The sequence below is a fragment of the Dysgonomonas sp. HGC4 genome, assembly GCF_001261715.1.
Taxonomy (GTDB): Bacteria; Bacteroidota; Bacteroidia; order Bacteroidales; family Dysgonomonadaceae; genus Dysgonomonas_A.
In genome coordinates this window covers 1-50,969 of the sequence record NZ_CVRU01000195.1, presented here as the reverse complement: position 1 = coordinate 50,969, position 50,969 = coordinate 1, and the positions used below count along the sequence as shown (strand labels likewise).

Below are 50,969 nucleotides of genomic sequence, written 5' to 3'. Positions count from 1 at the left end.
TTTTACATCACGATCTCTATTAATAGAAGAGGAACAAGAACTAATCGTTAATAAAGATTGCACATATCAATTTAAACAACAATATATCTGAATATTGCAAGTTTCACATCTAGGATATTACAACAAATCAGATATAAGTTTGCGATTATAACTTTTTTCTAATTTTATCTTCCTTATTCTCTTTGTAAAAAAATGAGATTAGTTAAAAAACGAGAGGGATAGAAATAAAAAACTGAAACTTTCATTTAATCATTATCTTTTTTAGACAACAGTTAAATGAAAGTTTCAGTATATACAGTGAGCTTACTTAAATTAAGAAACTCATCATTTACGAGCTCGCATTGTGTATTACAGCTTTATTATGACTCACGACTAAGACATAATCATCTGTTTTTTTTAACAGTGATATACAAAAACTGTATATGCATTTTCAGCTCTAATTAGACAATATGAAAACAAAATATCTTACAAGAAAAGTGCTCGGAGCATGTGCGCGAATCGAAAAGTTAAACACTTTCCGCTACATTTAACTCTCAGATAAACAACACATTCTTGATTAGAAGGAGATAACAGCTTCTCTAACGGACAGTTCTATCACGCTTTGTAGTTACAAATGTAAAAACACAGCATCATAGTAATATAAGAGAAGAAAACAACTACAATAAGTCAACAGAAATTATGCTTTATAAAAATCTTATAGAACAAACACATTTAAAATATGATAAAATTTCAACTCTTCCCCCTCTTTATTTCACACAAACTACCTTAGAGAAGCATTAAAGACATTTCCTAAACTACTAAGAAATTAGTCTTGTACACTTTTTCTAGTGATTCTTTCCTTACTCGCCTCATTCTCATTTGCAGAGGGCATTACATCGGAATATATTACGATGCTGCTCCACAATTTTTGAAATGCAAACTTCGAAATTTCAATATTTTTATTGATTACAGGGTCGTAAAAAACGACATTACCCTCAGTCCCTAAGCTCTTCAGCACAACATAACGACCTCCATCGATTCTCAGATGAAGTATTCCTTTACGCTTATCTTTTCTTAGAGTTTCAAAATCAGAGTAATAAGTTTTACAACTCAAATCATAATCTTTTAAAATATTGGATATTGCGAGAATGGAAGAATCTTTTTGCTCAAAATCTAGCTGAACGCCAATCACTTTTCTATTATGCACAACATTGCATAACGAAAGGTATGTTGACACGAGATTCACCATGTAGGTACTACGTACATTCATAACAGAAATGTATTTTAACAATTTATATTCAAACAACCAACTTTATTACAAAGAAACAATAAATTTCCAAGTAATGCTATAACCTTTTTGTCATCTTTTCTTATGTTTAGGCAAAACCGAGCCATATTTTATATATTTAACATAGAAAAAAGTGATTTACGAACATAATCGCACTTTTAGAAAGCCAAAAACGACATACATTAACAAACAGAAACAATAATTAAGCTTTAGGCATGCGTTAATTTTATTGCAAACAATAACTATACATAAAACATGTATCTTATAAATAGCTATATTTGTACACAGTGTTATATAGAAGTTTAATACAGAAGTTTTATGTTAGAAAGAAAACATCCTCTTTATCAATTCAAATACTGTCCCAAATGTGGATCGAACCACTTCGTCGACAACAACTTCAAATCTAAACGTTGTCAGGACTGCGGATTCATCTATTACTTCAACCCCTCATCTGCAACAGTAGCCGTCATCATCAATGAGAAAGATGAAATACTGGTAGCTACGCGAGCTCATGAACCGGCAAAAGGAACCTATGATCTTCCAGGGGGCTTTGTAGACATGCAGGAAACTGCAGAAGAGGCCGTTATCAGAGAAGTAAAAGAGGAGACTGGACTAGATGTATCTTCTGTTCAATATTTATTCTCTCTGCCGAATCTATATATGTATTCTGACTTTGAGGTTGAGACAACCGACCTATTCTTCTTGTGCAAAGTAGACAGCAATGCTAAATTTGCCGCTAACGATGATGTGGCTGCACTTAAGTTTTTACCGTTATCCGATTTAAATCCCTCTTTATTTGGGCTACGCTCTGTTAAACATGGGATCGAAAAAATACAAATGATGAATTTATGAAGAAAATACTACTTATTACAGGGATAGGAATAGCATCTACCCTACAGTTAACTTATGCCCAAAAGGGAATAAATAATGAATTGCCCGAACGTTTGTTTCTACAAGGCAAAGAGATGTTTTTGGACAATAATTTCGTAGGGGCTCAAAATACTCTTACTGAGTTTAAAAGGCTATCTAAAGATAAGAATGCCGAGTTGGAAGCTGATTACATGATTGCAGCTGCATCTTATTTTACAGGCAAGCCGAATGCGGTCAATATCCTACGTGAATATTTGGACACATACCCTGAATCTTATCATAGAAATGATATTTGCTTCTACATAGGATCGTCTTACTTCAACGAAAAAGACTGGTCTAAAGCTCTATATTGGTTCGAACAGGCTGACGTTGCCTATTTAGCAACAAAAGAGCAAGAAGATTACACCTTCCGCTCTGCCTTTGCCAATCTTCAAGAAGGCAAAAGATCTGTTGCAGCCAATCAATTTGAGCTATTAGCACGCAACAGCAATAAATATTATGAACCTGCAACTTACTACAAAGCATATATCGATTTTCAAGAAGGTAAATATGATGATGCTCTTGCAACATTTGAACGCCTAAAAAATAGCCCCGAATATAAAGAACAATCGTTATTCTTTATAACACAAGGACTGTTCTTGAAAAACAACCTAAATGAAGCAATCAATGCAGGACATAATTATCTGAATACATACCCGAATAATAAAAACTCTGCCGAAATACATCGTATTCTGGGCAATTCTTATTACAGACAAGGCAATATAAATGAATCTATTTCGAATTACGAGCAATATCTGGCATCCGAATCTAAACCATTTGCAGAAGATATGCTACAACTAGGAACTGCATATACACAGATAGGAGATTATCAGAATGCAATAAAAGCTTTACAGTTTGCAGCCTCAACAGAAGACAAGCTTGGACAAACTGCTTATATGCTATTGGGACAAAACTATTTAAAAGTAAATAACAATGCAAATGCTTTAATGGCTTTTGATGCAGCATCGCGTGTACAATTCGACCCTTCCATTAGCGAAGTAGCATTATACAATTACGCAATGTTGGTTCATAAAACATCATTGTCTGTTTTTGACCAATCGATTACAGTATTACAACGTTTCTTAAACGAATACCCTAACTCGAAATATGCAAATGAGATAAACAACCAATTAGCTGCAACTTTACTTTCAACCAAGAACTATCAGGCTGCGCTTGCGGTTATCGACAAAATGCGTAATCCGGGAAGACAAATAATTGAGACTAAGCAGACTATTCTGTTTCAACTTGGAGCACAAGATTTTATCGATGGAAATTACGATCAGGCAATTCAACGTTTCAACGCTTCAATCAATTTAGGGAACTATGACGTTAAGTCTAAAAACGAATCGTACTTCTGGCGTGGCGAGACATATTATCGTGAGAATAATTATCCGGCAGCAATAAAAGATTATCAAACATATCTTTCGGTATGTAATGCTTCGGACGATAACTATACTAATGCACTGTACAATCTTGGTTATACATACTTCAATTTAAAACAATATTCTAATGCTTTAAATTACTTTAAACAATATACATCACAAGAAAGAAACAGGCAGCTATTGACTTATTCTGATGCTTGGAATCGTATTGGAGATACACATTTGTTTAACCGCAATTTTATTGAAGCAGAAAATGCATACTCACAAGCTTCCATCAACAATCCTCAAAGTGCAGAATATGCAGATTTCCAAAAAGCATTTGTACTAGGTTTACAACACAACTATAACGGCAAGATTGCTGCATTGGATGTGATGATGAGAAAATATCCAGACTCGCAATACTATGATGATGCAATGTACGAGAAGAGTCGTGCTTTGATCATGCTAAATCGTGAGGCGGATGCAATTCCAATTCTGACTAGAATATTAAACGATTACCCCAATTCGAATGTTGCACCACAAGCAGGCGTACAATTGGGTCAGTCTTATTACAATACCAATAATCCACAAAAAGCAATAGACGCTTATAAACAAGTGGTACAAAATCATAAGAACTCAGAAGAAGCCCGTATCGCCATACAAAGTCTCGAGGGTATTTATCGTGACATCAATGACATTAGTTCATATGCCAGCTTTGCAAACTCTTTAGGAAATGGTATTATAATTACTGCCAGTCGTCAAGACTCTTTGTCTTACCTTGCTGCCGAAAACATATACATGAAAGGTCATGCAGGAGAAGCAGCTAATGCAATGAATAAGTACTTACAAGCTTATCCACAAGGTCAGTTTGCAGGAGATGCACATTATTATATTGGAGCAATAGCCTACAACAAGAAGGATTACGACACTGCACTTCAGGCATTCAACAACACCATCAATTCGGGCAATTCTAAAAATCTGAATAAAGCACTCGCTCTTGTTGGAGAAATACAATTAAGCAAAGGCAACAATCAAGCGGCATACAATGCGTATAAAGAAATGATGCGCACAGCCACCAGTGCCGATGATAAGAGTACAGCTCAGTTGGGCATGCTTAAAGTAGCCAATAGCCTAAATAAAGATGTAGAAGTAATTACTGTTGCAACAGCTTTATTATCTCAAGGAAAAACATCACCCGAAGTAGTAAGTGAAGCACGCCTTTACAGAGCTAAAGCATATCTCAATACAGGAGAGACCAATAAGGCTATAGACGATCTTCAAAAAGCAGCAAGCGATACTCGTAGTGTATATGGAGCCGAAGCTCAATACCTGCTGGCTAAAACATACCTTAAAAACGGTAACTACGACAAAGCAGAGCAACAAGTTCTTGCATTGATGAAACAAGGAACACCTCACGCTTACTGGATGGCACAATCTATCATTGTATTGTCGGATACCTATCTTGCAAAAGGAGATAAATTCCAAGCGAAGCAATACCTTGAAAGCTTGAAGGCTAATTATACCGGAAACGAAGCGGATATTGCTACAATGATAAATGATCGTTTAACTCAATTAAATAAATAAGGCGTAGACCTTTGCATTGCTTTATTCGAGTATAAGATACAACTATAAAGCAGTAAAATATTTACTATACTTAAATTAAAAGATAATGAATACATTATATAAAACTTTATTTATTAGCACATTGGGACTAAGCGTTGCATCAGTAAACATTGCAGCTCAAACCGCGGCTAAAGATACAACCCTAAACCGTCAGGTATCTCTCGAAAGAGAATACACTCCCACGATACAGGATGCTTCAAAAATCAATACGCTTCCGGCTCTTCACGAACCGGCAAAGAAGCAATATGATATAAAATTTGAAAATAGTATTCCTAATACCAGTATCACCTCTCATCCCATCGGAGATACCGGTTCGGGAGATATAAAAACAGACATTCCTTTTAGCAAACACAGAGGATACTTTCTATTCGGAGCTGGGATGTACTCTAACTTAGATGGTGCAGCCGGATATAGAATTGTAGATTCAGAGAACGATCAATTCGATCTTTTTGCGACTCACAATTCTACCGATGGTAAGATTAAATACCTAAACCCGAGTTCTTATCTTGATGAAGCGAAAGCCAAAAACATGGAGAACCTGATAAAAGCTAAGTATAGCCACAAATTTGAATCATTAACATGGCACTTGAATGGCTCATTTTTCAACAATACTTTTAATTACTATGGTAATCCATATGTATTTAGTAATATATTAGGCGAAAATGCTTCTTTTCATGAAGGACTTATGAAGCATAACCAAGGAGTAAATGTTATTGAGGCTGAAACAGGAATTACATCAACTGAACATAGCAATGCAATGTATTATTCTGCAAATGTAAAATACAACAACTTCACATCTAAATATGGCTATGATACAAACTATGATGGTGTATCAGGAAGCATATTCGATGCGATGGTCAATATTGCAGCACCAGTTCAAACAGATCATAAAGCAGGTGTTGAAGGAGGTGTTTTCTTTCAATCGTTTAGCAATATCGACTTTTTGCCTTTGTTAGACACAGATCCGTTTCATAATCTGACTATATTCAAAGCCAGACCATATTATAGTATTGATGGCGGAGACTTCAAACTATCACTCGGGGTCAATATTAATTGGGCTTCAGATATAGAGAACAAATTTGTAGTTGCTCCCTCCATCAAAACATCTTGGAACTTCAACGAGAAGAGTTTATTGTACTTTAATGTAGGTGGTGGTATTAACGACAATAACTTTGTAGAAATGAATAGGGAGAATAGATATATAAATCCTACATCTCGTGTATTTATTTCTCAAACATTATATGATGCTCAGATCGGAGTTAGATCAGGAATCGTAAGCGGTCTTGAATTTGATATCTTCGGAGGATATAAATATACTAAAGACGATCATTTATTTGTACCATACGATGCTGCATCATGGGGTAATGTTTCAGATATGTTGTATGCTAATCTGGGCGAAGGTCATTTCGGTGGAGCATTAAAAACTAAGTTAATCCCTTATACCGATCTTTCGTTGAAAGCAACTACACATTTTTACAACCTCAGCAAATATACTTTAACAGATAATGCACCTGAAAAGAAAGAAGCTTGGGGATTACCATCTTTAACTTTCGACTTTAATGCAGATTTTTCATTCATTGATAATCTTACACTATCAGTTAATTATATATTCGAAGGTGGACGCAAAATGTATGTAAGCGAAGCTTCTTCCAAAATGGATAACATTAACGAACTGAATATTAAAGGAACTTATAATATATTAGATTGGTTATCATTCTTTGTAAGAGCAAACAACGTAATGAATCAAAAATACGAAAGACAATACGGTTATACCAATCAAGGCATTAATGCTCTTGGAGGTATAAGCCTAAAATTCTAAGAATAAATCTCATAACAGACAAACGCCCATATCTACGATTGTAGGTATGGGCGTTCTCTATTGACAGAGAATAGGAAAAAAAGGATCAATTCTAAGAAAAAAAAGAGATTTTGGTTATACCCCTATCAAGTCTTTATGCCGTTCTTTGCACTTAAGAACGAGGTTTTTCATACACATACATATAACGAATATCAATTACTAACAGTAAGTCTAAAAAAAGTGCCAGGAAAACACAATCCATAATATCTCAATTTAATATAGGACTCTCCTTCTCCTATAGGCACATTCTTGGAACAAAAAATCTTTCCTTCATTAAGGGAAGATTTTTTTGTTTCTGAGTGTAGCATCAATCATACATTTTATTATCTTTACACTGATTTTGGTGTTATTCTATCACAATCGCAGATAGAGTAATGAAAAGGGAATCCGGTGTAAATCTGGAACAGACCCGCTGCTGTAAGCTTCATTAAGAGTTTCTAAACAATACTCTAGCCACTGTCCGAATAGTAAGCAAAAACAGTAAACAACAAACTTGTTGATAACTGAGACCTGATAAATGCTGACTAAAAAGATGGGAAGGATGTTTAGAAATGAAGTAAGTCAGAAGACCTGCCAAAAAACACGAGCAAGAAACTCTCGGGAAATAGAGTTGATGCGACATATCATTACAACAATGATAGAAACTAAAAAAGACAAAGATGCTTTAGAAAAAAGCTATCAACAAAGACATGATCAGATCTTTCAAATAATCTGACCATAGAGAAAAACTTGTAGAAACATTAAATACAAAGGATGGATAAAATATGCCCTTGCTGTTCAATAAACTTTACCTGTAGAGTAGATAAAATTGAATTGTGTAATTGTTCAAGAATCAACCTAGCAGAGGGTGTCAGACAATACATTAAGACAACTTATGGAAACTGTTTATGCTTTGATTGTCTTAAAGATCTAAATGATCAATTTGAGAAATCACATGAAGAAAAGGCAAAGAATAAAGCAATCAGTAAGTAAACCAAAATAAGTCTTTTATCAATTCTTCTAATACAAGTAAAATGATTAAATTTGAAATTAGATTTTTGTTGAAGAAAATATCAAAACAGGATTATCAAAATAGATTCTAATAACTAAAATTATAAACAAAACCGAATAAACAATGCTAAACGAATTTACAATCAGTCGAGGAAAAGCGATGATTAACTTCTCGCTGAAATATTGTGATAACCGTCAGAAACTTTTGAATAGTTATGGTTTCAAGAAAGTAATCGACTCATTTATTCAAGTATTAAAGAAAGACAATGTCATTATATATGACTATTATATCAAGTACTTTAATAATAACGATGACGAATTTGCTCAATCACTTGTACAAGTATTCAAGTTCCTTACAGTTTGTGACGAGAACGAAATAGTAAAAGTAGACAACAGATATTCGGTTTGCTTTGCTGACAAAGACCTTTTCATTGAACTTATCGAATTATTATATTCATATTGGAGACGCTTAGACCGCATCTCAGTTGTTCGCAATTCAAGCCTTGGAGAAGGTTTGCAAGATGTTAGATTTACTCAGGCAAACTCTCAATTCAACGATCTTATTCTTGCGACTTATCGCCGCATTGAAGAGACCGTTATGGGATTTCAACACAGAGTATATCGCCAGTTAATTGCAGGTGCTAATGCTGGACTTATTCTTAATGACGAAGTATCATGGAATTGCCCAATCGAATACAAAGGACTATCAGCAGTACCATTTATAAGCACTGTGATATTTCAACCACCATTGATTACATACACTAAAAGAAATACTCGTGACGGAATATTCCACGAACATTCTTCGAACCCCATAGCAAACATTTCTTTGAATGATGACGAATGGTTTGTATTCCCTGCTTGGGTAGGTAATATGCTTACTTTCGTCTATTTCCACAAAGACTTTATCGATCATGGCTTAGGTTTGTCTAATCTATTCGAATTGGCAACACCAAGCAGCTATATTGGTAAAAAGCCCGATATGATCTACGTATTCGGTTATGCTGATGGGCATGAAGAAAAACGCACATTCTATTATAAAGACAAACAGAATGACATTCTTATCGGATATGCAAACTATTGCGACGATATCGACTATTTTGGCTATATGAAAAAAATGCTCCTAACTCTTCACAATGTGAAACAAATGGAGTTGGGTCGTTTACCAATACACGGAGCGATGGTAAACATTGCACTGAAAAACGGAAAAGAATCAAACATTATCATCATGGGTGATAGTGGTGCAGGAAAATCTGAGAGTTTGGAAGCATTCCGTAACCTGAATGAAAAATATATTAGACACATGCGCATCATTTTCGATGATATGGGATATCTGAATATAGAAGCTGACGGTTCGGTAAAAGGATACGGTACTGAAATAGGAGCATTTGTTCGTGTAGATGATTTAGATCCTTCGTATGCTTACCAACAATTAGATCGTGGAATATATACCAATCCCGATAAAGTGAATGCTCGTGTAACTATTCCCGTTTCAACCTACGAAGTTATTTCTAAAGGATATAAAGTAGATTATATGCTTTACGCCAACAATTATACTGAAACCGATCAGAAAATTAAATTCATGGATAACCTTGATCAGGCTATTCAAGTATTTGAGGATGGAGCTAGAAAGGCTAAAGGTACAACAACAGAAGTAGGCTTAGTAAAATCTTATTTTGCAAATCCATTCGGACCTGTTCAAGAAAGAGAGCTTGCCGAGAAGTTGGTACGTCAGTACTTTAGTAAAATGAACGAAAACGGTGTTAAGATCGGAGAGATCCATACATCTCTGGCTATAGAGGGCAGAACAAAAGAAGGACCCCGTTTAGCGGCAGAAGAATTGTTCAGTCTTATAAATGACTAAAGGTTGTGGTTTACTATAAAGTATACTAAGCCTTATTAACAATATCTCCTTTGTATTTTGATTAATTTCTTTCTACAAAGGAGATATATTGAATAAATAACATAAAACAAGAAACTATGAGTCAATCAAATTCTTTGATGAACGACAACATAGCAATGCTCGGAAAATTACTTGGTGAAACCATCAAGGGAGCACTGGGTGAAGGCACCTATGAACGCGTTGAAACAATTCGCCAATTATCCAAAGCTTCACACAATGGTGATAAACAAGCACATGATAAGTTGGTAGAAACTCTTCAAAATCTGCCTGATAAAGATTTTTTACCTGTAGCACAAGCATTCAATCAGTTTTTAAACCTTACAAATACTGCAGAGCAATACGATACAATATCGCAACATGCAATGGGAAAAGAAAATCCTGTAAACTTTGCTCGTATTTATGAGACCTTAAAAGGTAAAGGTGCAAATGATGAAGAGATAAGAAAAGCAATTGATGAAATATCAATAGACTTGGTTCTTACTGCTCATCCAACTGAAATAAATCGCCGTTCTTTGATTAACAATCTTAACGAAGTAAGCGATTGTCTTCAGCAATTAGACCACGATGATATTGTAAGCTACAAGCAAGAACATATAATGAGTCGTCTAAAACAGCTTATTATTCAGTATTGGTTTACTGCTGAAATAAGAAAAGACAGACCAACGCCTAACGAAGAAGCTAAATGGGGTTACGATGTTATCGAAAGCAGCCTTTGGTCTGCCGTGCCCTCTTTCCTGAAAGAATTCAATAAACAGTTGGAAGCCTCTATCGGATATAAAATTCCAGTTGATGCTCGTCCCATACATTTTACATCCTGGATGGGTGGCGACCGCGATGGTAATCCTAATGTTACAGCAGTAGTCACAAAAGATGTATTACTTCAAAGCCGTAAACGTGCAGCTACCCTATTCTTAAAAGATATAGAAGTACTGGTTAAAGAATTGTCAATGTTTAATTGTACGGCTGAATTCAGAGACTATCTGGGCGATGCCGAAGTACAAGAACCATACAGAGCTTTGATGAAGAAACTCCGATCAAAACTAAAGAAGACAATTATCTTTCTTGATGAAACGATCGAAGGAAAGCATACAACAATAACTGATGACATTATTTTCCATAACGAACAATTATGGGAACCACTCATCAAATGCTACGACTCTCTGATTGCCTGCGGCATGGAAAGTATTGCTGATGACAAACTTTTGGATACACTTCGTCGTATAAAATGTTTTGGAGTTACATTAGTAAAAATAGATATACGTCAAGAAAGTACCAGACATACCGAAGCATTATCCGAATTAACTCTTTACTTAGGTTTGGGAGACTATGCAGCTTGGTCTGAAACAGAGAAGCAAACGTTTTTAATAAAAGAACTTTCTTCAAAAAGACCGCTAATACCCCAACAATGGCAGCCTAGTGCAGAAACTAAAGAGGTAATAGATACATTTAGAGTAATTGCAGAGACTCCTCAAGGGGTAATCCCCGTCTATGTTATCTCAATGGCTCGTACTCCTTCCGATGTTTTGGCTGTACATTTGTTACTTAAAGACACAGGTTGTCCTTACACATTACCGGTAGCTCCATTATTCGAAACTCTTAATGACCTTAACAATGCCTCTGATGTTATGCAACAATTGCTAAACATCGGCTGGTACAGAGGCATTATCGGAAATAAGCAAATGGTAATGATCGGATATTCCGATTCAGCCAAGGATGCTGGAGCATTAGCAGCAGGATGGGCACAATACAGCGCACAAGAAGCTTTACTTAAAACCTGTAATGATGCCGGAGTAACACTTACTTTGTTTCATGGTAGAGGGGGAACAATCGGTAGAGGGGGAGGTCCTGCTAAAGTAGCCTTATTCTCTCAACCTCCAGGTTCTCTAAAAGGAGGACTTCGCGTTACTGAACAAGGCGAAATGATCCGTTTTAAACTAGGTTTACCTGATTTAGCGATCACAACATTGTCACTGTATGTAGATGCAATATTAGAAGCAAATATATTACCTCCACCTGCACCAAAAGAAGAGTGGAGACAAACGATGGATGAGCTATCTAATATTTCATGCAAAATATATCAAGACCTTGTTAGAAACAATGATAATTTCATTCCCTATTTCTATCAAGCAACACCCGAAGCTGAATTGGCAAAACTTCCATTAGGTTCACGTCCTGCTAAACGTAAATCGACAGGTGGCGTAGAAAGCCTACGTGCTATACCTTGGATTTTCGGTTGGTCACAAAACAGACTTATGCTTCCTGCATGGTTAGGAGCAGGACAAGCCTTACAACAGATTATTGATGAAGGCAAAATGAATATATTGGAAACAATGTATCAGGATTGGCCTTTCTTTAATACTCGTATAAGTATGCTTGAAATGGTATATGCAAAAGCTGATAGTCGTATTGCAGCCTACTACGATCAGCGATTAGTAGATAAAAACATACAATACTTAGGTACTGAGTTACGCGAGCAATTAGCAAAAGATACTAATACGATCTTGAACATTGCTCATGATAAATCTCTGATGGAAAATTTACCTCTTATAGCAAGCAATATAGCTATGAGGAATATTTACACAGTACCGCTGAACCTTCTTCAAGTTGAATTATTACAACGAGTAAGAAGCAATGAAGTACACCCAGATGAATTAGAGCAGGCGCTCATGGTTACAATTTCAGGAATTGCAGCTGGAATGAGAAATACTGGTTGATCTCATTTATGGTATCATAAAATGAAAAGAGGAATATAATTTAAATTATATTCCTCTTTCTTTATACATATATATACGATATTATCTTTCCATAAGTTTATAACCTACTTTCGATATTGTAACTAATTCTACATAAGGATTCCCTTCAAGATATTTTCTGATCTTATGAGTCAAATTATTTAGAGAATGTTCTTTTTGATATACATCTTGCTCACCCCATAACAACCAGACAATACTTTCTTTGGTAACAACTCCATTTACATTTTCGCAAAGAAGACGTAAAAATGCCGCTTCAGTTTTTGCGACTCTCAGTTCCTGACCATCATATTCAATAACTTGATCAATCGGGCTAAATGAAAAACCAGAGAAGACAAACTTCTTTGACCCCGATTCGCTCACTCTATTTAAAAGATTATTTATTCGAGCCAACAACTCTTTTGTTCCATAAGGTTTCTTTTGATAATCAACATGTCTTAATTTCAATCCACGTTCAATATCTTTAAAGTGTGTTTTGCCTGTGGTAAATATGATAGGCAAAGACGAATTTGATAGTCTGACTCTTTCCGCGACATCAAACCCATTCATTTCTCCAGCTAAATCGACATCCATCAATATAAGATCGATAGGTTGCTCGTCAATTGTCTCCATTACATATTCGCCTTTCTTCACATGTTGTACATCAAATCCTTCAACTTCCAGATTCTCTGATAGCATAAAAGCTAGATTCTCATCGTCTTCTACTAATAGTATATTTGCCATAGACATAAGTTTGTAAAATGTGCTTAAAAAAAATTAATCTGTTTCACAAAGATAGTAAAGTTTAACTTACTCAAATAAATTAATAATTATTAATCGGCAATTCAATATAAGCATTTTTAATCGCAAAAAATGTTATCATTTTGCAATTCAATGTACGCATTTATTGTTATCATCTAGCAATTCAATGCGTACATTTTTGTTATCATTCTGAGAGGTCGTTGCGAAGTATTTTCCAGTTTGAAGCCTTTGAGTATTCTTTCAAACTTCTTGAGTGATCTTTAGTTCCTACATATTGAAGTTGGAGTAGGTACGATAAGCGAGAACGAACACCAAAGCTATTTTGAGCTAGTATAACAGCCTGAAAAGAATATTTAGCACTATCTTCCCTTATTACTTTATTATACTCATATTCCCAACCATCTGGGTGCTTTAACTGTTTCACTAGAATCTTTTCGGCAAAGACTTGAGCTGCTGATGATAGATCAGCATAGTCTGTCACTTTCTTATCTTCATCTGTTATTCTTAGGATTGAACCTAATACCATTAAAACCACAAATACAGCTATAATTGCTATTAAACCGCCTTTTTTATTCTTCATTTTAAGAGATTGTGTTATAACGAATAGATAGTTTAATGATGGCTAATCCTTTGATGTGTGAGATGTGTTCATCTTTGGGTGCGTGATATTGATTTTGGCTTACAAGCTTTACATAATCCTTACCACGATCAGACAATTGTACATATTTTATAGTCAAATATTCATCATCACCATCATCTATATAAAGCAGGTATATTTCACCAAATCGTATATTGTTTTGAGTGTCTTTAATCTGCTTATAACAAACAATATCGCCTGATTTCATAATAGGATACATACTATCACCTCTAACAAACAAAGCCCCATCACATTTAGGTGCATTTGGTACTGAAATATAATCTATCGGTGATTGATCTATCTGATTGCTAAATAACGTATTTAATCCTGCAACAGCCTCTATTTCATATAGTGGTATCAGTTGATTGTTAATATTGAAATAATCAGATTTGAAATTATATTTTTTGATATTTGATTCAGACTCTGCTAAAGTATTAATTATCTCTTCTTTCTGAGTATACTCTTTAGGTTCATTTTTCAACATATCACCTTTGCCAGTTATAAGCCATTCAATACTTACTTCTGGATAATAAGCGATAAATCTCGCTGTATTATCTTCACTCATACCACCGTCAGAGTCTAACACACCTCTCGTTATACCAGTATTTTTATAAAATTGGTACTTTGAAATCCCTTTAAAATCGAGGAATTGCAAAATATTTCGCTTAATGGACGAATTTTCTTGCATGTTTATTTGTTTAGACAAATTATCTCGCCTATATTTGTATCAATATCGAAACAAAGTTATAAAAAATATGGATGCAGCAAAGTTTCTTAACAGCATTGAAAATATTAAACAGCATGGTGATGCTGTGCGTATTTCTAAATTAGTTAACAAGTTACGCTTAGAACGTGGTGAAACTTCATACTCACCTGCTACAGTTCGATCTATGCTAAATGGCAATAGAACTGCAAATGAAGAAGTAATTGAGATTGCTAAGAAATTCTACAAAACACAACTACAATTTGAAGAACAAAGCTTATGAAAACTAAAGACAAAATCTACCTAACAATCATTATCGTATTGACATTAGCATTATCAAGTCTCGAAGGGAAGCGTGAAGCTGAAGAAGATGCACAGTCTGCAGAGATTTGCAAACTACAAGATACAGATAACAATAACTATTAATACTCACTATTATGTATATCAAAGAAATAATGTATGGTATATCCTGTGATGGCTGTGAAACGATTTATGAGGACTTTAACGGCTGGACATTACACACTAAGAAAGAAGAAGCTAAAGATGCAGCTTTAGAGAGTAACACAGGTTGGATTGAACACGATGAAAAGCACTATTGCCCGAACTGTCATTTAATAGATGACAATGATAATACAGTTGTAAGAAAATCAAAAGAAACTCTAATCCCTTAACGGTTTATTGCAAGGTTCGACTCCTTGCAAGGGAACATTATACAAAAAAAATGCAAGTAAACTCAGGCGACATAATAAATTATAATTCAGAGATATATTTATCCCAAGATTATATATTAAAGCATGCTGATGTTGGTTATAACTATTTGCGAGTAGCTAAAAGTAGATTTAATACTTCCAAATCTGTATCATGGAAATATGAGAAGATTTTGAACAAAGATTATTTCGCTTACAATTACTTACCTATTGCTATACAAACTAAACTTTTACCACTTGCAGCACTAATAGATAGTGCAAGGGAAACAAACGATGATATTACATCAATCATCCAAGCTGCAAAAATCAGTTCATATAAGAAATTTCAATCTAAATTCAGTTCTGATGAGTTAACTATTGCTGCAGCTATAATCAATGATGCAAGCATCTATATATCATTAAATGGTATTTCTTTTTCAAAATCAGCCTTCTTTGAAAAGTTGGCAAAAGAAGTTGAACTGCAAGAAATTAAACACCTGCCTAAAACATGGCGAAACCTGCGTGACAAGATCAAAGAATATGCTGAAGGTAAAGCTATAACTGACCTTATTTTCGAAAAGAATAAAGGCAATGCAAACCGTGCTAAGTTCGCTAATAACGACATTATTAAAGGTTGGTTATTCGGTCTTATTGAGTCTCAAAAGAATTATTCTGCAGCATATATTTTCAGACAAACACGCAGAATGTGTTTACAGTCGCAAATTAGTGATTTTCCTTCTAAACGTTGGGTTAGTGACTTTTTAGCACTACCTGAAACGCAATACATTACACAGCAAAGATACGGTGCAAACAACCGTCACAATCATAAATATAGAGTCTATACACCTACTCAATCAGCTTTATTTGCTGGTGACTGCTGGCAAATTGATGGTACTCGTGTTAATATCATAGATCATAAAGCAACTTATTACAACAAAGAAGGCAAAAAGGTTACAGGACAAAAGTTCTTGTACATCATTGCTGTACGTGATGTTATGAGCGGTATGGTGATGGGTTGGGAATATTGCTATGATGAGAGTGCAACGGCTGTAACAAACGCTTTGGCAAACGCTGTGCGTAATGCTGGCTATTTGCCTTATGAGTTTATTTATGACCGCTTTCCTGGACACAACACTTCTGAATGGAAATTTATTGAAACACAGTTCAGAATGGCTGGTACTGTAATGACTGTTACCCACAAAGCTGAAGGAAAAGCAAATATAGAGCGTTGGTGGGGTACGTTACAAGACGTGTTTATGATGGATAGCGAACTGTATTATGGTGAGGGTATTAAATCTACTCGCAGATACGCACACAGAAGCAAAGAATATGTTGCAAGCATGCGACAATGGGCTAGCAAAAACGACTTTAATTATGACAAAGCTTGTAACGAAACTAACAAGATTTTAACAAGCTATATAAATACTCCATTTTCTGAGTATTCAAATAAATTCAAAAACATAGATCAGTCACCGCTTCAATTGCATGAAGAATGCGAGAAACCAAATGTATATCGTATTCCTGATTATGCGTGGTGCTTCATGTTTGGACTTAATAAAGGTGTGCAAATATCAAACTATATGATTACTACACAGATCGAAGGTGCAACTTTTTACTATGGTATTGATGATTGTGATCTGATTGAAAAATACACTGGCGTGAAGCTTACTAATTGCTTCGATTATGAAGATTTAAGTAAGGTGCATCTGTTTGACGGTGATACTTATCTAGGCACATTCTCAGAAATAAAACCTGCACAACGTTTCGGACCGAATAAAGATTTGCGTGCAGTGGGTAAGATTAAATCTATTGCTAACAAAGTAGAAGCTGACAGAAAAACTAAGATAGCTGCAATAAAAGCTATTGAATTGCCTGATCAACAAGATAATTACGGTGAAGTTGCCATTATGCAAGGCGGTATTATGAAAAAGCCAGCATACGAAGCTGCAGAATCTGCTTTTCTCCTAAATGAATGGGATAATGAAGATGTAGTAATAACAGCCAGAAATCAATATTAATATAAACAAAAAAGCTCAATAAAGCCACTTTTGAACCGACTTTAAAGAGCCTTTAAAACTCAATGAATATGACAAATGTACAAAAAAAAGAAATTCTTCAACTAATTGAAGATGAAAAAACAAGACTTGGTTCTTACCGTGCAGTAGCAAAAAAGTGCAGTATTTCAGAAGCAGCTATTTCACAGCTTCGTGGTGGTACTTATTTGGCTGAAGGTGATGATGTGTATTTAAAAATTGCTTTGGCACTTGATTATAGTTTTGACAATAGTGGGTGGAACATTGCAACTGAAACTACAGACTTTAGAATCATTACCGAGGTGCTGAGCGATGCTAAGAATGAAAGTATGTTCATTGGGGTTTCAGATAACGCTGGCTGCGGTAAAACTGCACCCTCGGATATATACCTTAACTGGCATAAAAAGGAGGCTGTATTTAAAATAAACTGTAAAGAATGGGGTGCACGTAAATTTCTTGAAAAAATAGCTGTAGAAGTTGGTGCAACAATACCTAAAGGTTACGGATATTCTACTGAGTTTATTGAAACTATAACTGATACTATTAAAGGAATGGCAGACAAAAAGCCTCTTTTAATCATTGATCAGGCAAATTCTTTGAAACCTGCAGCTACATGTATGATCATACATTTATTTAATGAGCTTGAAGGTATGACAGGGCTTGTAGCACTGGGTACTGAAAATCTTGAACATCAGATCAAAAAAGGTGTAAGACTTAATAAAACGGGGTTTGATGAAGTAGACAGCCGTTTTGGTCGCAAATACATTAAAACCGTTGGTGCAACACTTGCTGATACTCGCAAAATATGTGCTGTTAACGGTATCACCGATGATACACTGCAAAAGGAGGTTTTTAAAGCCTGTGAGCCTATTGAACGTATCCTTTCAGATGGTAGTAAGATTCTTGTAATTAAAGACAAAAGACGCTTAAAAAGAGTTATTCAACGTGAACGCTTAAATCATAATTAATATGTCAACAAAATCACAAAATATACACGGTCGTTTTTACGGCTTGCTTAATCAAATGAAAGGTGCTGAAAAGGATGCACTGGTATGGCAATACAGTAATATGCTTACAACCTCATTACCTGAATTTTTAGAGAAAAACCCTAGGGGTTATGCACAAATGATTAAAGGAATGGAGCAGACTGTATCAGAAATGACACTGCAGGTAGAAAGGGTTGAAAAGAAAGCCTACATAGCCGATAGAGAGCTTAAAAAACGTAGATCAGCTATTCTTTTAAGATTGCAAAAGGCTGGCATTAATACTACTGATTGGCAGGCTGTAAACAAGTTTATGAGAAACCCGAAAATAGCAGGTAAAACGCTGGGTGAAATGTCAACTGATGAAATGGACTTACTTATACCAAAACTCGAAGCAATACTAGCAAAAGATAAGCTTGAGCGTGAAAAATTGATAAGGTTAGCACAAGCAAATTAAGGTGACAGGGTGTGTGTTTGACGGTAACGTTTACAGGTTCGATTCCTGTCACACTCACAAAAAAATACACAATAGATTATGAGTAAGATGAGAAAAATGCAGTTAGGTCGCAGGCGTGCTTATTTACGTAAATGCGTACTGGTACAAGAACTTTTGGCAAAGCATGAGAATGAAACAAGTATTCGAAAAAGAGTATTTGACTTACATATAAAACCTATTGTGTTATGCAGTTATGTACAATTTAACAACATGTTGAATGAGCGTAACCCTGCATCGGAACTACAAGAAATAGAAGATGAATTTAATAATATTTAATCGTATGGAAAATGTATTATCACCTGCTGAACTAGCAGAATTTAAAGAGTTTAAAGCTCAGAAAGCCGAAAAAGAAAAGGCTCTTAAGATCAAAGAAGATAAGATAACCTACAAAGAAATCAAAGATGAGACTATCAGAGTTCAATTTGAATTACTCAAAAGGATATCTGGCTTAATGCTTGAGGCTAAAAAGACTGTGTTTAACAACTGTGACGGTCTTATTCAGATGAAAGATGATCTTTTCAAGACCAAATCAGACAGATCATCCAACACCTTCACCACTCAAGATGGTTCAATTTCTATCAAGCTGGGTAATCGTGTCAATGAAGGCTGGGCTGATGAAGTTGAAATAGGGGTTTGCAAAGTACAGGACTACTTGAGAACATTGGCAAAGGATGATAACAGTGCAACGCTTGTAGAGGGTGTTATACGCCTGCTAAAACCCGATAAAAAAGGAAATCTAAAAGCGTCTAAAGTGTTGGAGCTTGAACAAATGGCTATCAAATCAAACAATGCTGATTTTATGGACGGTATCACACTTATTAAAGAGGCTTACAGACCGTCACCCTCTTGTATGTTTATAGAGGTTCGTTATAAGGACGAAAACGGTGAAGAACAAAGCTTACCACTATCAATGAGTGCAATAGAAAAAACATGTCCTAACTATGAAAATAGAAAAAGTCACTAATGTATCTTTTCTAAGAGTTGATACAGATGATAATGTTTATGAACGATATGGCTATGATGGCTGGTATATACGCATAGGAGAAAGCACAGAACCTGTATACGATTGTGAGGAACTAGAAGAAGAATTTCAAAGATTTATCACTCTAAATAATATCTAAAACTATGGCTGCAGACAGATTTAAACAGTATCAATATGCTTTAGTACGTTTCTTTCGTTCTCGTGGATATGATATAAACTCTATCAAAAAGACTATTAAGATTGATAAATATGATCTTCCAGTTAAAGAGGCTCAGAGACTAAAGCAGCTAGAAAATTACGGGTTTCAGGTGATTGACCCTAAACCTGAATATAGTTTCAACCCAACAATCAATTATGAGTGTGAAGAAACTTTTATAGACTTTGCTGATGAAATAATTTACTTATGTAACAACGGATTATAAAAAAAACAATTATGAGAAAGTATTTAAAGAAGTTTTTTCAATGGGTTTTCAGTTATGAATTAGGCAAAATTGCATCTGAAATAAGACAATGCGAAAAAGAACGCAAAGCCTTAAAGGAACAAGCTGACCGAGTAAGTAACTTACTTTCTAATCTTGATATTAGTGTAGACTTACATCATTATTCACCATCATGGGCGGTTATATCCTTACAAGGGCAAAAAACCGATTACATAAAGTTTATTCAAATGAATGATCGCACAATAATGGATATAGACAGAGTTTTGAGACAATTCGAGAGGTCTAAAGTTGATTGTTCGCCAATGGAACACGCCTTTTTAAGAAAGAATAAAACATTTAAAATATAAACAATTATGGATAACCAGAGAATAGTTATTACAATATCAGATCATCAAGGTTTATCTGCTGTAGTCCATGCAACAAAATCTGATGGGCAATGGATAGCACGAGATATTATTACTGAAGAAGTCAACGAAAATGCAACTGCTGTAGCTATGTTAACTAACATAATTTCAGAAGGAATCAATAACCTATAATCCTAAACGGTTCAAGCTGGGTTCGATTCCCAGCATAGGAACAAACAATCCTTATTTTTTTATTAAAGACATCAATATGAAAAATAAAAACATCATGTATTGCCTTATATACAGGGTCAGAAAGCAGAAAGGGATAAATATAGACACACGTACATGTACGATTTTTTACAATCATCAATACCCCGAAAGCATTGAGATTACAGCAATAAAACGCCTGTGTGATGAGTATGGTTTTGGGAGGCAAGCAAGAATAATCTAAAACAAAAATACAATGATAACTGAATTTTCAAAAATAGTAGGTATTCCAGAATCTGAAATACTGAGTAACAGAAGGACTAAAGAGATTGTAAATGCTCGACAAATATACTGGCTTATTTTATACAAATCAGGATATTCATACACAGCAATAGCAAGATTAAATAACAAATATCATTCTTCAGTTCTCACTTCAATTGGTAGAATCAAAGGACTACTTGAGATAAAAGATTTTGATGTTACCGATATATACAATAGAACAAAACATTTAATTCAATCAAGCATGAGTATAGCAAACAGCACGATAACGCTTACACGCCCTTCTTTATTTAACGCTGAAGGCAAAGCACACGAAGAGTTTATATTTGATCATTTTGACTGTCCTCGCTGTAACGGGTTAGGCTACATACATGTAGGCAGTTACAACGATATTGAAGATAAAGACAGTACGTGTCCGATCTGCAGAGGCACGAAAAAGATAAAAGCAATAGTCAATATAGACTGGTCTGCATCTGAAATAAAGAAAGCCCCATAATAGGGGCTTTTTGCTTTATACCTTTACAAACTTATAGAGCATCATATCTGTATATCCTGCAGACTTATTAAGCGTTATATTTTGCGTGTTCAGCACTGAATTTTTGAAAGGATTACCTATATCCCTGTTATCAGCAAACCACTCACACAACTCAATTAATGAACTCTTATTTGATGTAAAAAAGAAGTAGTTCGAACCACATAAAACATTTAGTACATCTAAATAGTCTCTGAGCTTCCAGTATTTATCCGATTGATATGTTTTTGTATCTGTACTTAAGTAAGGTGGGTCAACCAGAAACAGCACATGCGAAACATCTTTATATTGGTTGTATAACTGCCTGTAGTCACACTTCACAATATCTAAACCTGCAAGATATTCAGTTGAATTAACATCATAATCAGAGGCTTTGATATTGTTATATAGAGTTTCTGATTTTAACTCTTTCAGATCAGTTACATATTTAGATGAAAAAAGAAGCGAAGAGGATAGTGTAATGTAATCTACAAACCCTGCATTATCTTCAATTTCAATACGATCTAACATTGTTTTACATACTTCTGCTGGAATCTTCTTTTCTCTTGGGTGAACGCCTAAAACAAGCCTCAGATCAGCAAGCAGTTTGTTTGTTTTCGCAATATTCTTAAGGCGTAAACTATAATTATCAAAGTCATTATATATAACTTTTGCTTCAGGAAATATTTTCTTTGCAGTATGCGAAAGCAAGCCTGACCCCCCGAATAAATCGACTATTATTTTTACTTCTTGTTTGGCTTTCAGCTCAGTCATTGCTAAACCAAAGGCATTAATGAAACGTCTCTTTTGTCCTTGAAACGGTAACGGAGCTGTAGTGTAATTCTTTTTCATTTTTAAATCTGTTTTAAACTGTTTTTAAATATTATCTTTGTGGTCTCAGGTAAATAAAAAATAGGTGCAGACACACCGATCAAAGGCATTTAGCCTCTGTCGTGGTGTGTCTGCACCTTTGTTATTACAGCTTTGCCTGAGAAACAAGCTGTGTAAAGATGGGGGCTTTCTTATTACTCCCTTATATACCTCATAAAACTATACATCTTTCGATGCTTTAAATACTCGCTATCAGATTGTTTGTCGTATGCTTCACGTTCGAAAGATATGTTTCTGTAAGCCTGTTTCGTGTTGCGGTACTGTGCTAGCCTTACCAACCATTCTAAGCCGTATAATACATAAAAGAACACATATAACAACTCTCTCATTTGAAGCGTGTGTATAGCTTCGTGTGTGGTTAGTTTGACTGATAACGGGTTGTACTCATTCCGTGCAAATACGAACCCGAACACATTAATAGCTGCATATCCTTTGATTGGGAAATGCTTAGTGTATTTAACTTTCATATAATTAATTACTTAAAGTTTCCTACTTCTATATCTAGCGATTTTATTTTAACTTCAGTGACAGCGGTTAATACAAAAGTTGGTTTTGCATTTATGAAGATATTCCCGAATTGATAATGTTCGAATTGCTTATTCGTGTTCTCTTCTTCGGCTGCAAAGTTTCCTGAGATAGTGAATTTTCCAACTGCTTCAAGTTTTACGGTAATTCCTCCATACTCTAAGAGTTCTAAATTGGCATTATTTAGAGTCAATTTTGTAGAGACAGGTAGAGTTATTAATGTACCGTCAACAGTTCCCGTATTGGTAAAATCGGATATTTTCGAACTTGAAAACTTATTGATCATGTACTTATGTGGTATATCTAAGATCACATAATCGGCAGCAATAAAGGAAATCTTATCTTTAATACATTTTGTTACTGTTTTGTTGGTCACATCATAAGTAAATGTATCTAAGCTTTGTTGTCTGAATCGCTTTACCAATTCTGGTATATAACTAAGTACTGCTGAATCATACCCTAAATTATTATCAAACATCGTTTGTACTTCTGATTCGGACGGATTAGCATTGTACATAACTTTTAGCATTCTAGTATTTGAATACAAGAATCTAAACACATCATCAAAAGGTGGTTCGGGTGCTATAATGAAATTATATAATCCCATTCTCGAATTGCAGGTTTCAACGAAGTTCTTAATTGTATACATCGAATAACCCAACAGGCGAATGTGAAAAATAGGTGTAATATTTAGTTCATAACATAAATCTGCGACCTCTCGTATTGATGGTATAACAGTCCTATAAGCTGCATTAGTAGAAATGTATGTAAATGTATTTTGTATTTCTTCTAATGTTAGTGTGTATGAGTTTGTTAATGTCGGTATTAATGGATTGTTGGAGGTTGCCACTCTCGCAAAATTATCATCATGTAATAATATTACATTCCCGTCACTAGTTGTTGAACAATCTATCTCGACACTATGCAAACCGCATTTTGCAGCAAAGGCAATTGCCGACAATGAATTTTCGGGTATTGCTCCGATACGTAACCCTCTATGCCCACACATTTGGTGTGTTTTTTGAGAGCGTGGCGGGTTACCACTTCGATAGATAATGTTATTTACATTCTTATCTATTTCTTCTACTTTTTCACCTATTGAACTGCTTTCAACATTTTCTAAAATGTTTGGGTTGCTTTTTTTAGTGATTAAAATATCATTTGTTCCTGTCATTGAAACTTGGATAAATAATATACCTGTTGGTATAGTCACTTCATAATTGTTTATCAGATATTCTGTACTTGTACCCGTACTTCCATTATACACAGGTACATCTAGTATCTGTGATTTTGGAAAACCTGTTGTCGGATTAATTTCTGATACATACCTCATACTTGCGTCATATCCTACAACACCTGTTGCACCTCTTAACGTGCCTGTTATTGATAATATATCACCTTCTAATACGGATATAGGTTGTGTTAATCTATATACATTACCAGATGATGAAAAGAACCCCGTTTGTGTATTTACATAAGCTCTAACATTAACATACTTTGAGACTAAATTATTAGAGGCTGTTATGTCGTTGAGTATATTTCTTTTAATTGCTCTATTTCTTGTGTCGATTAGATCGACTGAGGTATTGCCTTCTATTAATCTAATTGTATTTAAGCTATCATATAAGGGTAATACTTGTATATACATCGCTAAGTATATATTAGTATCATCCGTTGTGAATGTAAAGGGTTTGCCTTGTTTTTTATTGAATTTCTTAAAACTTGCTGCATCAGATGTTTTTGAATTATACAAATAGATAGTAGGGTTTATATCAGTCACTATATAGTTATGACCTACAACTGTATAAGTTGTATTTTTTTTCAATTTACATCTATCTGCTATTAGATACGCCCCTGTATATACTATTGCACCCGTTGTTGTGTTAATCGTTGCTCGTGCTAGGCTTGCTATTAACTGATTAGTTATATCGTTTCCAGATGTTCTAGCGATTAAATCCGAGGGGTTTTCGGTAGTTGCACCTAATACCGATACCCCTATTGTTATATCTCGTTTCGGATAAACACCTGTTGTATTTTCAAATTGATAAAAATAGCCTCCAGCTACGGGGTTAGAAGTTGTTGTATTTACAAGAAATTTACAAGAATCGGATGTTTCTCCAATTCCTAGAAATTCATTTTTCAATAAGAATATAGACGGGATGTTTATTATTTGTTCACCTATTCCCGTAACCATTACATTTAAACTTCTTAGACGTTCAAATGTTGGTGTATTGATGTCTTTGGCTATGATAATAGTTAATAAACCTGCAACGGACACATTTAACCGTATTTGATTGATAAACTGCCCTCTTAAACTATCTTGGTTTAGGTAGTAAAACGTTGCATTTGATACTGTTGCACCTGTTGATGAAAAGGGTATAACTTCTTTGAGTTCATCGGATACGGATATTTGAGGCATTTCCCCTGTCTCAGAATATACAACTTTGAAATTATCGGTTATTCTTATAAGATCAGCTTTTTTTGCTACATCTGTAATTTTCGCATAATCAGCCAAGTTAATAACGGGGGCTTGTGGTGTATCAGTTGTAGCTAACCATACCCCTGCAACATTACATTTATACACCACGCCAGGATAAGGAATACCCACCCATGCAGTATCACCTATTTGTGGGCTTGGGTGCGCTGCCTGTAATGAACTTGCAGACGTAAAATAGCCTTTAAATTTAGCAGCATTATTCATTGCTAAGTTTATTTCTGCTAATATCTGTACAAGCCCCTCAACGTTATCAATTGGCATTTGATCGTTCTTATGCCAAAAGGAATCTAACCACGCCCAAAACTGTAAACGTGTAGGCATAGCACTGCGAATGAACCAGTTTTTTATTGCTTGTCTCTCTGTAATTGCCATTAGTGTTGTTTTTTAATGAGTACATAATCAAACGTACCCGATTGACCATAGTTTGTTGACTCTCGAACTATATAAAACTCTATCAGGGTTAGTGTAGGTGAATAATAACAACTTGTAACCCTATCAATAAGACCAAAGTTTAAAAAACCAACATATTCAAGAGGATTAACCCCTTCTGGTGCTGCAACCGACACTTTTAAACCTTTAGCCCCCTCTAAGGGTAAATCAACATAAATTTTGCCCGTAATGATCTGCTTATTCAGTACTTCAACAGAATCAGAAATAGACTGAAAACGTGTTGACATTTCTTTGATGGTTTTAAGCCTCGTTAGGCTATTAAATAGTATTGTTGAAGTACCAAATGTGCAATATCTGTGAAATTGTACTTCTTTGAAATTTGCATCTTCAAATTCCAATGAAGTCGCCATTTCTTTGACTGTTATTGTCTCATTGCTAATATCACCTATAACACCGCCTACAAAGGGGTATAACACGCCACTAAGAACAACCCAACCATCGCTAATGGTGTTACCTGCAATCACGCAACCCGACACTATTACACTGTCACCTATAAGACTAGCAACAGCTTGTAAAGCTTCTGTATATGATTGTTGCATCCATGAAAGGGAATCCTGATCGAGAGGAAAACCGCCCGTCTTGGTAAAATCGAATCTTTTGTGACTACTCATATTTTGTTTATATAAAACGTTTTACTTACTAATTTGTAGGCATTTAAAAGCCCTTTAAATACTGCATCATCATATCTTAAAGTAGATGGTACACATACTATAAAATCTACACCTTTACTCTCCGTTTCAGTCGATGTATTAATGTAAATCGGCTTATTTTCGGCTTTGGTTCGTATAAAAATGGGTTGTTTTTCCTTTCTCTTATAGAGGTACTTACTTTTGTAGAACTCACCATCTGTAATATATATACGCCTTTGATCGGTGTCAAAACGGTCATTCAGCAATCTCTCAAGTGAGAAAATTTGCGGTGTGATTGACAGTCTATAAAGATTTTCGTCTCTGAAAAGCAAGAAGCGAGAATAAATACTTCTTACACCGCCTAACATCGAATTAAGAATGATTATCAATACCTCTTTTCTCAAGAACGTAGGTAATAATAACCTGCTGAGACGTGAATAATCAATGCTATATATCTTCATAATATTTCGCTCTGTGCTTCGTAAGTAATTTCTAAATCAGCATCAGCTATACGCATATAACCTGCATAGGGTTGATATATAATACCTATATCACCTGTTTGATTGTTATATCTATATTCTGCGAGCGTAATAGTAGGCACAACAACACCATCAACACGCTGTAAAGCATCAACCAGAAAGGCTGGTACAAAAACACCGTTAAAAGGTAGATTCTTAAGAAATAGCCTTATAGCATCGGCAACAGGTGTATCGCTCGCAGCATCTAAACGCTGACCGTTTGAATTGAGAACTAAAGGATTGAAATGTACATGCAGTCTCAATTTCAGCTTATCAGCTTCTTTACTTATTATTTCAATTTGAACTCCTGCATCTTTCACACGAAAGACGTAATCTTCGAAAGCATTCAATTCAACAGGAGAAATAGGTGCAAGGTCGTCACCTGCATTTTTAGCAACTTTAAGAACCAAACGCTTTTGAAAAGAGACTACTGCACTGTGTGCAATAATCCGTGAAGCTTCTATTTCTTCTGTTGTTAAGCCTGCATTATCGTACTGGTCTGTATCTGGTATCAGGTTGTGACCTAGTTGAAACAGCTTTGCTTTATTTGCGTACCATCGTGCGGTGTGAGGCTTAAGGTTGTCTATTATTCGTATTATCTCAGTTACAAGATTATCGAATAGAACTTCAAGCGTCCACATAGATGCAGCAACGATATAAAACAAAATGCTTTCGAGGCTTACAGGCGAAAATTGCTGTTCGAATGTTCGATCAGGATTAAGCCCATACATATTGATGATAGTAGGGTGTGCAGTAAACCTGCCTGTTATATCTGCTTTTATTTCTGCTATTGTACGTGCCATAATTTAACTAACTATAAAGTCATGTTCTATATACCAAAACTCAATGCCTTGTTCTGTTTCGCTATCTGTATCTGTTGCAGGTCTAAGCCCTTTCATGTTGTAATATTCTAACACCAAAGCATTAGTTACTACAGGGTTTGTAAGCACCTGCGAAGGGCTTAGAGAGTCGGTTATACTTAAGCCGTTTTTTATAGCCAGATCAAAAACCGACTCTACAGAGCCACCTGTTTGTATTGCAATATCAATAGTAGATTGACCGTCTAAAACTTTCGTTTCCATATAAATACTATTACTCCAATGATTGACCCCAGCCCTAATAAACACATGAATATTTTACCAAACCAGCCTTCTACAACCTGCTTATCTGTTTGTTTATAGACCACAAGAGGCTGTGATGGTATGTAATAGGTGATCGGTTTATCACGTTCTATTATAGTGTCTGTTACCTGTATATAAATTGTATCTGGGGGCTGTATCAGACGAAACTTTAATATCCCGTTTTCAAAAGAAAAGCTTGAGATCAGACCTCTTGCTTTGAGTTCTTCAAACATTTTCATGTTCACCTTATTGAGGCTGTCACACTCAAATAAGGCTGTTATAATAGTACTGTCTGCAGGTAAAGCATAGGGAACTAAGCGTTCTGTTACCTTTTCTTTCGTAAAAACTGGTATTTGTATCGGTGGTGTATAAGTAGGGGCTTGAGTCTTACAAGCTACCAGACCGATAAAGCAAAGCCCTATTATGAATATTTTTCCCATTGTTCTGTAAATTTTATGCTGTTTAAGCGGTTTAACCATCCGTTTAAGAATCGTTTTTGCGTATTTGCAAGCAGTTCTTTTTCGGTTGCTTTGCGTCCGATCTTCTTTTCATAAGCTTCAACAGATCGGTTAACAATACCGTTTATAAAGTCTGCTCTTCTTTGAAATATCAGATTAAATAACTTCTCAGAAGGAAAGACATTCAATGCTGCTAATGTGTTTTTACCTACAATTCCATCAGCTTTAACACCCAGTATTGTTTGAGGTATTTTAATACCATGAACGCCTGAAGCCCACACCCAATCTACCAAGATGTTTGCTATTGATTGATTGCTGATCTTATCAGCCTGCCAACAATCCCAGAATATTATTTTCAGTACATCCATCCATTCTTCATCTGAAATGTTCTTTAGGTCTTCAATGGACGGAGTCGGTAATCCTTTTAGTTTTCGGTAATGAATAAAAGTACGAAGTGTTATACCCTTGTTAGTTGCACCGCCTCTGTCAATCGGATCATTCACAAAACCGCCTTCCCATTTTTTGATAAAAGGGGCTAATAATTCAACTTTCGCCATTTTGTTAGTCCTCCTTTTTTAAATCGCTCAGGTCAACATTAAAATGTCTTTCAGCTTTGTTAACCAGTACTTTTTGTAAAACTTTCGCTCTCTTATCATCATTCTCAGAACTCCAGTTCTCAAGTATGGATATACCCTGATAGATGAAAAAAGCAGCTAAAACAAAGCGTACTGCAGCATCTGTATTTTTGATTACATACATATCCACATAATTTGCCAGAATAATCAGTATGAAAGCCACAATCATGGTATACATTATCCTGAACTTGTATTCGCTTTTAAATTTACCGTCTGATCGTTCAGGATATTTGATATGTACCCTTTTGCCCAGACAGTATGCAGACCACACATCTAAAGCCGTTGCAGCAAGGCAGGGTATAAAAAACAGCAGTGAAGTTTCAACAGCCAGCAAAAGACCTGTACAAATACTAAGCAGGTACTGCATGCACTTATCTATAAAATATTGTTTCATAATTATATATCTATATCAAATTTTGAAATATCGTTACCATCGACTCTGATAGGGGCTGTTATACCGTCACTGGATAGCTCAGACTTTAGCTCTGTGATAAATTGCTGCCTGCTGTGTGATGTTATAGGTTTCTTTAAATAGTTATCTATACCAAGCCCCAGCGTAGGCACTTGTTTAAATTCGCCTTTCTGAGCTACTATAATGAATTTGCAACGCTGAAAATCAATATTATCAAGCTGCAAACCTTGTGTTATCATACCGTTTGCATCTCTTTTTACAGTGATTTTAAGCTCATTGTTTTCATCAACCAAAATGCCAATCATTGTGTTATCTTTTTGTTTTCGAACATGTCGATAGTTGGTGATTCGATAGTAGGGTTGAAGATCAAAGCAAGAGGATTGCCGTTACCCGTTACAGGGTGTGTTAATAAGAGTTGTTTCAGTGTCTGTATATCTGTATGTAGCTTTGTCATCCAGTCAACCAATTCAACAATTTTGACTAAGCCTTTATTATCACCAGCATTGAATATAAAACCTTCCTTATCTATGTATAATGTTTGCGTTCCTATCTTTACTTTGATCTTTTCAACCTCAGAGCATTTAAGTATGACAGCTTCTGTTTTCAGATTCTCAACTATGCCAACCAGTACATTGCTATTCAAAAGAGGATATACTGTTACATAGCTTTGCAGATCATCATCAATTGCATTGAGCAAAACACCGTACAATGTTGGAGCGTTGTCACGTTCTACAGTACAGGTTGTTTCTGTTACCTCTGTAACCACACCCCAGCTTACTGTTTTTATCTGTGATCTTTGTGATTGTGCTTGTATTGCTAATGATATAGCTTGCTCTAGCTGTCCTGACATACTTTAAACTATCTTTAAAATCGTTTATAATCGCTTTACAAAGTCTTTGCGTGTCTTTTATCGACTCGCTTCAAAATAATGCGTTAAATCACACCTTAAAGCTTAGTGTGTTTTTGCGTGAATAGCCTGATGAGTCATTAAATGTTATATTCACTTTCTCAATAAGATACCTGCCAGCTCGCTCAGGTTCTAAGGCATCCCGAATATCAAGCGAGTCACCAGCATGTGTGAGAGGTAATCCAAAGCCTGTAATATCACCTGTGTAACCATCGTATACCGTTTTTGCCATTACAGCTAAAGCCCTTTCACGTAGCTGGCTTTCAGTAAGCGGACCAGCAAAGTTTAGTGTACGTTCTGAGGCTTCTTTCTCTTTATTTCCTACTATAACGGTTGTTTTCTTTCCATTTGGATTGTTCGAAATAGCTTTGTAACGTACTTTAAAATCTTCTTTTCGTTTAAATTTCAGATCGTTCTTTTTTACATTTGTGGTGAAAGGTCGGTCTGCAGGTGAATTAATTGTATAAATGTGAGTTGTGGTTTTATCTCCGAAATCGTATGCTAACCCTACATTTATTTTTCCATCCTGTAAGCGACTGTATAAACCGTATGTTTTCATTAAATCTTGCATCACGGCAAAGGCACTGGCATTGTCAATCTGATATTTGCCAATATTGACATCAGGACATTCAAAAGTCATAGTTGACGGTATAATATCAGTAAGTATTTGCTTGAGTGTTGCAGATTGATAGCTTTTGATAAAATTAGTTTGTCTGAGTGGGTAAGTTTCGTCATCGCAATGAATGATAAGAGGTATATCACTTTCTATTTCTCTGATATAGCCTGTAAACTCACGATTGAAAACATTGTCATAACCAGCCTCAAGCGTTACTTTATCACCAGCTTTTATTTGTTCAAGTATTGCTTTTCCTTTCAGTTTACCATAATTGCGTGGAATGGTAATCTTTGCAGTGTTCGACATTTCAAGAATATTCTCATCAATTTCAAACTGGTTGATATTCTTTAGCAACACATTTCCCAGCGTCACATTTGCAGACATATTGAGGAACATTAGCATAGCACACGATGTTAATAGTATTTTTTTCATAATCCGTTATTTGATAAAAAGGTGTGTAACCTTAGTTTTCGTTTATAAGTTGATATTCGGCTGATTTTGTAGCACGTGTTGTAAAAGTATAGGCTATTGTATCTTCATAGCCTTCTACAAACTCTATACTCACATCCAGTATAATAATTGAGTTGATTTTGAGTGCTGCAAGTATCTCACTAGATACTTTCCAGACACTGTTTACTTCGAATATATCGTTTATAGCTTCCATCCGATCAATTGGGAACTGGTGGTTCTCCATGTCGATAAGTAAGCCTTTCCAAGTGATTTGCCACGGCTCTGTTGAATAGCGTTCAGTTACCTCAATATCGCTGTCATTTAAAAGAGTCGTTACCAGCTTTTTTGATCGGGTAAGGCTAAACATGGGAGGCGTGGCAAAAACCTGATTGTATTCTTCAGCAAGTACACGATAGGCAAATAGGTATTCTTCAGAATCATTGTACAAAAGCACTTCATCGAAGCTGATATTTTTATCTTTGACAAATACAGATTGTTGATACTTGTTATCATTTCGCTCTAAAGCTGTTTGAAAACCTGCTTCAGCAAGTTTACTGCTTACATTAGTAGCTACATAGCCAAAAGCGTTTGTGTATCTGCCTGAGAAATCAAAATTCATATCTTTTTTCCTTTTTATCCTGTGGTTTCATACCTGTTAAAAAACCTTCGTTTGAGAGCCAAGTCAGTTCTCTATATCTTTTTATATACTCAAAATCATTCAATGTATCAGGGTTCTCTTTGAAGTAGAACCTGATCATAGCATCTGTCATGTAAAAGAGTGCTTCAAAATCACCTTTTTGCGAGCAACTATCTAAGTTGTCTATACTAGGTATTCTAGGTAGTTGCTCTAGCAGTTTTTTATGATACCCTTCCGAACTGGTATAAGTTCAGACAAACTGTTTAATGCCCCGTAAAAAAGCCCATCATCGGCTAAAACTTCGTCTTTGTGAGACAGCAAGCAATTTTTAACCAGAATCTCTTGAGCTTTTTTAGGGTCGCTAGCATCCCATCGCATATATTGACCGATAATAGCACGTGTTGGAACAGTAGCTAAAACTGTTTTATAGGCTGTGTTATCTTCATCAATTGGTAGATCGATTAGCTTCACTTTATTTTGACCGTATTTAGTTTTTGCATTTGCAATCATTTCTGCAGTAATGCCTTCGGGTAATTTATCACTCATTGTTTTTATATGTTTAAGTCGATTGATATTATAAATAATTCGTATTCGTTTTCAAGCTCTCCATCGCCTGTGACGTTTCTTTTGTTTCCTTTAAACTTAGCCCAGACACGATCGTAAATCATTTCATTCTCAGCATTGGCAAATGCTACATTTATAGGAAATGGTCTTATAAATGCTAGATCACCATATTTGTTTTCCAGTTCTGTTGACATATCCAAAGGCAGTGTTATACTACCTTCCTGATCTTTCTGCCCCATTCGCCAGCCTCGTGGCTCTCGTCTAAGCCCTCTCTGATACTCATGTGCATATTCGTAACCGTAACTGATTGCTGAAGGGTCAATGTTATAATTATTATCAAGGGTTACGGTTACATCACCAGCTGAATACACTTCTCCTAATCTTCTTATTCTAGCCATTGTTATGCTTGATTTTTAAGATTTATAGTACCAATTATCTCATTAACACACCCTGTTGGTACAACTGCAAAGCGTATTTTAAGCGTCTTTTCTATCAACAGATCACTATCTGCATCGGTGTATGTTTTGCCTTCTGAAATCAGATTACTACCTGCTAACTGATTAAATCTCTGATCGCCTATTGCATCAAAATAACCTACTATTGTAGCAGGCAGTTTGCCTTTCTCAAGCTGCACTGGCTTTTTCACTTCAGGCAGATAGACCAACCGCAAAGCACGCTTTGCTTCATCCATTGTATGACTGTAGTAAATAGTGTGTTGGTTGATGTTTCCTAAGTTATCTAAGACAATAGGAGCACACACGTGACCATCATTCCACCAGTAACCCGATAAGCCCTGATAGCGAATAGGAAAGACGTACCCTTTTGCGTTCAGTGTTTCGAGGTTATCAAATACTTCACTGTATTTTTTATGTGAACTCAAACCACCGACAACCCAGATATTACGGGTTGCATCAGTAAGGTTCTGTGTTGCAACTTCTGCTGGGTTTCTGTTCCAAGCTTGAGAAGCAATAACACCTAAAAATGTGCCTACATCGGCAAATTTTTTGCCCAGATCATCAAGGGTATCTGCATACGTCCAATCTTGACCAGCAATCAAAGTAACCTTTGTAGCTTCCAGTGTTGCTTCACCTACTTTTAAGGCTCTCAGATCAATAACGGTTGATAGATCAGTACCCATTGCACGACCTTCAAGCGATACGTGTAAAGGCATATCGTGTTCATCAGCCCACACCGCTAAATTTTGTAAGGGTTGTATTGCTGCTCTCACATCTGCATTTATACCATCAACCAAAGTATCGGTATAAGGTGCAACAGGATTGTACGCAACGCCTAAATCGGAAATTCTGCCTTCAGCATCAATAATCAATGCTTTTGCATCTGCAATCTTTTCTGCAGGCTTTACGGTTTGAGGTACTAAGCGAATGTGCAATGCACGCCCTTCACCAGCACGGCGGTAAAACTCTGTAATGTGCCTGTATACTCTTACTTTGTTTGTTGTGTCGTACGCTTCATCAATTCCAATTGCTTCTGCATCGGATGGACGCAACAGTTTATAAGTTGTAGACAGCAAAGCCTTTCCAGCCACGGCTACACCGTTGCAGATTAAACCAAATTCTCGGTTATCGCCTGCAACGTTTGTGCCTATTCTGCCTTCTTTTATTGTGACTCCACGTAAACTTGTCATAATTATTCAGGGTTTTGAAGTTGTTGTTTGCGAGTCTCGCAAGCTTCTATTATTTCACGACGCCCTTCACCTTCTAGCTCAACATCAAGAATCTCGTCAACTTCTTCTACAGTTTCAAGTGCGTATATTTGTGCAAGCTCTTCAAGTTCATCTGCAGATGCCAGTGATGTAGTTGAATAGTCGAGCGTGGTATACTTCTTTTTGTCTGCTTTCACTGATAAGCTTGCAAGGTTCTGAGACGTGAAAAACTCACCTTTATCATTTAGATAAAGCTTTTTGACTTTTAAGTCTTTGGCTATTTCTTTGCCTTTTTCAATTTGTTCTGCTGTAGCTGTCATAGCGTTTTATGATTTAGGTGATATAATTGCAGCAAAGCCTTCTAATACAAGAGGCATAGCAATAAAATAGTTACGAAAAGAAACGAGATTGCGTTGCATCGTTGGGTCGTTCTTTGCTTCTGACCAGTACATTTTGGTTAAGCCTGTAGCACGACCTGTTTTTTTGAGAGGAAAAACAAAAGAAGCTTGAGAGTGTACATCATCATCAGGAATAGTACCCAGCGAAACTTTTGTTTTTGTCGCTACATTGTAGTAAGGGTTTAGCTCATATTCTCTGAACTCAAAACCTAGCTGATTAGTGATAACACCACCTTGAAAGTTTGCATAGCTTTTACCAAACAATGATTTTTCTTCATTTAACAAATCGTTAACGTGATCAGGGCAAAGAATAAAGCGTAAACCTTCAATCTTAATTTTTGCTCTAGCATAGGCTGAACGTACATTAATAATATCTTCCCAGCGTAAGCGTCTGCGATTACCCACAAGCTCACCAGTTGTTAACAAAACGGGGTGTTGAATGTCATGATTCAAAGGAGCTAATGCATGTGCAGCTTTTCTCAGCCTGTTTTCAACAATAGCATCAGAATGCGAATCTTTAACCGTTTTGATCTTATCGTATGATAAGGCAAACAGTTCATCATCCGTAATGGGTGTTACTGTTGTTTGATATTTATCTAATGTGATAGTAATATCGTCACCATCCAGCTCTTGAATGGAGATAGGATATGTAGTATTATTGATCAAAACATCAGGACGAACACCGAAATAAATAGAATGGATTGCTTGTACTTCATCATTTCCTGTTACATGTCTACTGTAATCTTGTACCCCATCAAGAAAGGTATCTTTAAGACCCCATTCAAAGGCTTTAATTACTTCACCAGTCCAGACTTCTCTATAAACATTTGCCATTTTAGTAGTTTTATATGATTAATTAAATGTTTTATTAAGCAGGTTCAACGCCATATTTTGCTTTATACAAAGCGTTAAACTGTGTAGGGTTTGCAGTTTGCATAGCCTCTAAATCAGCAGAAGCATTTGCCTGATACCAGTCCCAGTTTTGAACTACTGCAGATGCACCGACAGCTTCACCAACAACTTCACTCTTTATAAGGCTGGCAATAGGTTGTACAATCGCAGAAGGGGCTTCTTTAGGTAGTATTGCAGTTAAAGCTTCAATACCTGCTGTAGCACCAATAAGCTCGTACGCAGTTCTCTGATCACCTGCAGCAACTTTCGCATTATCCAGCAGGGCTTTAATAACCGTTGCTTCTTTGGCTTTTGCTGAAGCTTCATAGCCTTCAGTCTTTTCTTTCATCTTTGCCATTATGTCTGCATCGCTACTTTCAGCAGTTACACCTTCAAGCTTATAAGTGTCAATAAGAATTTGTTTCATTTTATCACTTTTTGAATTAATATTTTGATTATCTAATTGTGCTGCAAAACGGTTATACATAGCCTCTGCAGTCATACCTTTTACTATTTCACTATCCAGTACTTGTATGTTTTTTGCGATTGCTGGCAGTTTCTTTTGTGCCAGTCCGTACTTCACCATCTCATCAGCATTAAGCCAATGATCACGACCATCAAACCACATTGATTTTATTTCGTCTGCTGTCATTCCTGTACGTTCTGTGAGTCGTTTTATGAAACTGCTTTCCATATCCTGCAGAAGTTTTGCAACAAGTAAATGTGCATCAGCATCGCCCGTCTCTGGGGCTGATGCTCTGTGTGCCATACCGAAACCATTTTCAACTATATACACGTTTGCTACAGAAGGCAGCAGATAGAAGCCCATTGAAGCTGCAACACCGTCAATGATGATGTTTATCTTCATTTTCGAGTTTAGCAAAGCATTGTACATAACATTGCCTTCGAGTACTGAACCGCCGTAACAGTGCATCCTGAAGGTTACTTCTTTATAGCCTTTTGCCTCAAAGCCTTCTAGTAATGCCGTGAAGGTTTCACCGTTATTGAAAAAGCCCCCGATATTACCGTACAGCTTTGCTTCAACATGTTCTTTATCTAGTTCTTTAATCTGCATAATCGTTTACATAAGCATTGTTTGAGCCGTTTTAAAGCGTTTTGAGATTGCTAAAGTATATCACTTTGCATTACATAGAACTATGAGATACAAAGCTGTTTTAACGAACAATAAAGCCACTTTATTAAATAGTTAAATGGCTTTATTCGTGGTTTGCAAACAGCCTGATAATCTGGGTAATATTGTTCTTAAAAAAGCTGAACAATGGCTAAGAAAGAGACTAAAAAGACTACAAAAGGAGCTGCAACAAAAAGTGAGATCAAACATGCAGAATGGTTGTATGTGGAAAAAGGTATATCACCTCAAGCTATTGCTGATGAACTGGAAAGGAATATCAAAACCATTTATGAATGGCGTGATAAATATGAATGGGATGATACAAAAGACTTATTTACTACAGGTCCTGCAGAACTTAAGAAAACGTTGCTACAGGCTGCAATGCGAAACGTAAACGGTATAACCAGAAAGAATGAAAAAGGAGAGGAAATAAAAGAAGTAGATGCAGATTCACTGAGTAAGGTTATGAAAGCTTACGACTACATAAGCAAGAAAGCAAGCCCTGCTGTAGTTCGTGATGTACTTGTTGAGCTTGACAAATTTGTGTGTGAGAGAGAACCGAAACTTGCAGCACAAATGACACAGTATCACAAGATGTTTTTAACATTCAAAATTCAGCAGGAGAATGGCAATTAACTATGACAAGATTCAGCGTGAATATGATGATCATTGTGTACTGATTCAAAAAGCTGCAACTATAAATATAAATGAAACACCTGATCAAAAATACAAGCGTATAAAATCACTTGAGGCTGATTTTCTTAAATGGTGGGCTTACTATTTTCCTCACTATGCTACTTGTGAATCAGCTCCTTTTCACAAAAAAATTGCTGATCTGCTAATCTTTAAATTCATTATAAAACTGCTGAATGATGCTTTTAGAGGTAGTGCAAAATCGGTGATAACGGTCTTAGGTGTACCGTTATTTCTGGCACTGGTTAAAAAGGAAATGTGGTTCATGTTGTTAGTTGGTCGCAATGATGAGAAAGCAACAGAATTGCTTGCAGATGTTCAGGCAGAACTTACACACAATGACAGATTAAAAAATGATTATGGTGATCAATTTAAGCATGGCAGTTGGGCTGATGGCAATTTCACGACAAAGGACGGTGTAAAGTTTCAGGCAATCGGTTTCGGACAAGACCCCAGAGGTTTGCGTAATGGTGAACACCGCCCCGACTATATCGCCTGTGATGATATTGACACACTGAAAATGTGTAACAATGATCGCTTGATACGTGAAGGAATGGACTATATAACCAGTTCGCTATGGGGGTGTTTTGATAAAGGAAATGAACGGTTTGTTTTTAACAACAACCTTATACATAAAAACTCTTTACAAGCCAAACTGATAGAGCAATCTGAAATAGCCAATAAAGCAGCCAAAGAACAAGGATTACCAAGAACATTTTATCATATCAAAACGCCTGCAGTACTGGATGCTGATTTTACACCTTCGTGGTCTGCAAAATATACGGCTCAGTACTGGAGAGAGAAACGTGCAGCAACACCTTACAGAGCGTGGATGCGTGAATATATGTGCATACCTCTTGTAGATGGTACAATATTCAACCCTGAATGGATGCAGTATAAAAAGATTCTGCCATTGCACATGTATGATAGTTTGTGCCTGTATGGTGACTTGTCTTACAAAGACAAAGGTGATTATAAAGCACTCGTTTTGGTTGGTAAAAAAGGTCGTGAATTTCATATCATAGACGCTTTTGTTCGTCAAACTTCTCGTGCTGTAGCTGCAACATGGTTGTATGACCTGTACGAAAAGTTACAGCTTCAAAAATACAATGTCAGATACTTGATAGAGGGGTTATTTGCACAAGATGAGTTTGTGAACGACTTTGATATGGAAGGTGACAGCCGTGGTTACTACATACCAGTGACAGCTGATAAAGGGCAAAAGCATAACAAGTTTGATCGTATTGAATCAATGGCAGGTTTCTTTGAGCGTCTCAATGTATTCTTCAATGAGCTTTTAAAGAACAAACAGGACATTGTAAATATGATTGATCAGTTGCTTGCTTTCGAGAAAGGAAGTGGTGCAAATGATGATGCACCTGATGCGTTACAGTCTGCAATATCAGAGCTTAACAAAGCCACTTTTATAGAGAAATTTGAAATAAGAACTACACCCCGAACAACGGGTAAAAACCGCTTTTAAATGGCACGATTTATATTAGAGTCAGATTATGACATGCAGATAAAAAACGAAATACTTCGTTTGTTGACCGCAACCGACTTTTACAACAGTCCTAAACTGTTTAGAGCCGAACAAACAGCATTGGCACAAATACGCAACAGGATAGGCAAACGCTATGATTGCAGGTTGATTTTTGCACCCATTTTAGAAGGTGAAAAAGATACACGTGATCAGTATATTGTAACTGCAACAATCGACATTGCTTTATATCACCTGTACAGTCAAACAGGGATGAAGGATATACCAGAACACCGATCAACCCGATACCAAGATGTAATTGACTGGCTTAAAGATGTAGGTAACGGTACTAATCCTGTTGACTTGCCACCTGTTGTTGATGAAAACGGCAATCAATACACTGAGGTACGCATAAACAGCAAACCGCAAGAAAATCAAAGATGGTAAACAATTTAAACTTACTTTAAATGGGCTTTAAAGATTTTTTCAACTGGGGTAAAAGTCCTGTTTCACAAGCAGCACCCAAAAAAGAAGTTCGTGAGATGGCTCTTACCATCGCTCAAGAATTTACAGATAGAAACCGAAAAGACATAGACGGTTGGAGACAACACTTAAGAGCTGCAGAAAGCCCCGATGACCCACGCTGGTACGGTATGCAAGATACTATTGAGGACTTGATACTTGATGCACATCTTGCATCTGTTATTGATGTGCGTAAATCTGCAACGCTCAACCATAGAGGTTATGTAAGAGATAAGACAACTAAAAAAGAACTGGACGAACAAACCGACTTTTTAAACAAGCAATGGTTTTTTGAGTTCTTAGATAATGCACTTGATTCTGTATTTAAAAAATACACAGTAGCACAATTTTTCAGAATAAATGATCTGCCAAAATTCAGCATCATACCAAGAAGAAACATTTGTCCTCAAAAGGCACGAATGTACTTAGAGGTTGCAGGCAATGAATATGTGAATTATCTCGAAGTTCCCAATGTGATAGAGATTATGCACCCTTCTAAATTTGGGCTTATCAATGATGTCATACCCAATGTAATTTGGAAGCGTAACGCTTTACAGTCATATGCTGAATTTACAGAGCGATTCAGTAAACCACTGATCACAGCAACAACCAACAATACTGCAGAAGTTCCAAAGATTGAAAAGTCATTACAAAATTTAGGTGATTCTGGTACTGGTGTTTTACCGTACGGAACAACAATCACCATACACGATTTAGCAAACGCTGGTAATCCTGAAAAAACGTATATCGAAAATGCAAAGCTTCAAAACAATGAAGTAAGCAAAAGAATGGTAGGTTCGACAACAATGGTTGATGAAGGTGCAAACAGATCACAAACGGAAATACACGAGAAAACACTTGATGATAAAATTGCATTGGCAGATCGTAGAAATATGATGTTCTGCATAAATGATCAACTTTTTCCGATACTCCAAAATCTAGGTTTCAACTTTGATAATACGAAGCATGAATATGTATTTGACGAAACAGAAGATCAAACATTGAGCGAACAGTGGAATATTGCTAGAGAAGCTATGGAGCTGGGTTATGAGATGGATGAAGAAGAACTAAGAAAGACTTATAATTTACCGATCATAGGTAAAAGAGCAGCGAGTAATGTATTAGATACAGGCAAAACACCAACAGCTTTTAGTGGAAATTTTCGATAAGGGAACAAGCAAGGGCAAACTATGTTCCCATTCAATTATATAAAGACATTTGCCCACACTGTAAAGGTTCTCATCCAGTAGCTGAAGAAGGTCTGCCATTTCAGTACACAGATGAGCTTAGCAAGCTAAGACAGTCTATTTTAGAGCGTGCCAGCAAAGGTGAAGACCTTGACAGCTTACTTGATTTAACTGTCAGAACATTATCAGGCAGTGTTATTGATTCTTTTCAATCTCAAGCAGACTTTACTACACCTGATGCAGAAATGTTGACTCATCTGGTGCGTGACGTGTGGAACTTCAGTGCATCAAAGAACTATCAACAAATGCGAGATTTAACCCTTGCATTAAAAGATAATGAAGGTAAAGTACGTTCATTTTCAGACTTTAAAGAAGCTGCAGAAGGTATACTAGATCAATACAATATAACGTGGCTTGAGACTGAATATAACTTTGCTATTGCAGCTTCACAGAGTGCTGCCAGATGGGCTGAATTTGAAAGAGAGGCTGATGTAATACCAAACCTTAAATATCAAACGGTCGGTGATGATCACGTACGTGCAGCTCATCAGTTACTTGATGGTATAATAAGACCTCTTAAGGATAGCTTTTGGACTACTCATTACCCACCTAACGGCTGGGGCTGTAGATGCGAAGCAGTACAGGAACTCGCAGGATATGGACGTGTAACACTGGATAAAAATATACCTGATGTGGGTATACCTGAAATGTTTAAAACCAATTTAGCTAATACAGGGCTTATTTATCCACAAAATCACCCGTATTACACAGGTGTACCCAGAGCAGAAATAACCAAAGCATTATCTTATTTACCACCTAAAAACACTTTTATAGATGTTGATTTTGGTAAAGGTATTTCACTTGAGATACACCCACTTCACGGAGATAAAGAACTGATTGAAAATATAGATATAAGTAAGCTTTTAAAAAAGTATGACAAGAAAGCCCAGATTAAGCTATTACCGATCATTTCTGAGAAAGATGCAGAAGCAAGAAAGCTTTATTTGCCTGAAAGCTATTTACAAAAGTTTCCTAAAAAGAACCCTGATGCAATGTATAATAAAAAACCGATTGAATATGAAACTTCAAATGGTAGTAAATCATCTATTCAGAATGCAATTAAAAACGGCAAAAAGCAGGCTGAACACATTGTAATACATATACCCGAAAGCATGGATATAAACCAAGCTGATCAGATCATAAAGGGGCAATTAAAGCACTATGAAGGTAAAGAAGATTTAACCGTGTGGCTGGTTAATAACACTGAGAAGCTTGAGTATAAAACAGAACAAAAGCGACAATAACCGAAGTTAAAACCGCTTTTGTGGAGGTTAAGCCCTCAAGCCAAACCGATACAAATATACAAACATTATATTAATATACAAATATTATGGCAGGAGTTGCTAAATTACAATTACTTATAGACTTAAGAAACAACTTAAGGCGTGGTCTTGATACAGCACGCAGGCAGGTTACAAGGGCTGTAGGAGGTATGCAAGATCGTTTAAATGCTTTCGGTGTCCGAAATTCCCAGATATTTGAATCTATTCAGGCTCAAGTACCTGCTCTGTCTGGGGCTTTGGGTTCTTTAGCCAACCCATACATGGCAGTTGGTGCAGTCATAGCCGCTGTTGGTGCAGCTATTGTAAAATGTACAATGGCTGCAAATGACTGGCATGTGCAAATGGCAGAAATAAACGTCACTGCAGAACTATCTAAAAAAATGCTGGGTAAACTTTCAGACAAATTACTTGAGATAGGTGGTCGAAATGTGGCTGAACTCGAAGAAGTACCCAAAGCATTCAGTAAAATTATATCTGCAGGTCTTAGTGTCAAACAATCCTTAGATACATTAGAACCAACTTTGAGAGCTGCAAAAGCAGGTTTCTCAGAAATTGAAACTGTTGCAGCTGCAGGTACTGCAGTTATGATGTCAACAGGCTATGAAGCTACTCGTGTGTATGATATTCTTTTCGAAACAGTAAAAGAAGGTAATGCAGAGTTTAAAGACATATCACAATACCTACCCAAAGTAATACCACTCGCAAAGAATGTAGGCTACGAACTTGAACAAACTGCAGGTGCTTTTGCAATGCTTACAGGACGTTTAAGTGTAGAAAAGTCTGCAACCTCTTTAGAAGGTATTATGCGTGCGTTATCCTCTCAGAAAATAGCCATAGGGCAAATTGATAAAGCAACAGGTAAGTACGTGTCAGGGTTCAAATCAATAGGTATAGATGTTTTTGACCCAATGACAAAAAAAATCAAACCAATTTTAGACATAGTCAAAGAACTGGATAGTCAAATGAAAGGTTTGTCTGATAAAGATCGAATGATCAAATTTGATAAACTAGGTCTTGATCAGATGGGAACTTTAGGTATTTCTTCATTAATGCAAGATATACCAGCACTTGAAAAAGCTATAAATGCTACAACCAACTCTGCAGGCTCAATGGAAAAAGCCTATACTGATTCATTAACACCACTCGAAAGCTGGAAAATAATTCAAAACCAGATTAAAGTTGAAATGATACATATAGGAGAACTGTTTTTACCTATTCTTTCTCAAGTTGGTGAAAAAGTACTAGGTATCATTCAATACTGGAAAGATTTGTATAGAAGTTCAGAAATGTTCCGTGACCTTATTAGCGGTTTAGGCTTAGTTTTCGAAGTTCTATTTAAAATCACTTATGGAGGTATTATTTTAATAGTGAATATAGTTAACAATCTGTATTCTATTATCTCTGCTGTAGTTGGCAAATTGGGTGAATGGCTTGGTAAGATCACAGGTTTGAAAGGAGGCTTTAAAGACTTATACAGTTCTGTTAGACCTTATTTAATGTGGCTTAAAGATATGCTAGTTGAGATTGGAAGTCTCTTATATGATGTATTCACTTTAAACTTTGAAGGTGCTTATAACAAGCTCACCAACTTCAAGATGCCTAATATGGATAATATTAGGGAAAGAATAAAAGTTGATGTTGAAAAGAATGATGATTCAGGCGACTTTTCAGGTGTACCTACAGCTATAACAGGCGATACAGGCAGCACAACTGGTACAGGCAGCACTACAATAGCCGATGATATGAAAGGTATTAAAGGCGGTACTCAAACTAAGAATATCACTATCAATATTGACAGTTTTATAAAAGGTTTTTCACCAACACACCAAACATTTAACGGCTTAAGTGTAGACGAATTTGAGCGTAAAATGACAGAAATGTTTATGAGAGTTATAAGAGGTGCAGAAACAGCTTCATAATATAATGATATGGCATATAATGTAGATATGACAAGCTTTACAAGCAGATTAGATGCTGTATTGCAAACTTACCAACGATTACCCCCTGAAATAGCAACAATAGCTGTAAACTTCAGTAAAGATCGTTTTAGAGAACAAGCGTGGCTGGATAGAACAAAACACCCTTGGAAGCCTCGCAAAAAAGTGCGAGGTCGATCAAAAAGGAGAAGCCAGACATTACTTGTTGACAAAGGACGCTTAAAAAGAAGTATTCGAAAGATCAAAGCAACAATTGATGAAGTAATAATAGGTACAGATGTTGAGTATGCAGAAATACACAATGCAGGCGGTGAAATAAATAAAACCGTCAATGTAAGATCACATACAGTAAAATCGCACCGAAGAAAAGCACATACACGCACCAGAGCTGGACGTACAGAGAAGGTAAAAACGCAGACTGTAAAATCGTTTACAGTAAGAGCACACAAACGTAAAATGAATTTAAAGATACCACAACGCCAGTTTTTAGGTGAAAGTTATACATTGATCAGAAGAATAGAATTACATACAATAGCCCGATTCAGAAGGGCTTTAAGATAACTAATTATGATACAACCATTACTGAACCTCTATAAACTATTTGAGGAGAACAAAGAAGAGTTTGAAAAATATGACCTCGAATCACATTTCTTTATTGATCTGTACAGGTCACAGCCTGAAGAACCAGATCAATATGAATATTTTTCATTACCTGCCATATTTGTAGATTATCAACTTGTAGGACAAGGAAGAAACAAACCTCGATTAGTAACTATGATACTGCATGTTGTTACAGATGAAATGCCTGATGCATCAAATGTAATGATAGAGCATGCAAGCGGTTTAAAAAGATTCCTATATCATACCATTATACAAGAGCTTCTTGAAGGTACAAGACTAGGTAATACAAGCCGTTTAGAGTTTGTCAATGAAGCAATAGTAGATACACAAGTAGTAAATTACCACAATCAATCCTATACTTTTGAAGCCTATCTGCAAGATTTGACAGGCACACCTGAAGAAATTGAATACGGTATAATTGAGCTTATCAGGTTACAAGGACAACTGGTAAAAGAAATAGAATAACTATTTGTATTTTATCAAAAAAATAATAGAATATGCAAGTATAATATACTATACTTGCATATTATTTTTTTATTCTATAATATATGACAACTACAGAATTAATAAAATTACTACAGAAGTTAGAAAAAGGAGCAAGTGGCAGAAGCCGTGAAATAAGTATTTATACCAAAGATGAAAGCGGTGAAGAAGTTTGCATAATGAGAGAATCACATACACTTGTATTTGGTTCAAGTGGAGATGGGTGTGCAGGGGCTGAGCTGCAATTAATTATAGAATGACATGAAAGTATTTGTTCGTATATATCAGAAGCCTTTAAAGATTAAGGTATATTCCTCACTGATTGCTCTGATTGAGGATAGCAACCTAGATGATCTGGGTGCAAGCAAATCAAAGCTAGAAAAGCATCCTTTCAATGATTTTGACTATGTTACACACAAAGTTATCATATCAAAAAAAGAAACTATATCAACAGGAGATGTCAGACGCTCATTACAACTACAAAGTGATTTACCACCAAATAAAACAAACTTATGAAAGCAGATGAATTAAGAATTGGAAATAAAGTTATCTATAATAGTATAGTATATCAGGTTTTAGGAATTGTCCTATCAGATATAAAAAGTACTCCTTACCAATATAGTATTACTTTAGTTAACCCACACCAACCAACTACTATTGTAAACCTTGAATTGATTGAACCTATTTCTTTAACAGAAGATATACTTCTATCATTTAAATTTAGAAAGAATAAGAATATTTTCACTAAAGATATATTGTTTCGTCTAACAGAAGAAGATGGCTATTTCTATATTGTATGGGGTGATTGCTTCAAACGTACAACAATATATGATCTTCACTCACTTCAAAACTTATATTTTACTTTAACTGGAAAAATCTTATGAAACCAACATACAATATAAATATATATATTCGTCCTATTCAAAAGGAAGCTATTTTAAAAGCTAATAAATTCATGGAAGATCTTATAAGAATATTAGCTAGAAGAACTTTAAAATAAGCAATTCAATTCATACACATTTGTTATCACATCCTTTTCTTAAAAAGTGCGTATATTGATGATAACAGAGTGTTATCAATATAGACACAAAATAAAGCACTTTCATGGTTCACCGCTAGGTGTCCATCAAAGTGCTTTATTCATGCGGTTTTCGAGCCGTTTTTAACCAGTCTTTTACCAGTCTTTTACCAGTGAGGTGTTATCATTCTATTATTTGAACCTCTTTTATATCAACATCTTAACATCTTAAACTATTTTGCCGTTTTTGTTCTGCCCTCTAATAATTATTTTACGTTCTTTACTAAGGGCAATTTTACAATAAACTCACTACCAACACCTAGTTCGCTCTTAACAGAGACACTTCCTCCATGCTTTTCAGTAATACGTTTTACGTAATTTAAGCCAATTCCATGACCTTTAGCATGAGTCGTTTTTCCAACACGCGAATATTTTTCGAAAACAACATTTAAGTTCTCTTCTGAAATACCCACTCCTGTATCTTTTACCGAAATACAGACATTATTATTTTCATTGTATAATCTAATATGTATATCGATTGAGTCTTTCGAATATTTTATTGCATTACTTATTAAGTTCGAAACCAAATGTTCCATATGATCTTTATCTGCGAAAATCATAGAATCCTTCAATTCATTATCGACATCTATTTCAGGTGACCCAGGCGTTGTATCAACAGCCTTATCCGCTAAATCGAAAACAACTTTCACAATATCAAATTCGGTAGGATGCAATTCGAAAAGGCCTTCATCATCCTGAGCAAGACTTAAGAACATTTCTGTTCGACTTGTCATATTTAGAATCTCTTCTTCTCCAATCCTCAACATGCGAGTTCTTTTTTCCTCATTCAAAATTATCTTCTCATTTCCTAGAGAATTCATTGTCTGACGCAAAACGGCCAAAGGACGTTTAAACTCATGGGATACTTCTGAGAAAAAGTCATTTTTCAAGCTTGCCAATTGTTTCTGTTTCGCTAAAGTTTTCTTTTGTATGTGTAAACTGTATATACAGAATATAGAAAGCAATAATGAAAGAACCAACATCCAAGCCATCTGAGGATAAATCTCCCACATTGGACTAATAAGGACTAATCGAAGTACTTTCGTTTGTTTTAGATTCAGAGGGATACCTTTAGAATAAAGAATATCTGAGGGCTTAGAAGCTCCAGAGAAAGAAGTTTCTAATACTTCATTAGAATCTACATCCACAATTTCCGAATAGAACTTCAATTTAATATTATTCTCTTTAAACAAAGTTCCAGCCAAACTATCTATTGAATGCAAGTTTACAGGATACTTTCTTCCTACAAATTCCTCCATTGCTAAATTCATAGCAGAAACCAATCCTTTATCTCTACTATGTTTTTTATTTTCTTGAGCACCGCCTCCAATACGAGTGATTTTTGTAGTATCAACCCCTGGAGGAGGTGTCGTTCCTGCATATTTAACATCAGGCGTACTAGTTCCCCCTTTTAATTCTAGGCGTGCATTCAAATCCATATTGTATACTGATTGCGTAGTCAAATTCAACTCACGTTGAAGCAAGTCTAAATTCGTCTGAAACAGACGATAAACTAGCAAAGCTTGTAATAAAAATATTACTCCAACTGCGCAGATAGAGAACCTCGTCATATAAGTATACTTCATAAAGTAAAGATATTAAATCATTTTATTGCTCAAGCACTATACAAAGAATCAAATATAAGACAAAAATAGATAAAACGCTGCTATTTTATAATTACAAATAAGAAAGAAAAGAAAGAAAAACATCAATAAAGATTTAACCTGAAAGAGCTCTTATTCGAGAAAAATATGACTATTTTATTATATAAACATCTGAACAACAGATGTATCTTTACTTCTAGGAAAGTATAATAAAAACATCAATAAAAAGTCAATTATGAAAAAGAAAGAAGTCAAAGATTTTAAAAAATTAGAAAATAGTGACTTAAAAAAGATCAGAGGAGGTGAGAAACATTGGGTATATGCAGGAGGAGAGTGGTTTTACTACGAGAGTGAAAATCAAAAATAAGAATTTGATCTTTTTCCAGTAAATAAAAAAAGCTAATCATATGACTAGCTTTTTTTATTTACTATTATTTTAGATGCACCTCAACCTTTTGAGTAGGATCACCGTCTTTATTTCTCTTGTCTACTGAAGCTACAAAGTGCTGTGCTAAAAGAGCAAAAGCTTCGCCAGTCACCGAATTGTCATTCAAAGCTACCGGACTACCACTATCTCCTCCTTCACATATACTTTGTACAATAGGTATCTGACCTAATAGAGGAACATTCATTTCCTCAGCCAAATTCTTTGCTCCATCTTTTCCAAAGATATAGTATTTATTCTCGGGAAGTTCAGCAGGTGTAAACCATGCCATATTTTCGACTAATCCTAAAATCGGTACATTTACTTTTTCATTGGTAAACATATCAATACCCTTACGTGCATCAGCCAAAGCAACCTCCTGAGGAGTACTTACAACTACAGCTCCTGTTATTGGTAAGGTTTGAACCAAAGTCAAATGTATATCGCTTGTTCCTGGAGGAAAGTCAATCAAGAAATAATCGAGCTTACCCCAATTACCATCAGTTATCAATTGTTTTAAAGCATTACCTGCCATAGCTCCGCGCCAAACAATAGCACTCTCTTTCTTCACAAAGAAACCTATTGACAACATTTTCACACCGTATTTATCAACGGGAATTATCATTTCCTTATTCCCTACAAGCTCCAAGAATGGTTGAACATCTTCCACATCAAACATTTTCGGCATAGAAGGACCAAATATATCCGCATCAAGCACACCTACTTTATAACCTTGTTTTGCTAATGCAACTGCCAGATTAGCTGTTACAGTACTCTTACCAACACCTCCTTTTCCTGATGATATAGCTATGATGTTTTTAACTTCAGGCAATAGCTTAGGAGCAGCGGGAGGAGGAGCAACTTCGTTTGTTTTAACTTCAATATTTCCCTTTATATCAATATCGGGACTTATATATGTAAGTATGGCCGTTTCGCAGGCTTTAACTACAGATTTAATAAAAGGATCGTTAGGCTTTTCGAAAAGCATAGAGAAACTAACTTTATTACCTTCGATATGAATATCATCAGATACAAGTCCCATTTCTACGACATCCTTACCTGTTCCGGGATAACGCACATTACGTAGCGCATCAAGAACTAATTTCGGATATATTTTTATACTCATTATATATTATTTTAGTTGGATTCTTATTTATATTCGTTTTGTTAGAATTTGAGAGTTACTTCTTCCATAACTCCGATAACTATCTTGCTCTATTTCAACTTCAGGTTCTACCCAATCTTCTTTAGGCAAATACTCGAATTTAAGGTACTTTATGTTCAGACCTCGTGCAATCCACTGTTGTTCATAAAATGTTTTGATACTTAAGATATCATCTACTAAATCCGAATGATATAAATCATCTGTCTTAAATAGCACCTTCAGATCATTCAAATCTACCATTTCTGAAGTATAAGTAAACATAAAATTACTATCCGATTTCAAATGAACTACTCCATTGGGCTTAAGAAACTGTGCATATAGTTTCATAAAACGTGTTGAAGTCATTCGTCTATTTACTTTATTCATCTGAGGATCTGGAAAAGTAATCCATATTTCTGAGACTTCTCCCTCATCAAAGAAATTACTTAGCAGTTCGATATGAGTTCGTAAAAAAGCTACATTCTCCAATTTCTCTTCAAAAGACTGCTTAGCCCCCGACCACATACGAGCTCCTTTGATATCGACACCTATGAAATTATTCTCTGGATATAGTTTTGCCAATCCCACAGAATATTCACCTTTTCCGCATCCCAATTCGAGGATTATGGGATTATTGTTTTTAAAAAACATCTCATTCCACTTTCCTTTCATTTCAAATCCTTTTTCCTTTAATACAGCAAAAGGATATTGAAACACATGTGGATATTCATTCATATTAGCAAACTTTGCTAATTTATTCTTTCCCATATTTCGACTCTCTTAGAACTATAATATTTTATGATACTTAATAATAGGTATACACCTCAAATTAAAAGACAAAGATACATTAAAAAGAGTGTACTGTAAATATCTTGATTAGACTTATAACAAGAAAGCTAAATCACTTTCTTAAACTTCTTTCGTTATATATTTGTTTACATAAGGGTACAAGTGTCATAATCTTTTAAGGACTTATACCTTTTTTATAACTTTGGTAAGTATGACAGTTATAGCCAGCCAACGCTAAAGTGTAGAGCTAAATACTTTTATTTAATTAATAAAATAACAAATATGGAATACGAAATAAAGCATAATTTAGAAGAAGAAAGATTTGAAGCTTTGTCAAATCAGGAAATAGTAGGAGTAATAAATTACTATAAAGAAGATAATGTATTGGTGGTTACTCATACGGGTGTAGAATCAAAATACGAAGGGCAAGGGATTGCTGGTGCATTGACAAAATATTTATTGACTTATATAACCAAGAATAATTTAAAAGTCACACCGCTCTGTTCTTATACCAAAACCTATATTGATCGCCACCCCGAATATCAAAACTTAATTAAACAGGAATATGAA

General features: G+C 35.6%; 59 protein-coding genes and 1 riboswitch. Of the genes, 32 read left to right on the top strand and 27 right to left on the bottom strand.

The features are described 5' to 3' along the window. Positions 1–805: 805 nt before the first annotated feature. On the bottom strand, positions 806–1,249 hold the full coding sequence (locus HGC4_RS18190) for a cysteine peptidase family C39 domain-containing protein (RefSeq protein WP_082204240.1): 444 nt from the start codon (positions 1,247–1,249) through the stop codon (positions 806–808). Positions 1,250–1,585: 336 nt separating this feature from the next. Here HGC4_RS18190 and HGC4_RS18185 point away from each other — a divergent pair, with 336 nt between their 5' ends. The 6 genes from HGC4_RS18185 (at position 1,586) to ppc (ending at position 12,622) form a co-directional block, all read left to right on the top strand. Next, complete coding sequence (locus tag HGC4_RS18185; protein ID WP_050711563.1) at positions 1,586–2,119, top strand: NUDIX hydrolase; 534 nt, start codon at positions 1,586–1,588, stop codon at positions 2,117–2,119. Then, complete coding sequence (locus HGC4_RS18180; protein ID WP_050711562.1) at positions 2,116–5,121, top strand: tetratricopeptide repeat protein; 3,006 nt, start codon at positions 2,116–2,118, stop codon at positions 5,119–5,121. Before HGC4_RS18185 ends, HGC4_RS18180 begins: the two co-directional genes overlap by 4 nt. 85 nt (positions 5,122–5,206) lie before the next feature. Continuing rightward, on the top strand, positions 5,207–6,979 hold the full coding sequence (locus HGC4_RS18175; protein WP_050711561.1) for a TonB-dependent receptor: 1,773 nt from the start codon (positions 5,207–5,209) through the stop codon (positions 6,977–6,979). A 363-nt stretch (positions 6,980–7,342) separates the two neighbouring features. Then, a riboswitch (cobalamin riboswitch) is annotated at positions 7,343–7,611 on the top strand. Positions 7,612–7,771: 160 nt separating this feature from the next. After that, on the top strand, positions 7,772–7,990 hold the full coding sequence (locus HGC4_RS18520) for a cysteine-rich CWC family protein (protein ID WP_082204239.1): 219 nt from the start codon (positions 7,772–7,774) through the stop codon (positions 7,988–7,990). Between the two features lie 142 nt (positions 7,991–8,132). Next, a complete protein-coding gene (locus tag HGC4_RS18165; protein WP_050711559.1) occupies positions 8,133–9,869 on the top strand; it encodes a hypothetical protein in 1,737 nt (578 codons plus the stop codon). A gap of 116 nt (positions 9,870–9,985) precedes the next feature. Next, positions 9,986–12,622 (top strand): phosphoenolpyruvate carboxylase, encoded by a 2,637-nt coding sequence (gene ppc, locus HGC4_RS18160; RefSeq protein WP_050711558.1) that lies wholly within the window; start codon positions 9,986–9,988, stop codon positions 12,620–12,622. 81 nt (positions 12,623–12,703) lie between these two features. Here the strand turns inward: ppc and HGC4_RS18155 are convergent, their stop codons facing one another. The 3 genes from HGC4_RS18155 to HGC4_RS18145 form a co-directional block, all read right to left on the bottom strand. Then, entirely contained in the window at positions 12,704–13,381 is a 678-nt protein-coding gene (locus HGC4_RS18155) for a response regulator transcription factor (RefSeq protein WP_185099992.1), read from the bottom strand. Between the two features lie 202 nt (positions 13,382–13,583). Then, positions 13,584–13,979, bottom strand: a complete 396-nt coding sequence (locus HGC4_RS18150; RefSeq protein WP_050711556.1) for a hypothetical protein — start codon at positions 13,977–13,979, stop codon at positions 13,584–13,586. A gap of 1 nt (position 13,980) precedes the next feature. Further along, entirely contained in the window at positions 13,981–14,724 is a 744-nt protein-coding gene (locus tag HGC4_RS18145; protein ID WP_050711555.1) for a S24 family peptidase, read from the bottom strand. Between the two features lie 67 nt (positions 14,725–14,791). Between HGC4_RS18145 and HGC4_RS18140 the strand changes: the two genes are divergently transcribed. From HGC4_RS18140 to HGC4_RS18085, 13 genes are all read left to right on the top strand, one after another. Then, on the top strand, positions 14,792–15,022 hold the full coding sequence (locus tag HGC4_RS18140) for a hypothetical protein (protein ID WP_157258390.1): 231 nt from the start codon (positions 14,792–14,794) through the stop codon (positions 15,020–15,022). After that, a complete protein-coding gene (locus HGC4_RS18760; RefSeq protein ID WP_157258389.1) occupies positions 15,019–15,165 on the top strand; it encodes a hypothetical protein in 147 nt (48 codons plus the stop codon). The genes HGC4_RS18140 and HGC4_RS18760 overlap by 4 nt, the downstream gene beginning before the upstream one ends. A gap of 11 nt (positions 15,166–15,176) precedes the next feature. Then, positions 15,177–15,410, top strand: coding sequence for a hypothetical protein (locus HGC4_RS18135; protein ID WP_050711553.1), 234 nt, complete (start codon positions 15,177–15,179; stop codon positions 15,408–15,410). A 50-nt stretch (positions 15,411–15,460) separates the two neighbouring features. Continuing rightward, positions 15,461–17,443, top strand: coding sequence for an integrase catalytic domain-containing protein (locus HGC4_RS18130; protein WP_050711552.1), 1,983 nt, complete (start codon positions 15,461–15,463; stop codon positions 17,441–17,443). 68 nt (positions 17,444–17,511) lie between these two features. Further along, a complete protein-coding gene (locus HGC4_RS18125) occupies positions 17,512–18,426 on the top strand; it encodes an AAA family ATPase (RefSeq protein ID WP_050711551.1) in 915 nt (304 codons plus the stop codon). Position 18,427: 1 nt separating this feature from the next. Further along, the gene (locus HGC4_RS18120) at positions 18,428–18,898 is read left to right on the top strand and encodes a hypothetical protein (RefSeq protein ID WP_050711550.1); all 471 of its coding nucleotides are present in this window, start codon (positions 18,428–18,430) and stop codon (positions 18,896–18,898) included. Positions 18,899–18,976: 78 nt separating this feature from the next. Continuing rightward, positions 18,977–19,213 (top strand): hypothetical protein, encoded by a 237-nt coding sequence (locus HGC4_RS18115; RefSeq protein WP_185099991.1) that lies wholly within the window; start codon positions 18,977–18,979, stop codon positions 19,211–19,213. Between the two features lie 4 nt (positions 19,214–19,217). Continuing rightward, on the top strand, positions 19,218–19,901 hold the full coding sequence (locus tag HGC4_RS18110; RefSeq protein WP_050711566.1) for a DUF3164 family protein: 684 nt from the start codon (positions 19,218–19,220) through the stop codon (positions 19,899–19,901). Beyond that, positions 19,879–20,058 (top strand): hypothetical protein, encoded by a 180-nt coding sequence (locus tag HGC4_RS18105; protein WP_050711548.1) that lies wholly within the window; start codon positions 19,879–19,881, stop codon positions 20,056–20,058. The genes HGC4_RS18110 and HGC4_RS18105 overlap by 23 nt, the downstream gene beginning before the upstream one ends. A gap of 4 nt (positions 20,059–20,062) precedes the next feature. Continuing rightward, on the top strand, positions 20,063–20,341 hold the full coding sequence (locus HGC4_RS18100) for a hypothetical protein (protein WP_050711547.1): 279 nt from the start codon (positions 20,063–20,065) through the stop codon (positions 20,339–20,341). 11 nt (positions 20,342–20,352) lie between these two features. After that, complete coding sequence (locus HGC4_RS18095) at positions 20,353–20,706, top strand: hypothetical protein (protein WP_050711546.1); 354 nt, start codon at positions 20,353–20,355, stop codon at positions 20,704–20,706. 6 nt (positions 20,707–20,712) lie between these two features. Then, positions 20,713–20,895, top strand: coding sequence for a hypothetical protein (locus HGC4_RS18090; protein WP_050711545.1), 183 nt, complete (start codon positions 20,713–20,715; stop codon positions 20,893–20,895). 271 nt (positions 20,896–21,166) lie between these two features. Further along, a complete protein-coding gene (locus tag HGC4_RS18085; RefSeq protein ID WP_050711544.1) occupies positions 21,167–21,685 on the top strand; it encodes a helix-turn-helix domain-containing protein in 519 nt (172 codons plus the stop codon). A 15-nt stretch (positions 21,686–21,700) separates the two neighbouring features. Here HGC4_RS18085 and HGC4_RS18080 read toward each other — a convergent pair whose 3' ends face one another. The 20 genes from HGC4_RS18080 to HGC4_RS17985 all read right to left on the bottom strand — a co-directional run bounded on the left by HGC4_RS18080 (position 21,701) and on the right by HGC4_RS17985 (position 37,037). Further along, on the bottom strand, positions 21,701–22,552 hold the full coding sequence (locus HGC4_RS18080; RefSeq protein ID WP_050711543.1) for a DNA adenine methylase: 852 nt from the start codon (positions 22,550–22,552) through the stop codon (positions 21,701–21,703). A 173-nt stretch (positions 22,553–22,725) separates the two neighbouring features. Continuing rightward, positions 22,726–23,058, bottom strand: a complete 333-nt coding sequence (locus HGC4_RS18075; RefSeq protein ID WP_050711542.1) for a hypothetical protein — start codon at positions 23,056–23,058, stop codon at positions 22,726–22,728. Between the two features lie 8 nt (positions 23,059–23,066). Then, entirely contained in the window at positions 23,067–25,985 is a 2,919-nt protein-coding gene (locus HGC4_RS18070; protein ID WP_050711541.1) for a glycerophosphodiester phosphodiesterase family protein, read from the bottom strand. Further along, positions 25,985–26,674, bottom strand: coding sequence for a hypothetical protein (locus tag HGC4_RS18065; RefSeq protein ID WP_050711540.1), 690 nt, complete (start codon positions 26,672–26,674; stop codon positions 25,985–25,987). The genes HGC4_RS18070 and HGC4_RS18065 overlap by 1 nt, the downstream gene beginning before the upstream one ends. Beyond that, a complete protein-coding gene (locus HGC4_RS18060; RefSeq protein ID WP_050711539.1) occupies positions 26,671–27,153 on the bottom strand; it encodes a hypothetical protein in 483 nt (160 codons plus the stop codon). The genes HGC4_RS18065 and HGC4_RS18060 overlap by 4 nt, the downstream gene beginning before the upstream one ends. Beyond that, the gene (locus HGC4_RS18055) at positions 27,150–28,013 is read right to left on the bottom strand and encodes a hypothetical protein (RefSeq protein WP_050711538.1); all 864 of its coding nucleotides are present in this window, start codon (positions 28,011–28,013) and stop codon (positions 27,150–27,152) included. Before HGC4_RS18055 ends, HGC4_RS18060 begins: the two co-directional genes overlap by 4 nt. 3 nt (positions 28,014–28,016) lie before the next feature. Continuing rightward, positions 28,017–28,292, bottom strand: a complete 276-nt coding sequence (locus HGC4_RS18050) for a hypothetical protein (protein WP_050711537.1) — start codon at positions 28,290–28,292, stop codon at positions 28,017–28,019. Further along, positions 28,274–28,771 (bottom strand): hypothetical protein, encoded by a 498-nt coding sequence (locus HGC4_RS18045; RefSeq protein ID WP_050711536.1) that lies wholly within the window; start codon positions 28,769–28,771, stop codon positions 28,274–28,276. The genes HGC4_RS18050 and HGC4_RS18045 overlap by 19 nt, the downstream gene beginning before the upstream one ends. After that, positions 28,753–29,346 carry a glycoside hydrolase family 108 protein gene (locus HGC4_RS18040; RefSeq protein ID WP_050711535.1) on the bottom strand — a complete coding sequence of 198 codons (594 nt, stop codon included), beginning with the start codon at positions 29,344–29,346 and terminating at the stop codon, positions 28,753–28,755. The genes HGC4_RS18045 and HGC4_RS18040 overlap by 19 nt, the downstream gene beginning before the upstream one ends. A 4-nt stretch (positions 29,347–29,350) precedes the next feature. Next, a complete protein-coding gene (locus tag HGC4_RS18035) occupies positions 29,351–29,818 on the bottom strand; it encodes a phage holin family protein (protein ID WP_050711534.1) in 468 nt (155 codons plus the stop codon). A gap of 2 nt (positions 29,819–29,820) precedes the next feature. Beyond that, positions 29,821–30,141 (bottom strand): hypothetical protein, encoded by a 321-nt coding sequence (locus tag HGC4_RS18030; RefSeq protein ID WP_050711533.1) that lies wholly within the window; start codon positions 30,139–30,141, stop codon positions 29,821–29,823. Beyond that, positions 30,138–30,686 (bottom strand): hypothetical protein, encoded by a 549-nt coding sequence (locus tag HGC4_RS18025; protein WP_050711532.1) that lies wholly within the window; start codon positions 30,684–30,686, stop codon positions 30,138–30,140. The genes HGC4_RS18030 and HGC4_RS18025 overlap by 4 nt, the downstream gene beginning before the upstream one ends. An 88-nt stretch (positions 30,687–30,774) precedes the next feature. Then, complete coding sequence (locus HGC4_RS18020) at positions 30,775–31,791, bottom strand: hypothetical protein (RefSeq protein ID WP_050711531.1); 1,017 nt, start codon at positions 31,789–31,791, stop codon at positions 30,775–30,777. Between the two features lie 31 nt (positions 31,792–31,822). Beyond that, positions 31,823–32,428 carry a DUF6046 domain-containing protein gene (locus tag HGC4_RS18015; RefSeq protein ID WP_050711530.1) on the bottom strand — a complete coding sequence of 202 codons (606 nt, stop codon included), beginning with the start codon at positions 32,426–32,428 and terminating at the stop codon, positions 31,823–31,825. 228 nt (positions 32,429–32,656) lie between these two features. Beyond that, complete coding sequence (locus HGC4_RS18010; RefSeq protein ID WP_050711529.1) at positions 32,657–32,992, bottom strand: hypothetical protein; 336 nt, start codon at positions 32,990–32,992, stop codon at positions 32,657–32,659. A 5-nt stretch (positions 32,993–32,997) separates the two neighbouring features. Continuing rightward, a complete protein-coding gene (locus tag HGC4_RS18005) occupies positions 32,998–33,408 on the bottom strand; it encodes a hypothetical protein (protein WP_050711528.1) in 411 nt (136 codons plus the stop codon). A gap of 2 nt (positions 33,409–33,410) precedes the next feature. Further along, entirely contained in the window at positions 33,411–34,655 is a 1,245-nt protein-coding gene (locus tag HGC4_RS18000; RefSeq protein WP_050711527.1) for a DUF2586 family protein, read from the bottom strand. 2 nt (positions 34,656–34,657) lie between these two features. Next, positions 34,658–34,993 (bottom strand): hypothetical protein, encoded by a 336-nt coding sequence (locus HGC4_RS17995; protein ID WP_050711526.1) that lies wholly within the window; start codon positions 34,991–34,993, stop codon positions 34,658–34,660. A gap of 6 nt (positions 34,994–34,999) precedes the next feature. Continuing rightward, complete coding sequence (locus tag HGC4_RS17990) at positions 35,000–35,905, bottom strand: hypothetical protein (protein WP_050711525.1); 906 nt, start codon at positions 35,903–35,905, stop codon at positions 35,000–35,002. Between the two features lie 34 nt (positions 35,906–35,939). Beyond that, on the bottom strand, positions 35,940–37,037 hold the full coding sequence (locus tag HGC4_RS17985; protein WP_050711524.1) for an ATP-dependent Clp protease proteolytic subunit: 1,098 nt from the start codon (positions 37,035–37,037) through the stop codon (positions 35,940–35,942). A 204-nt stretch (positions 37,038–37,241) separates the two neighbouring features. Here HGC4_RS17985 and HGC4_RS17980 point away from each other — a divergent pair, with 204 nt between their 5' ends. The 11 genes from HGC4_RS17980 to HGC4_RS17930 all read left to right on the top strand — a co-directional run bounded on the left by HGC4_RS17980 (position 37,242) and on the right by HGC4_RS17930 (position 46,244). After that, positions 37,242–37,730 (top strand): terminase gpP N-terminus-related DNA-binding protein, encoded by a 489-nt coding sequence (locus tag HGC4_RS17980; protein ID WP_050711523.1) that lies wholly within the window; start codon positions 37,242–37,244, stop codon positions 37,728–37,730. After that, the gene (locus HGC4_RS17975) at positions 37,720–39,270 is read left to right on the top strand and encodes a hypothetical protein (protein ID WP_050711522.1); all 1,551 of its coding nucleotides are present in this window, start codon (positions 37,720–37,722) and stop codon (positions 39,268–39,270) included. The genes HGC4_RS17980 and HGC4_RS17975 overlap by 11 nt, the downstream gene beginning before the upstream one ends. Continuing rightward, complete coding sequence (locus tag HGC4_RS17970) at positions 39,271–39,714, top strand: phage protein Gp36 family protein (protein WP_050711521.1); 444 nt, start codon at positions 39,271–39,273, stop codon at positions 39,712–39,714. A gap of 20 nt (positions 39,715–39,734) precedes the next feature. After that, on the top strand, positions 39,735–40,958 hold the full coding sequence (locus HGC4_RS17965) for a phage portal protein family protein (RefSeq protein WP_050711520.1): 1,224 nt from the start codon (positions 39,735–39,737) through the stop codon (positions 40,956–40,958). Between the two features lie 263 nt (positions 40,959–41,221). Next, positions 41,222–42,280 carry a phage minor head protein gene (locus tag HGC4_RS17960; protein WP_082204238.1) on the top strand — a complete coding sequence of 353 codons (1,059 nt, stop codon included), beginning with the start codon at positions 41,222–41,224 and terminating at the stop codon, positions 42,278–42,280. Positions 42,281–42,366: 86 nt separating this feature from the next. Continuing rightward, positions 42,367–44,238 (top strand): phage tail tape measure protein, encoded by a 1,872-nt coding sequence (locus tag HGC4_RS17955; RefSeq protein ID WP_050711518.1) that lies wholly within the window; start codon positions 42,367–42,369, stop codon positions 44,236–44,238. A gap of 9 nt (positions 44,239–44,247) precedes the next feature. Beyond that, a complete protein-coding gene (locus tag HGC4_RS17950) occupies positions 44,248–44,817 on the top strand; it encodes a phage virion morphogenesis family protein (protein ID WP_050711517.1) in 570 nt (189 codons plus the stop codon). Positions 44,818–44,823: 6 nt separating this feature from the next. Beyond that, entirely contained in the window at positions 44,824–45,342 is a 519-nt protein-coding gene (locus HGC4_RS17945; protein ID WP_050711516.1) for a hypothetical protein, read from the top strand. 83 nt (positions 45,343–45,425) lie between these two features. Then, positions 45,426–45,620 (top strand): hypothetical protein, encoded by a 195-nt coding sequence (locus tag HGC4_RS17940; protein WP_050711515.1) that lies wholly within the window; start codon positions 45,426–45,428, stop codon positions 45,618–45,620. 1 nt (position 45,621) lies between these two features. Continuing rightward, positions 45,622–45,876 carry a hypothetical protein gene (locus tag HGC4_RS17935; protein WP_050711514.1) on the top strand — a complete coding sequence of 85 codons (255 nt, stop codon included), beginning with the start codon at positions 45,622–45,624 and terminating at the stop codon, positions 45,874–45,876. Next, complete coding sequence (locus HGC4_RS17930) at positions 45,873–46,244, top strand: hypothetical protein (RefSeq protein ID WP_050711513.1); 372 nt, start codon at positions 45,873–45,875, stop codon at positions 46,242–46,244. The genes HGC4_RS17935 and HGC4_RS17930 overlap by 4 nt, the downstream gene beginning before the upstream one ends. Before the next feature lie 400 nt (positions 46,245–46,644). Here HGC4_RS17930 and HGC4_RS17925 read toward each other — a convergent pair whose 3' ends face one another. Next, entirely contained in the window at positions 46,645–48,024 is a 1,380-nt protein-coding gene (locus HGC4_RS17925; protein ID WP_082204237.1) for a sensor histidine kinase, read from the bottom strand. Positions 48,025–48,277: 253 nt separating this feature from the next. Here HGC4_RS17925 and HGC4_RS18755 point away from each other — a divergent pair, with 253 nt between their 5' ends. Continuing rightward, positions 48,278–48,409 (top strand): ComC/BlpC family leader-containing pheromone/bacteriocin, encoded by a 132-nt coding sequence (locus HGC4_RS18755; RefSeq protein ID WP_157258386.1) that lies wholly within the window; start codon positions 48,278–48,280, stop codon positions 48,407–48,409. Between the two features lie 64 nt (positions 48,410–48,473). Here HGC4_RS18755 and HGC4_RS17920 read toward each other — a convergent pair whose 3' ends face one another. Beyond that, positions 48,474–49,586 carry an Mrp/NBP35 family ATP-binding protein gene (locus tag HGC4_RS17920; protein WP_050711565.1) on the bottom strand — a complete coding sequence of 371 codons (1,113 nt, stop codon included), beginning with the start codon at positions 49,584–49,586 and terminating at the stop codon, positions 48,474–48,476. A gap of 33 nt (positions 49,587–49,619) precedes the next feature. Then, positions 49,620–50,378 (bottom strand): tRNA (guanosine(46)-N7)-methyltransferase TrmB, encoded by a 759-nt coding sequence (gene trmB / locus HGC4_RS17915; RefSeq protein ID WP_050711511.1) that lies wholly within the window; start codon positions 50,376–50,378, stop codon positions 49,620–49,622. A 303-nt stretch (positions 50,379–50,681) separates the two neighbouring features. Between trmB and HGC4_RS17910 the strand changes: the two genes are divergently transcribed. After that, on the top strand, positions 50,682–50,969 hold a 288-nt coding region (locus tag HGC4_RS17910), incomplete at its 3' end, for a GNAT family N-acetyltransferase (protein WP_157258385.1).

What these genes read in the sequence shown, in the direction of transcription:
- HGC4_RS18190 (WP_082204240.1), bottom strand. Translation starts at nt 1,249, where the DNA reads ATGAATGTACGTAGTACCTACATGGTGAATCTCGTGTCAACATACCTT.
- HGC4_RS18185 (WP_050711563.1), top strand. Translation starts at nt 1,586, where the DNA reads ATGTTAGAAAGAAAACATCCTCTTTATCAATTCAAATACTGTCCCAAA.
- HGC4_RS18180 (WP_050711562.1), top strand. Translation starts at nt 2,116, where the DNA reads ATGAAGAAAATACTACTTATTACAGGGATAGGAATAGCATCTACCCTA.
- HGC4_RS18175 (WP_050711561.1), top strand. Translation starts at nt 5,207, where the DNA reads ATGAATACATTATATAAAACTTTATTTATTAGCACATTGGGACTAAGC.
- HGC4_RS18520 (WP_082204239.1), top strand. Translation starts at nt 7,772, where the DNA reads ATGGATAAAATATGCCCTTGCTGTTCAATAAACTTTACCTGTAGAGTA.
- HGC4_RS18165 (WP_050711559.1), top strand. Translation starts at nt 8,133, where the DNA reads ATGCTAAACGAATTTACAATCAGTCGAGGAAAAGCGATGATTAACTTC.
- ppc (WP_050711558.1), top strand. Translation starts at nt 9,986, where the DNA reads ATGAGTCAATCAAATTCTTTGATGAACGACAACATAGCAATGCTCGGA.
- HGC4_RS18155 (WP_185099992.1), bottom strand. Translation starts at nt 13,381, where the DNA reads ATGGCAAATATACTATTAGTAGAAGACGATGAGAATCTAGCTTTTATG.
- HGC4_RS18150 (WP_050711556.1), bottom strand. Translation starts at nt 13,979, where the DNA reads ATGAAGAATAAAAAAGGCGGTTTAATAGCAATTATAGCTGTATTTGTG.
- HGC4_RS18145 (WP_050711555.1), bottom strand. Translation starts at nt 14,724, where the DNA reads ATGCAAGAAAATTCGTCCATTAAGCGAAATATTTTGCAATTCCTCGAT.
- HGC4_RS18140 (WP_157258390.1), top strand. Translation starts at nt 14,792, where the DNA reads ATGGATGCAGCAAAGTTTCTTAACAGCATTGAAAATATTAAACAGCAT.
- HGC4_RS18760 (WP_157258389.1), top strand. Translation starts at nt 15,019, where the DNA reads ATGAAAACTAAAGACAAAATCTACCTAACAATCATTATCGTATTGACA.
- HGC4_RS18135 (WP_050711553.1), top strand. Translation starts at nt 15,177, where the DNA reads ATGTATATCAAAGAAATAATGTATGGTATATCCTGTGATGGCTGTGAA.
- HGC4_RS18130 (WP_050711552.1), top strand. Translation starts at nt 15,461, where the DNA reads ATGCAAGTAAACTCAGGCGACATAATAAATTATAATTCAGAGATATAT.
- HGC4_RS18125 (WP_050711551.1), top strand. Translation starts at nt 17,512, where the DNA reads ATGACAAATGTACAAAAAAAAGAAATTCTTCAACTAATTGAAGATGAA.
- HGC4_RS18120 (WP_050711550.1), top strand. Translation starts at nt 18,428, where the DNA reads ATGTCAACAAAATCACAAAATATACACGGTCGTTTTTACGGCTTGCTT.
- HGC4_RS18115 (WP_185099991.1), top strand. Translation starts at nt 18,977, where the DNA reads ATGAGTAAGATGAGAAAAATGCAGTTAGGTCGCAGGCGTGCTTATTTA.
- HGC4_RS18110 (WP_050711566.1), top strand. Translation starts at nt 19,218, where the DNA reads ATGGAAAATGTATTATCACCTGCTGAACTAGCAGAATTTAAAGAGTTT.
- HGC4_RS18105 (WP_050711548.1), top strand. Translation starts at nt 19,879, where the DNA reads ATGAAAATAGAAAAAGTCACTAATGTATCTTTTCTAAGAGTTGATACA.
- HGC4_RS18100 (WP_050711547.1), top strand. Translation starts at nt 20,063, where the DNA reads ATGGCTGCAGACAGATTTAAACAGTATCAATATGCTTTAGTACGTTTC.
- HGC4_RS18095 (WP_050711546.1), top strand. Translation starts at nt 20,353, where the DNA reads ATGAGAAAGTATTTAAAGAAGTTTTTTCAATGGGTTTTCAGTTATGAA.
- HGC4_RS18090 (WP_050711545.1), top strand. Translation starts at nt 20,713, where the DNA reads ATGGATAACCAGAGAATAGTTATTACAATATCAGATCATCAAGGTTTA.
- HGC4_RS18085 (WP_050711544.1), top strand. Translation starts at nt 21,167, where the DNA reads ATGATAACTGAATTTTCAAAAATAGTAGGTATTCCAGAATCTGAAATA.
- HGC4_RS18080 (WP_050711543.1), bottom strand. Translation starts at nt 22,552, where the DNA reads ATGAAAAAGAATTACACTACAGCTCCGTTACCGTTTCAAGGACAAAAG.
- HGC4_RS18075 (WP_050711542.1), bottom strand. Translation starts at nt 23,058, where the DNA reads ATGAAAGTTAAATACACTAAGCATTTCCCAATCAAAGGATATGCAGCT.
- HGC4_RS18070 (WP_050711541.1), bottom strand. Translation starts at nt 25,985, where the DNA reads ATGGCAATTACAGAGAGACAAGCAATAAAAAACTGGTTCATTCGCAGT.
- HGC4_RS18065 (WP_050711540.1), bottom strand. Translation starts at nt 26,674, where the DNA reads ATGAGTAGTCACAAAAGATTCGATTTTACCAAGACGGGCGGTTTTCCT.
- HGC4_RS18060 (WP_050711539.1), bottom strand. Translation starts at nt 27,153, where the DNA reads ATGAAGATATATAGCATTGATTATTCACGTCTCAGCAGGTTATTATTA.
- HGC4_RS18055 (WP_050711538.1), bottom strand. Translation starts at nt 28,013, where the DNA reads ATGGCACGTACAATAGCAGAAATAAAAGCAGATATAACAGGCAGGTTT.
- HGC4_RS18050 (WP_050711537.1), bottom strand. Translation starts at nt 28,292, where the DNA reads ATGGAAACGAAAGTTTTAGACGGTCAATCTACTATTGATATTGCAATA.
- HGC4_RS18045 (WP_050711536.1), bottom strand. Translation starts at nt 28,771, where the DNA reads ATGGGAAAAATATTCATAATAGGGCTTTGCTTTATCGGTCTGGTAGCT.
- HGC4_RS18040 (WP_050711535.1), bottom strand. Translation starts at nt 29,346, where the DNA reads ATGGCGAAAGTTGAATTATTAGCCCCTTTTATCAAAAAATGGGAAGGC.
- HGC4_RS18035 (WP_050711534.1), bottom strand. Translation starts at nt 29,818, where the DNA reads ATGAAACAATATTTTATAGATAAGTGCATGCAGTACCTGCTTAGTATT.
- HGC4_RS18030 (WP_050711533.1), bottom strand. Translation starts at nt 30,141, where the DNA reads ATGATTGGCATTTTGGTTGATGAAAACAATGAGCTTAAAATCACTGTA.
- HGC4_RS18025 (WP_050711532.1), bottom strand. Translation starts at nt 30,686, where the DNA reads ATGTCAGGACAGCTAGAGCAAGCTATATCATTAGCAATACAAGCACAA.
- HGC4_RS18020 (WP_050711531.1), bottom strand. Translation starts at nt 31,791, where the DNA reads ATGAAAAAAATACTATTAACATCGTGTGCTATGCTAATGTTCCTCAAT.
- HGC4_RS18015 (WP_050711530.1), bottom strand. Translation starts at nt 32,428, where the DNA reads ATGAATTTTGATTTCTCAGGCAGATACACAAACGCTTTTGGCTATGTA.
- HGC4_RS18010 (WP_050711529.1), bottom strand. Translation starts at nt 32,992, where the DNA reads ATGAGTGATAAATTACCCGAAGGCATTACTGCAGAAATGATTGCAAAT.
- HGC4_RS18005 (WP_050711528.1), bottom strand. Translation starts at nt 33,408, where the DNA reads ATGGCTAGAATAAGAAGATTAGGAGAAGTGTATTCAGCTGGTGATGTA.
- HGC4_RS18000 (WP_050711527.1), bottom strand. Translation starts at nt 34,655, where the DNA reads ATGACAAGTTTACGTGGAGTCACAATAAAAGAAGGCAGAATAGGCACA.
- HGC4_RS17995 (WP_050711526.1), bottom strand. Translation starts at nt 34,993, where the DNA reads ATGACAGCTACAGCAGAACAAATTGAAAAAGGCAAAGAAATAGCCAAA.
- HGC4_RS17990 (WP_050711525.1), bottom strand. Translation starts at nt 35,905, where the DNA reads ATGGCAAATGTTTATAGAGAAGTCTGGACTGGTGAAGTAATTAAAGCC.
- HGC4_RS17985 (WP_050711524.1), bottom strand. Translation starts at nt 37,037, where the DNA reads ATGCAGATTAAAGAACTAGATAAAGAACATGTTGAAGCAAAGCTGTAC.
- HGC4_RS17980 (WP_050711523.1), top strand. Translation starts at nt 37,242, where the DNA reads ATGGCTAAGAAAGAGACTAAAAAGACTACAAAAGGAGCTGCAACAAAA.
- HGC4_RS17975 (WP_050711522.1), top strand. Translation starts at nt 37,720, where the DNA reads ATGGCAATTAACTATGACAAGATTCAGCGTGAATATGATGATCATTGT.
- HGC4_RS17970 (WP_050711521.1), top strand. Translation starts at nt 39,271, where the DNA reads ATGGCACGATTTATATTAGAGTCAGATTATGACATGCAGATAAAAAAC.
- HGC4_RS17965 (WP_050711520.1), top strand. Translation starts at nt 39,735, where the DNA reads ATGGGCTTTAAAGATTTTTTCAACTGGGGTAAAAGTCCTGTTTCACAA.
- HGC4_RS17960 (WP_082204238.1), top strand. Translation starts at nt 41,222, where the DNA reads ATGTTGACTCATCTGGTGCGTGACGTGTGGAACTTCAGTGCATCAAAG.
- HGC4_RS17955 (WP_050711518.1), top strand. Translation starts at nt 42,367, where the DNA reads ATGGCAGGAGTTGCTAAATTACAATTACTTATAGACTTAAGAAACAAC.
- HGC4_RS17950 (WP_050711517.1), top strand. Translation starts at nt 44,248, where the DNA reads ATGGCATATAATGTAGATATGACAAGCTTTACAAGCAGATTAGATGCT.
- HGC4_RS17945 (WP_050711516.1), top strand. Translation starts at nt 44,824, where the DNA reads ATGATACAACCATTACTGAACCTCTATAAACTATTTGAGGAGAACAAA.
- HGC4_RS17940 (WP_050711515.1), top strand. Translation starts at nt 45,426, where the DNA reads ATGACAACTACAGAATTAATAAAATTACTACAGAAGTTAGAAAAAGGA.
- HGC4_RS17935 (WP_050711514.1), top strand. Translation starts at nt 45,622, where the DNA reads ATGAAAGTATTTGTTCGTATATATCAGAAGCCTTTAAAGATTAAGGTA.
- HGC4_RS17930 (WP_050711513.1), top strand. Translation starts at nt 45,873, where the DNA reads ATGAAAGCAGATGAATTAAGAATTGGAAATAAAGTTATCTATAATAGT.
- HGC4_RS17925 (WP_082204237.1), bottom strand. Translation starts at nt 48,024, where the DNA reads ATGAAGTATACTTATATGACGAGGTTCTCTATCTGCGCAGTTGGAGTA.
- HGC4_RS18755 (WP_157258386.1), top strand. Translation starts at nt 48,278, where the DNA reads ATGAAAAAGAAAGAAGTCAAAGATTTTAAAAAATTAGAAAATAGTGAC.
- trmB (WP_050711511.1), bottom strand. Translation starts at nt 50,378, where the DNA reads ATGGGAAAGAATAAATTAGCAAAGTTTGCTAATATGAATGAATATCCA.